This is a genomic window from Butyrivibrio sp. MB2005 (assembly GCF_000424285.1).
GTDB lineage: Bacteria > Bacillota > Clostridia > Lachnospirales > Lachnospiraceae > Butyrivibrio.
The window spans coordinates 57,672-115,342 of sequence record NZ_AUJP01000011.1; the positions used below are offsets into that span (position 1 = coordinate 57,672).

At 37.6% G+C, this 57,671-nt stretch carries 50 protein-coding genes (2 of these 50 cut by a window edge); 47 read left to right on the top strand and 3 right to left on the bottom strand.

Translation table 11 applies throughout. The features are described 5' to 3' along the window. The 25 genes from G610_RS20060 to G610_RS20110 form a co-directional block, all read left to right on the top strand. Window positions 1–1,294: the 3' portion of a carboxypeptidase M32 gene (locus G610_RS20060; RefSeq protein WP_051197785.1), read on the top strand. 221 nt of this gene lie to the left of the window's left edge; the window shows 1,294 of its 1,515 coding nt (coding positions 222–1,515); its start codon lies beyond the left edge, outside the window; the stop codon is at window positions 1,292–1,294. 93 nt (window positions 1,295–1,387) lie between these two features. Continuing rightward, on the top strand, window positions 1,388–2,002 hold the full coding sequence (locus G610_RS0106995) for a hypothetical protein (RefSeq protein ID WP_026524224.1): 615 nt from the start codon (window positions 1,388–1,390) through the stop codon (window positions 2,000–2,002). Between the two features lie 62 nt (window positions 2,003–2,064). Further along, window positions 2,065–3,474, top strand: coding sequence for a glycine--tRNA ligase (locus tag G610_RS0107000; RefSeq protein ID WP_026524225.1), 1,410 nt, complete (start codon window positions 2,065–2,067; stop codon window positions 3,472–3,474). Window positions 3,475–3,501: 27 nt separating this feature from the next. Continuing rightward, complete coding sequence (alaS, locus tag G610_RS0107005) at window positions 3,502–6,156, top strand: alanine--tRNA ligase (protein WP_026524226.1); 2,655 nt, start codon at window positions 3,502–3,504, stop codon at window positions 6,154–6,156. A 258-nt stretch (window positions 6,157–6,414) separates the two neighbouring features. Then, the gene (locus G610_RS0107010; protein ID WP_026524227.1) at window positions 6,415–7,812 is read left to right on the top strand and encodes a sugar transferase; all 1,398 of its coding nucleotides are present in this window, start codon (window positions 6,415–6,417) and stop codon (window positions 7,810–7,812) included. Window positions 7,813–7,833: 21 nt separating this feature from the next. Continuing rightward, window positions 7,834–8,985 carry a glycosyltransferase family 4 protein gene (locus G610_RS20065; RefSeq protein ID WP_035797156.1) on the top strand — a complete coding sequence of 384 codons (1,152 nt, stop codon included), beginning with the start codon at window positions 7,834–7,836 and terminating at the stop codon, window positions 8,983–8,985. A 17-nt stretch (window positions 8,986–9,002) separates the two neighbouring features. Further along, window positions 9,003–9,575, top strand: coding sequence for a VanZ family protein (locus G610_RS22040; protein WP_026524228.1), 573 nt, complete (start codon window positions 9,003–9,005; stop codon window positions 9,573–9,575). Next, window positions 9,572–10,774 carry a glycosyltransferase gene (locus G610_RS0107025; RefSeq protein ID WP_026524229.1) on the top strand — a complete coding sequence of 401 codons (1,203 nt, stop codon included), beginning with the start codon at window positions 9,572–9,574 and terminating at the stop codon, window positions 10,772–10,774. Before G610_RS22040 ends, G610_RS0107025 begins: the two co-directional genes overlap by 4 nt. Beyond that, window positions 10,767–11,795 carry an acyltransferase family protein gene (locus G610_RS22635; RefSeq protein WP_081667294.1) on the top strand — a complete coding sequence of 343 codons (1,029 nt, stop codon included), beginning with the start codon at window positions 10,767–10,769 and terminating at the stop codon, window positions 11,793–11,795. The genes G610_RS0107025 and G610_RS22635 overlap by 8 nt, the downstream gene beginning before the upstream one ends. Window positions 11,796–11,850: 55 nt before the next feature. Then, complete coding sequence (locus G610_RS0107040; protein ID WP_026524230.1) at window positions 11,851–13,023, top strand: radical SAM protein; 1,173 nt, start codon at window positions 11,851–11,853, stop codon at window positions 13,021–13,023. Between the two features lie 35 nt (window positions 13,024–13,058). After that, window positions 13,059–13,742: a Wzz/FepE/Etk N-terminal domain-containing protein gene (locus G610_RS0107045; RefSeq protein ID WP_026524231.1), complete on the top strand. Its 684-nt coding sequence runs from the start codon at window positions 13,059–13,061 to the stop codon at window positions 13,740–13,742. A gap of 12 nt (window positions 13,743–13,754) precedes the next feature. Beyond that, complete coding sequence (locus G610_RS20085; protein WP_051197789.1) at window positions 13,755–14,471, top strand: CpsD/CapB family tyrosine-protein kinase; 717 nt, start codon at window positions 13,755–13,757, stop codon at window positions 14,469–14,471. Between the two features lie 2 nt (window positions 14,472–14,473). Continuing rightward, a complete protein-coding gene (locus tag G610_RS0107055) occupies window positions 14,474–15,475 on the top strand; it encodes a COG1361 S-layer family protein (protein ID WP_026524232.1) in 1,002 nt (333 codons plus the stop codon). A 33-nt stretch (window positions 15,476–15,508) separates the two neighbouring features. Further along, window positions 15,509–16,723 carry a hypothetical protein gene (locus G610_RS0107060; RefSeq protein WP_026524233.1) on the top strand — a complete coding sequence of 405 codons (1,215 nt, stop codon included), beginning with the start codon at window positions 15,509–15,511 and terminating at the stop codon, window positions 16,721–16,723. A 1-nt stretch (window position 16,724) separates the two neighbouring features. Further along, window positions 16,725–18,317, top strand: coding sequence for a glycosyl hydrolase family 28-related protein (locus tag G610_RS0107065; protein ID WP_026524234.1), 1,593 nt, complete (start codon window positions 16,725–16,727; stop codon window positions 18,315–18,317). 46 nt (window positions 18,318–18,363) lie between these two features. Next, a complete protein-coding gene (locus tag G610_RS0107070; protein ID WP_035797158.1) occupies window positions 18,364–19,554 on the top strand; it encodes a CDP-glycerol glycerophosphotransferase family protein in 1,191 nt (396 codons plus the stop codon). A 62-nt stretch (window positions 19,555–19,616) separates the two neighbouring features. Beyond that, on the top strand, window positions 19,617–21,734 hold the full coding sequence (locus tag G610_RS22045) for a glycosyltransferase (protein ID WP_051197791.1): 2,118 nt from the start codon (window positions 19,617–19,619) through the stop codon (window positions 21,732–21,734). A 1-nt stretch (window position 21,735) separates the two neighbouring features. Beyond that, complete coding sequence (locus tag G610_RS0107080) at window positions 21,736–22,785, top strand: glycosyltransferase family 2 protein (RefSeq protein WP_026524236.1); 1,050 nt, start codon at window positions 21,736–21,738, stop codon at window positions 22,783–22,785. A 40-nt stretch (window positions 22,786–22,825) separates the two neighbouring features. After that, window positions 22,826–24,559: an ABC transporter ATP-binding protein gene (locus tag G610_RS20095; RefSeq protein WP_051197792.1), complete on the top strand. Its 1,734-nt coding sequence runs from the start codon at window positions 22,826–22,828 to the stop codon at window positions 24,557–24,559. A 22-nt stretch (window positions 24,560–24,581) separates the two neighbouring features. Next, complete coding sequence (locus G610_RS0107090; RefSeq protein ID WP_026524237.1) at window positions 24,582–25,190, top strand: GNAT family N-acetyltransferase; 609 nt, start codon at window positions 24,582–24,584, stop codon at window positions 25,188–25,190. A gap of 15 nt (window positions 25,191–25,205) precedes the next feature. Further along, window positions 25,206–27,260, top strand: a complete 2,055-nt coding sequence (locus G610_RS0107095) for a CDP-glycerol glycerophosphotransferase family protein (RefSeq protein ID WP_155830982.1) — start codon at window positions 25,206–25,208, stop codon at window positions 27,258–27,260. Next, the gene (locus G610_RS22050) at window positions 27,253–28,356 is read left to right on the top strand and encodes a glycosyltransferase family 2 protein (protein WP_051197794.1); all 1,104 of its coding nucleotides are present in this window, start codon (window positions 27,253–27,255) and stop codon (window positions 28,354–28,356) included. The genes G610_RS0107095 and G610_RS22050 overlap by 8 nt, the downstream gene beginning before the upstream one ends. A gap of 11 nt (window positions 28,357–28,367) precedes the next feature. Further along, entirely contained in the window at window positions 28,368–30,260 is a 1,893-nt protein-coding gene (locus G610_RS22055) for a glycosyltransferase (protein WP_051197796.1), read from the top strand. After that, complete coding sequence (locus G610_RS0107110; protein WP_035797160.1) at window positions 30,250–31,023, top strand: glycosyltransferase family 32 protein; 774 nt, start codon at window positions 30,250–30,252, stop codon at window positions 31,021–31,023. The genes G610_RS22055 and G610_RS0107110 overlap by 11 nt, the downstream gene beginning before the upstream one ends. 44 nt (window positions 31,024–31,067) lie before the next feature. Then, window positions 31,068–31,979 (top strand): glycosyltransferase family 2 protein, encoded by a 912-nt coding sequence (locus G610_RS20110; protein ID WP_051197797.1) that lies wholly within the window; start codon window positions 31,068–31,070, stop codon window positions 31,977–31,979. On the opposite strand, the gene G610_RS20115 is transcribed toward G610_RS20110, so the two are convergent. Continuing rightward, complete coding sequence (locus tag G610_RS20115) at window positions 31,976–32,710, bottom strand: family 16 glycosylhydrolase (RefSeq protein WP_081667300.1); 735 nt, start codon at window positions 32,708–32,710, stop codon at window positions 31,976–31,978. The genes G610_RS20110 and G610_RS20115 overlap by 4 nt on opposite strands. A gap of 32 nt (window positions 32,711–32,742) precedes the next feature. After that, on the bottom strand, window positions 32,743–33,672 hold the full coding sequence (locus G610_RS22060) for a glycosyltransferase family 2 protein (RefSeq protein ID WP_051197799.1): 930 nt from the start codon (window positions 33,670–33,672) through the stop codon (window positions 32,743–32,745). Between the two features lie 218 nt (window positions 33,673–33,890). Between G610_RS22060 and G610_RS20125 the strand changes: the two genes are divergently transcribed. The 18 genes from G610_RS20125 to G610_RS0107220 all read left to right on the top strand — a co-directional run bounded on the left by G610_RS20125 (window position 33,891) and on the right by G610_RS0107220 (window position 51,067). Further along, window positions 33,891–34,835: a glycosyltransferase family 2 protein gene (locus tag G610_RS20125; RefSeq protein ID WP_051197800.1), complete on the top strand. Its 945-nt coding sequence runs from the start codon at window positions 33,891–33,893 to the stop codon at window positions 34,833–34,835. A gap of 77 nt (window positions 34,836–34,912) precedes the next feature. Further along, on the top strand, window positions 34,913–36,193 hold the full coding sequence (locus G610_RS0107135; RefSeq protein WP_026524240.1) for a CDP-glycerol glycerophosphotransferase family protein: 1,281 nt from the start codon (window positions 34,913–34,915) through the stop codon (window positions 36,191–36,193). Between the two features lie 24 nt (window positions 36,194–36,217). After that, window positions 36,218–36,646 carry an adenylyltransferase/cytidyltransferase family protein gene (locus G610_RS0107140; RefSeq protein WP_026524241.1) on the top strand — a complete coding sequence of 143 codons (429 nt, stop codon included), beginning with the start codon at window positions 36,218–36,220 and terminating at the stop codon, window positions 36,644–36,646. Between the two features lie 5 nt (window positions 36,647–36,651). After that, window positions 36,652–37,605 carry a glycosyltransferase family 2 protein gene (locus G610_RS22065; protein WP_196809820.1) on the top strand — a complete coding sequence of 318 codons (954 nt, stop codon included), beginning with the start codon at window positions 36,652–36,654 and terminating at the stop codon, window positions 37,603–37,605. A gap of 74 nt (window positions 37,606–37,679) precedes the next feature. Beyond that, window positions 37,680–38,903, top strand: coding sequence for an ATP-grasp domain-containing protein (locus G610_RS0107150; protein ID WP_026524242.1), 1,224 nt, complete (start codon window positions 37,680–37,682; stop codon window positions 38,901–38,903). Between the two features lie 21 nt (window positions 38,904–38,924). Then, complete coding sequence (locus tag G610_RS0107155) at window positions 38,925–39,677, top strand: WbqC family protein (RefSeq protein WP_026524243.1); 753 nt, start codon at window positions 38,925–38,927, stop codon at window positions 39,675–39,677. Window positions 39,678–39,824: 147 nt separating this feature from the next. Beyond that, the gene (gene rpsU, locus G610_RS0107160; RefSeq protein ID WP_022755619.1) at window positions 39,825–40,001 is read left to right on the top strand and encodes a 30S ribosomal protein S21; all 177 of its coding nucleotides are present in this window, start codon (window positions 39,825–39,827) and stop codon (window positions 39,999–40,001) included. Window positions 40,002–40,057: 56 nt separating this feature from the next. Next, window positions 40,058–40,933, top strand: coding sequence for a metallophosphoesterase (locus G610_RS0107165; RefSeq protein WP_155830983.1), 876 nt, complete (start codon window positions 40,058–40,060; stop codon window positions 40,931–40,933). Between the two features lie 40 nt (window positions 40,934–40,973). After that, window positions 40,974–41,723 (top strand): segregation and condensation protein A, encoded by a 750-nt coding sequence (locus G610_RS0107170; RefSeq protein ID WP_026524245.1) that lies wholly within the window; start codon window positions 40,974–40,976, stop codon window positions 41,721–41,723. A 28-nt stretch (window positions 41,724–41,751) separates the two neighbouring features. Next, window positions 41,752–42,321, top strand: a complete 570-nt coding sequence (scpB, locus tag G610_RS0107175; protein WP_026524246.1) for an SMC-Scp complex subunit ScpB — start codon at window positions 41,752–41,754, stop codon at window positions 42,319–42,321. A 141-nt stretch (window positions 42,322–42,462) separates the two neighbouring features. Next, window positions 42,463–43,893 (top strand): acyl-CoA carboxylase subunit beta, encoded by a 1,431-nt coding sequence (locus tag G610_RS0107185; RefSeq protein ID WP_026524247.1) that lies wholly within the window; start codon window positions 42,463–42,465, stop codon window positions 43,891–43,893. Between the two features lie 14 nt (window positions 43,894–43,907). Beyond that, window positions 43,908–44,750, top strand: a complete 843-nt coding sequence (locus tag G610_RS22070; RefSeq protein ID WP_051197807.1) for an OadG family protein — start codon at window positions 43,908–43,910, stop codon at window positions 44,748–44,750. Window positions 44,751–44,781: 31 nt separating this feature from the next. Further along, window positions 44,782–45,150, top strand: coding sequence for a biotin/lipoyl-containing protein (locus G610_RS0107195; RefSeq protein ID WP_026494419.1), 369 nt, complete (start codon window positions 44,782–44,784; stop codon window positions 45,148–45,150). Window positions 45,151–45,179: 29 nt separating this feature from the next. Continuing rightward, complete coding sequence (locus tag G610_RS0107200; RefSeq protein ID WP_026494420.1) at window positions 45,180–46,331, top strand: sodium ion-translocating decarboxylase subunit beta; 1,152 nt, start codon at window positions 45,180–45,182, stop codon at window positions 46,329–46,331. A 177-nt stretch (window positions 46,332–46,508) separates the two neighbouring features. Continuing rightward, window positions 46,509–47,909, top strand: a complete 1,401-nt coding sequence (locus tag G610_RS0107205) for an oxaloacetate decarboxylase subunit alpha (RefSeq protein ID WP_026524248.1) — start codon at window positions 46,509–46,511, stop codon at window positions 47,907–47,909. 157 nt (window positions 47,910–48,066) lie between these two features. Then, a complete protein-coding gene (locus G610_RS0107210) occupies window positions 48,067–49,680 on the top strand; it encodes a CotH kinase family protein (RefSeq protein ID WP_026524249.1) in 1,614 nt (537 codons plus the stop codon). A 19-nt stretch (window positions 49,681–49,699) separates the two neighbouring features. Further along, on the top strand, window positions 49,700–50,386 hold the full coding sequence (locus G610_RS0107215) for a polyphosphate polymerase domain-containing protein (protein WP_026524250.1): 687 nt from the start codon (window positions 49,700–49,702) through the stop codon (window positions 50,384–50,386). A 12-nt stretch (window positions 50,387–50,398) separates the two neighbouring features. Next, window positions 50,399–51,067: a DUF4956 domain-containing protein gene (locus G610_RS0107220; protein ID WP_026524251.1), complete on the top strand. Its 669-nt coding sequence runs from the start codon at window positions 50,399–50,401 to the stop codon at window positions 51,065–51,067. A gap of 62 nt (window positions 51,068–51,129) precedes the next feature. Here G610_RS0107220 and G610_RS0107225 read toward each other — a convergent pair whose 3' ends face one another. Then, complete coding sequence (locus tag G610_RS0107225) at window positions 51,130–52,335, bottom strand: hypothetical protein (RefSeq protein WP_026524252.1); 1,206 nt, start codon at window positions 52,333–52,335, stop codon at window positions 51,130–51,132. Window positions 52,336–52,658: 323 nt separating this feature from the next. On the opposite strand from G610_RS0107225, the gene glgX reads away from it, so the two are divergent. The 4 genes in view from glgX to G610_RS22075 are tightly spaced (at most 55 nt apart) and all read left to right on the top strand, a layout consistent with a single transcriptional unit that may run on beyond the window. Next, entirely contained in the window at window positions 52,659–54,767 is a 2,109-nt protein-coding gene (gene glgX, locus G610_RS20140) for a glycogen debranching protein GlgX (RefSeq protein WP_035797212.1), read from the top strand. Then, on the top strand, window positions 54,757–55,500 hold the full coding sequence (locus G610_RS0107235; protein WP_026524253.1) for a hypothetical protein: 744 nt from the start codon (window positions 54,757–54,759) through the stop codon (window positions 55,498–55,500). The genes glgX and G610_RS0107235 overlap by 11 nt, the downstream gene beginning before the upstream one ends. Before the next feature lies 1 nt (window position 55,501). Continuing rightward, on the top strand, window positions 55,502–56,179 hold the full coding sequence (locus G610_RS0107240) for a response regulator transcription factor (RefSeq protein WP_026524254.1): 678 nt from the start codon (window positions 55,502–55,504) through the stop codon (window positions 56,177–56,179). 55 nt (window positions 56,180–56,234) lie between these two features. Then, window positions 56,235–57,671: the start of an ATP-binding protein gene (locus G610_RS22075; RefSeq protein ID WP_051197808.1), read on the top strand. 1,638 nt of this gene lie beyond the right edge of the window; 1,437 of the gene's 3,075 nt are visible here — the first part of the coding sequence; it begins with the start codon at window positions 56,235–56,237; its stop codon lies beyond the right edge, outside the window.

Genomic DNA, 57,671 nt, shown 5'->3' on the forward strand with positions numbered 1-57,671 from the left:
GCACAGGGATGAGCTTTCTGAACCTGACAGAGTATGCGTAGAGAGTCAGCACAGATCCTATGCAAAGACCAAGAATATTTCACCTGAAAAGAATATGGAATATTCACTAATTTATAACAAGGCTTTTGTAGACTGGACCGGTGCAAGACAGAATTCTGATTTTTCTATGTTCAGGGATTCTCTTCAGAAGGTTAAGGAAATCAACGTGGAAATGGTGGAGCTTAGAGATGAGAAGCCTGCCAGCGGAATCATCTATGATGCTCTTCTTGATGATTATGAAATAGGCATTACATCAAAGATACTGGACGAGTGCTTTGATGAATGTAAAGAGAGACTTATTCCTCTTCTTAAGAAAATTATGGAGAGTCCCAAGAAGATAAGAACAGACTTTATGCATATCGAGGTTACTGAGGTGCAGCAAAGGCGCATGACAGAAGCTCTGCTGGGAATCCTTAACTTTGACAGGTCAAGAAGTGCTTATAGCACATCAGAACACCCCTTTACCAACTGGATCGGCAAAAATGACACCAGAATTACAACTCATTATTATCCACTTGATTTCTCAGCAAGTATGTACTCTATAATCCATGAGGGAGGTCATGCACTTTTTGAGATGCTTCAGCCAGAGGATGATTATGAGCATTTCATCAACGATAACAAGACTCTTGGAATGCATGAATCAGTTTCCAGATTCTATGAGAACAGACTTGGAAGATCCAGAGCTTTTGTTAAGCTGATATATCCTAAGGTATGTGAGATTTTCCCTAATGTTATGGAGGGAGTTTCAGAGGAAGAGCTTTATGAAGCGCTCAATGTGGTTTGCCCGTCACTTATAAGAACAGAGTCAGATGAGTTCACCTATACCTTCCATATAATAATCAGATATGAGATAGAGAAGGAAATTTTTGAAGGCAAGCTTTCCATTGATGATGTACCAAGGAGATGGAAAGAAAAATACGAGGAGTACCTTGGCATTTCTCCTGAAACAGACAGAGAGGGTGTCCTTCAGGATGTACACTGGACTTTTGGATTTGGATATTTCCCTACATATGCTCTTGGAAATATGTACAATGCAATGTATTACAATCGCATGAAAAATGAGATTGATATAGACGGCTGTGTTGAGAGGGGCGATTTTGCGACGATCAACAATTGGATGAAGGAAAATGTATTTGTGAAGGCTAATCACCTGGCTCCGTCTGAATGGATAAAGGATATTACGGGAAGAGACTTTACCGCCGACGATTTCCTTAATTATATAGAAGAAAAGTTTAAGGGAATCTATGAGATCTGATTTGAAAAACGTAAAAAGGCGGTATATAATCATGTAAGTGTGCGCGTATTTATGCGCAGACCAAATAGTTACTTATATTAAGAGGGTGTTTTAGTGAGTAATAAAGTTTTAAGGAAAGCAGTTGTTACATCTGTTATTATGACTGCAGCTTTTGTTTTTGCAGGTTGCGGGAAAGGGGCGGATGTATCAAAGCTTGATAAGTCATCTATCTTAGTCAATAAAGATGGAACGGTAGAAAGCACGGTTATCGAGGATTTCACCGAGAGCTACTACGATGTGAATGAGCTAAAATCCATGGCTGAGAATGAAGTAAATGCATTTGTAGTTGCGAACGGAGAAGGGACCGCAGAACTCAAGTCTTTGGAGAGTGAAGACGGCAAAGTGAAAATGGTGATTGATTTTGCGGATTCAAGAGATTACGCTGCTTTTAACAGCGAGACCTTTTCATATATGACTGTGTCTGAGGCTATCCTTACAGGGCAGATCAATGTGAATTCACTCATTGACAGTGATGGCAATCCGATTGATTCAGAAAAGGCTGCGGCTCTTTCTGATGAACATGTTGTTATTACAGGCAGTAAGTTTGTTGTGGCAGTTCCATATAAAATTCAGTACATGACAAGCGGAGTAAGCCTTTTGGATAAGCAGATGGCTGATCTTTCCGGAACAGCTGACGGAAGCATTAGCTGTATCGTTCTGAATAAGTAATAAATGAGCATATTGCTCTTAATTAAAATATGTGAGCGTATTGCTCAGAAAGAGGAGTATCTATGAAAGCAAATGAAAAGACAATGGACAAAATCGTTGCCCTTGCCAAGGGCAGAGGCTTCATCTATCCCGGAAGTGAAATCTATGGCGGACTTGCTAACACATGGGATTATGGAAACCTTGGTGTTGAATTCAAGAACAATGTAAAGAAGGCCTGGTGGCAGAAATTTGTACAGGAGAATCCCTACAATGTAGGTGTAGACTGTGCTATTCTTATGAACCCTCAGACATGGGTTGCATCAGGACACCTTGGCGGCTTTTCAGATCCTCTTATGGACTGCAAAGAGTGTCACGAGAGATTCAGAGCAGATAAGATCATCGAGGATTTTGCTTCAGAAAATGGAATTACACTTGAGACATCTGTCGATGGATGGTCTCATGAAGAGATGGAGAACTTCATCAAGGAGCATAACGTTCCTTGTCCTTCATGTGGAAAGCATGATTTCACAAGCATCAGAGAGTTCAACCTTATGTTCAAGACATTCCAGGGTGTAACAGAGGATGCAAAGGACACAGTATATCTTCGTCCCGAGACAGCTCAGGGTATTTTCGTAAACTTTAAGAATGTACAGCGTACATCACGTAAGAAAATTCCTTTCGGTATCTGCCAGATTGGTAAGAGCTTCCGTAATGAGATCACACCCGGAAACTTTACTTTCCGTACAAGAGAGTTTGAGCAGATGGAGCTTGAGTTCTTCTGCAAGCCAGGCACACAGACTGAGTGGTTTGAGTATTGGAGAAAGACCTGTTATGAGTGGCTTCTTTCACTTGGAATCAAGGAAGAGAACCTTCGTCTCCGTGACCATGATCCTGAAGAGCTTTCATTCTACAGCGATCACACAACAGATATTGAGTACGCATTCCCCTTCACAGATTGGGGCGAGCTCTGGGGTATTGCTTCCAGAACTGATTATGACCTTACAAGACACCAGGAGACATCCGGTGAGCCTATGGAATACTTTGATGATGAGAGCAAGGAGAAGTACATTCCTTACGTTGTTGAACCTTCACTTGGTGCAGACCGTGTAACTCTTGCATTCCTTTGCGAGGCTTATGACGAGGAGAACCTTGGAACAGAAGAGGCTCCCGATATGAGAACAGTTCTTCATTTCCATCCTGCTATTGCACCTGTTAAGATTGGTATCCTTCCTCTTTCAAAGAAGCTTAACGAAGGTGCTGAGAAGATTTACGCTATGCTTTCTAAGAAGTATAACTGCGAATTTGATGACAGAGGAAACATCGGTAAGCGTTATCGCAGACAGGATGAGATCGGTACTCCTTTCTGCATTACCTATGACTTTGATTCAGAGACAGATAACAAGGTAACTGTACGTTTCCGTGACAGCATGGAGCAGGAGCGTATCGCTATCGATGAGCTTGAAGCATTCTTCAGTGATAAATTTGACTTCTAAGTAGAAGTAAATATAAGGAGTTTTAAGATGAAACAATTTACAGCTAATGAACTGCGTAAAGCATGGAAGCAGTTCTATATAGATCGTGGACATGTGGATTGCGGCGCTGTTTCACTGGTATCCGACGGATCAACAGGTGTTATGTTCAACGTTGCAGGCATGCAGCCCCTTATGCCTTATCTTCTTGGTAAGAAGCATCCTATGGGAACAAGACTTTGCAATGTTCAGGGATGTGTTCGTACCAATGATATCGATTCAGTAGGTGATAAGAGCCACGGTACTTTCTTTGAAATGATGGGAAGTTGGTCTCTTGGCGACTATTTCAAGAAAGAGCGTTGCCAGTGGAGCTTTGAACTTTTGACTGAGCTTTTCGGATTCGATGCCGATCACCTCGCAGCTACAGTTTTTGCAGGTGATGAGAATGCACCCAGAGATGAAGAGGGCGCTAAATATCGTATTGAGTCAGGTTTTAAGCCTGAGAACATTTTCTATCTTCCTGCCGAGGATAACTGGTGGGGACTTGAATATGGTCCCTGTGGCCCCGACAGTGAGATGTTCTATGTAAAGGATATTCCGGATTGTGGCCCTGATTGCGGTCCCGGATGCCACTGCGGTAAATATACTGAGATTGGTAACGATGTTTTCATGCAGTATGAGAAGCATCATGACGGTCATCTTACACCTCTTTCACAGAAGAACGTGGATACAGGATGGGGACTTGAGCGTATTCTCGCTTTCCTTAACGGCGTTGATGATGTTTATAAGATTGATCTTCACGCTCCTGTAATCGCATATATCGAGAAAGAGAGCGGAATCAAGTACGAGGCTGATGAGAAGACAACCAGATCCATGAGAATTCTCGCTGACCATACCCGTACATCTGTAATGCTCATCGGAGATGAAGCTAAGCTTCTTCCTTCTAATACCGGCGCAGGCTATATTCTTAGAAGGCTTATTCGCCGCGCTGTAAGACATGCAAGAACTCTTGGCCTCAACAAGGATCAGATCCTTGGCGTAGCAAAGATTTATATCGATGAGTATAAAGAAAGCTATGAGCATCTTAACAAGAACCAGAAGTTCGTTCTTACTGAGCTTGAGAGAGAAATCACAAGATTTGAGTCTACTCTTGAGAATGGAATGAAGGAGTTCAAGAAGATTCTTGATAAGACTTCTGCTGAGGGTAAGAAGGAAATCGAAGGAAAGGATGCATTCTTCCTTTATGATACATTTGGATTCCCTGTAGAGCTTACAGTTGAGCTTGCACAGGAGGAAGGCTTTGGTGTTGACGAGGAAGGCTTTAAGGCTTCCATGGAAGAGCAGAAGCAGAAGGCAAGAGAGAACCAGAACTTCTCAGCTAACCTCACTACAGGTGCAGGTGTATTTGATAACCTCGATGAGTCTGTAAATACAGAGTTCCTTGGATATGAAGCTCTTGACTGCGAAGGCACTGTTGTAGCAATGGCAGGTGCTGAGGCTCTTGCAGATGAGCTTACAGAGGGTCAGCAGGGCACAATTATCACAGATAAGACTACATTCTATGGCACAATGGGTGGCCAGGTAGGTGATATCGGTGAGATCCTTGGCGCTGATGGCGCAAAGTTTGTTGTTTCTGAGGCTATAAAGGTGGCCGGCGGCAGAACAGCTCATGTCGGTAAGGTTGTAAGCGGAAGCTTCAAGAATTCCGACAAGGTATCACTTAAGGTTGATACTGAGAACAGAGCTAAAACCTGCAGAAACCATTCTGCGACTCACCTTCTTCAGAAGGCACTTCAGGAGGTTCTTGGTGACGGCGTAGAGCAGGCCGGTTCATATCAGGATCCTGATAAGACAAGATTTGACTTCAGCTATCATCAGGCTATGACTGCTGATGAGATTCAGAAGGTTGAAGAGATAGTTAATGCTAAGATTTTAGAGGCACTTCCTGTTGTTACAAAGGAAATGTCTATTGAAGAGGCCAAGAAGACAGGAGCTATGGCTCTCTTTGGCGAGAAATATGGTGAGACAGTAAGAGTTGTAAACATGGGCGACTTCTCCATCGAGCTTTGTGGTGGTACTCATGTAGCTAACACCAGCCACATTGGTCTGTTCAAGATCCTTTCAGAGAGCGGCGTTGCTGCAGGTGTTCGTCGTATCGAAGCTCTTACAGGCAATAACGCAAGAGCATACTACAAGAACGTAGAGGCTAATCTTGGAGATGCTGCTAAGGCTCTTAAGACAGCTCCTGCTGATATTACAGCTCAGATAAAGAAGCTTCAGGAGGAACTTAAAGCTCTTAGAAGTGAGAATGAGTCTCTTAAGAGTAAGGAAGCTCAGGCAGCTCTTGGTGACGTAATGGATAGTGTCATCGAAGTTAAGGGTGTTAAACTTATTGCTCAGAGCGTAAAGGGCGTTGACATGAATGGCCTCAGAGATCTCGGTGACCAGCTTAAGGGTAAGCTTGGCGAAGGTGTTGTTGTTCTTGTCTCTGAGAACGATGGTAAGGTTAACCTTATGGCCATGGCAACAGATGCAGCTATAGCTGCAGGTGCACATGCCGGAAATCTTGTAAAGGCTATTGCCGGTAAAGTCGGTGGTGGCGGCGGTGGACGTCCCAATATGGCTCAGGCGGGCGGAAAGAATCCTGCCGGAATACCGGATGCTATTGCAGAAGTTTCTGTAGCACTTGAAGGTCAGATAAAATAAGAGAAAATGCAAGAAAAAACAGCTTGTCTTTCTATTCATTTCGAAAGCAAGCTGTTTTTAATAGATAAAAATATTAAATATCGTTATTTTTGAAAAAGTTTCTTAAAATATTATATTTTTTGAAAGTGTCTTGCAAATACTGACTTTTGGTTTTCAAGATTATATAATTATGGTAATATTGGTTTTATTTGCATCATAATCTTTTGTACGCAATTTATGGCGTGACCTTAAGGAAGAGAGTTTGGAGTTGTTGACGAGATGAATAGATCAAATTCGGGGGCATCATTTGATATAATTCATATTATTTTGGATATAATCTCGATACTAATTGCTTTATTTATATCCTGTGAAATATGTAGCAATGTCAGATTCTCTGAAGAGGAATTAAAAGTTCTTATACCGGTCTATGTGATTACAGTATTGATATTCTTGCTGTTTAACAGGGCATTTAATATATATAATACTACGCTTTTCTTTTACTATGACAGAATCCTGAGACGTGAAAGCTTTGCTTATATTTGTGCTCTTTTATGCGCATACAGCTTGCTTTATTTTTCTTTTGATAAATATGCTGAAAATGAACTTATAGTTCTGCTCCCTATAGTTACATATGCATTGATCGTTATTGAGACATGTGTTTTCAGAGGAATAGTTGACCGTTTTATTATGCGTAAGCATATTCCGAGAGCGTTATATGTAGGAAGCAAGGATTCATATAATAAATTCAGATATTTTCTTGAGAAGACCTCAGTTCAGATAAATGAAATAGGATATATCAGTCTTGATGATAATGATAAGTCAATTGAGTATATTGGTAAGCTAAAGGATCTTGAGGCAATTATTAGAAAGTATAATATTGATCAGGTATTCTTTTTGCAAAAGCGAGATATGGATATCATTCTTTTGCAGCAATACGTAGATATATGTATTGAAATGGGTGTCACCTGTCGTATAGTGGTTGATACCTTCAGAAGACGTAAGGCATTTTCTTTTGTAAGCAGTATTGGTACATATCCGATTTTGACTTTCCATACTGTTACTATGAACAGATATGCTGAGTTATTTAAGAGATGGTTTGATATTATTTTTTCTCTGATAATTATAGTTTTAACGTCTCCAATAATGATAATTACTGCTATTGCTATCAAAGTTGATTCGCCTGGTCCGGTTTTCTTCAGACAGGTTCGCGTTGGCAAAAATGGTCGTCATTTCCTTATATGGAAATTCAGAAGCATGAGGGTTGATGCAGAGGAGCTAAAACCGGGACTGGAGAAATTTAATGATGTCAAGGATGGCATGATGTTCAAGATAAAGGATGACCCCAGAGTAACAAGAGTGGGGAAGTTTATCCGTAAGACAAGTATTGATGAATTGCCGCAGTTTTTTAATGTGCTTTTTGGATCTATGAGCGTGGTTGGAACCAGACCTCCGACTATTGAAGAAGTGGAATTATATTCAATGCACGATTGGCGCAGGATCAGTATTAAACCCGGAATCACAGGAATGTGGCAGGTTAGTGGCAGAAGCAGTGTTACAGAATTTAACAAGGTGGTTGAACTTGATACTGAATATATTGATAAATGGAGTATCTGGCTTGATATTAAGATTATAATCAAAACTGTGGGGCAGTTGTTTAAACACGAAAATTCGTACTAGAACATTTGGGAAAACGTCAACATGAAAATTGCAATGATCGGACACAAGAGAATACCGTCCAGAGAAGGTGGCGTGGAGATAGTTGTTGAGGAACTATCCACCCGTCTTGTTCAGATGGGGCACTCGGTTACGGCATACAATAGAAAAGGAAAAAACGTCGCTGATAAAAATGCCGATAAAGAGGTTCACAAGCTCAAAAGATACAAGGGCATACGTATTGTTCAGGTACCAACTCCTGATGTGAAGGCACTAAATGCTGTTGTGTATTCTTTTTTAGCTACCATTATGGCATTGTTTGGAAATTATGATGTTATTCATTATCATGCAGAGGGCCCCTGTGCCATGTTAATAATTCCGCATTTTTTTGGAATCAGAACTATCGCTACGATCCATGGACTCGACTGGCAGCGTTCAAAGTGGGGAGGTTTTGCGACTAAATTCCTCAAATTTGGGGAATATATAGCAGCCAGATATGCGGATGAGGTTATAGTATTGTCTGCAAATGTACAGCAGTATTTTCTGGATACATATCACAGAGAGACCATTTATATTCCTAATGGCGTTAATAAGAATGAGTTTCGAGAACCGGATATTATTACTAAAAAGTTCGGGCTTGAGAAAGAGAAATACATACTGTACCTTGGAAGACTTGTTCCTGAGAAGGGAATATCTTATCTGGTAAAGGCGTTCTCCAAGGTTGATACAGATATGAAGCTTGTTATAGCAGGGGGCGGAAGCCATTCTGATGACTATGTAAAGAAAATAATGGGATATGCTGAAAAAGACAAGCGCATTATAATGACCGGATTTGTTCAGGGGCATGTTCTGGCAGAGCTGTTTAGTAACTGCTATATGTATGTACTTCCAAGTGATGTGGAGGGTATGCCTATAAGCCTTTTGGAGGCCTTAAGCTATGGCAGAAGATGTCTTGCCAGCAATATACCGGAAAATTCCGAGGCAGCCCTTGAATATGCTCAGTATTTTGAAAAATCCAATGTGGATGACCTTGCAAAAAAGCTTAATGAATGCATAAAGAATCCTGAGATATTCCATACTGATGAAGAGATAATGAATTACTGCGATAAACGATTTAACTGGGAGCAGGTCACCGGTGAGAGCGCGAGATTGTATATTGATGCGATTCTTAATGTTGAGAGACTTAATAAGGTTTAACATATAAGGTCCTTAAAATGGGGAATGGAAAAATAGATACGTTAAAAAATGTACTTAAGTTGGAAACAGAGGGTATAAGTCCTATAGGTACAATTGGTCTTATTATTCTGGCTGTCGTCATAGTTTTGATTGTAGGTATTTTCCTGCATAAGATGAAAGGTGTAGCTTATAAAAGAGTTATAAGTGCCATGTTAATAGTGGCTTATCTCGTTATTATGTTATCATTGACCATACTTAGGAGGCCCCCCGGATCAAGATATGGTTTTGATCTTGATATAAATCTTGGGTTTGGGTTAAAGGGGCATGCGCCAACTGTATGGGGGAGCGCATTTAGTATCCTTAATATTTTGTTATTTGTTCCATATGGTATTCTTGTTGGGAATACATTGCGTTTAAAGGAACGCAATCATATGATGGTAAGAACGGCTTTGACTGGTTTTGTAACCAGCGCCCTTATAGAGATAACACAGTTTATTACTTCAACCGGCAATTTTGAACTAACAGATTTATTGACGAACACTTTTGGCGCATTTATAGGATCAGTAATTATAATTATTTTTTTAAAATTAAGACGAGAGAATAGTAAATGAAAGTACTTATGGTTAATAAGTTCCTCTATCCTAATGGAGGATCTGAAACATATATATTTAAGCTGGGTGATGCTCTTATGGAAAAAGGGCATGAAGTTCAGTATTTTGGAATGGAACATGATGGAAGATGTGTCTCTAACAGAGCAGGTGCATATACTTCAGATATGGATTTCCATAATGCTTCGAAACTGGTAAAACTGACGTATCCCTTAAAGACCATTTATTCAAAAGAGGCCAGAGAGAAGATAAGGCTTGTCCTTGATGATTTTAAGCCGAATGTAGTACATCTTAACAACTTCAATTACCAGCTTACGCCATCAATTATTCTGGAAATAGTTAACTGGAGAAAGCAGACAGGATGTAAATGCAGGATTGTTTATACCGCACATGATTATCAACTCGTGTGCCCGAATCATATGTGCAACAATCCAGGTACTCATAAAAACTGTGAAAAATGCCTTACAGGAAGCTTCATGAACTGCACTAAGGGTAAGTGCATACACGGAAGTACTGCAAAGAGTTTAATCGGGACTCTGGAAGCTTCATTTTGGAAGATGAATGGGGCATATAAATATATAGATACATTTATATGCTGCAGCGAGTTTATGAAAGCAAAACTGGATACTAATCCTCTTTTTGCAAAGAAGACAGTAGCCATACACAATTTTATAGATGAGATTCCCTGGGTAGAAGTATCAAAGGAAGATTACGTTCTTTATTTTGGAAGATACTCAGAGGAAAAGGGCGTAAGGACTTTGATAGAAGCAGCTAAGAGACTACCTGAGATAGACTTTGTTTTTGCCGGGAAGGGGCCTTTGGAAAAGCTGCTTGATAGTGTGGATAACATTAAAAATGTTGGATTTAAAACAGGCAGGGAACTTGCTGACCTTATTAGAAAAGCAAAAATGTCTGTATATCCTTCCGAATGGTATGAAAACTGCCCGTTCTCCGTTATGGAGTCACAACTTTTTGGAACTCCGGTAATAGGTGCGGATATTGGTGGCATTCCGGAGCTCATAAGGAAGGGCGAGACAGGAGTGCTGTTTAAAAGCGGAGATGTTGATTCTCTATGTAATACCATACATGGTATGTGGCAGGATAATAGCAAAATGCAGAGAATGCATGAGAATTGTAAAGAACTTAGCTTTGATACAATAGAGGAGTATTTGGAAAAGGTTTTGAAGATATACAATGGATAATTTTTTGATGCTTTTGGTTTCGGCCTTTTTACTATTTGAAATATTATATAAGGCGAAATTAGTGAAAGTAAATGATGGCTTTTTTGATGCAAAGAACTCTCTTGCCATGAGAGGCTTTTGGTGTCTGATAGTTATATTGGTACATGTTCCTGCTGCTTACACCAACAGAATACAGGATATGATAGGTAGTTTTGCTTATATTGGTGTTACTTTTTTCTTCATGACATCTTCTTATGGATTGACATTGTCTCATGACAAGGATCCTGATAAAATAAAAAAATTTTGGAGAAAAAGGTTACCTAAACTGCTGGTTGTTTCATTACTTATCAATTTATCTTTTGCGATTCTGAATATGATTGTATTTGGTGATGCAATTACACTAAAGAATCTATTCACTATTAACGGATGGGTAATATGGCTTATTGCATGCTATTTCGCATTTTGGTTATCTCACTTGATATTTAAGCAGAGCTATTCTGCAAAAATACTAACGGTTTTACTTGTAATAATAGGAAGTATTATAATGTATACCCTGAACAGAAATGGTATTTATAAAAGTACCATTTGGGCAACTGAATGCTTTGGCTTTATATGGGGCATATTACTTGCATCAAAAAGAGATGTATTTACCGTTTTTTTTCTTAAAAAATGGCAGATAAAACTATTGATCAGCTGCTGTATTGCAGGAATACTGGGGGTCAGTTATTTAAGATTTAAGCCGATACCCATAGCCGGCGATTATCTTCTTAAAATAATTTTGGGATTAGCTATAACTTTATTTGTTCTGGTATTTAATACCAGAGTTGCACTTGGTAATAGAATTAATTATTTCCTTGGAAAGATATCCTTTGAAATATACCTTGTTCATTTGGGCGTTTTTCATTTGTTTAGTCGCTTTGATTTTTGGAATAGTTCAAGTGTATTTATTATTTCAGGTATGGTTGCTACAATGATAATCGCATATTTGTTAAACAATGTTTCAGGCATGATTCTTAAACAGGTAAATAAGGTATTGGTCTGAAAATACTTGATTAATCACAAAGATAAAAAATAGATGAGAAATATAAGGAGCGATAATGGCAGAAAAGAAGTTAAATGGAACAGTAATTGTTACTTATAGATGTAATGCACGCTGTTCTATGTGTAATAGATATAAAGCACCCAGTAAGCCGGAGGAAGAGATTTCGATAGAAACGATCAAAAAACTTCCCAAGATGTATTTTACTAACATTACGGGCGGTGAGCCTTTCATCAGAACCGATATCAAGGATATAGTGCGTGAGCTTTATAAGAAATCAGATAGAATAGTTATTTCAACGAATGGTTTCTTTACAGATAGAATAGTTGATCTTTGTAAGGAATTCCCTCAGATCGGAATCCGTATTTCGATTGAAGGATTGGAAGATACTAATAATGAAATCAGGGGATTGGAAAACGGTTATCAGAGGGGATATCAGACGCTCAAGACCCTTCGCGAGATGGGAATGAAAGATGTAGGTTTCGGCATGACTGTTCAGGATAAGAACGCTCCGGATCTGGTACCTCTTTATAAGCTTTCGGATGAGATGGGAATGGAGTTTGCGACAGCATCCCTTCATAATAGTTTCTATTTTGTTGAAGCTAAGAATATCATTAAAGACAGACCAATGGTAGCCCAGAACTTTGAGAACCTTGTAAATGAACTCCTTGCAAGTAAGAGTCCCAAGAAGTGGTTTAGGGCATATTTCAACCATGGACTTATAAACTATATTTATGGTCAAAAGAGACTTTTGCCCTGTGATATGTCCTTTGATACATTTTTCATTGATCCATATGGGGATGTTATGCCATGCAATGGAACAAAAGATAAAGAAGTTATGGGTAATCTGAATGAACAGTCTTGGGATGAGTTGTGGAGTTCTCCTGCAGCAGAGGAAGTCCGTAAGAAGGTAAGATGTTGTGACAGAGACTGCTGGATGATAGGATCTGTTTCACCTGCAATGCATAAATATATTTGGGTACCTGCATGGTGGGTTATTACTCATAAACTTAAATTCTGGACTAAGAAAAAGTACAGTATGTATGAGAATAAGATTGTGCGAGATCTTAGAGATGGTAAAGTTACTAAAGAGGAACTTGATAATTGCAGTACATGTGATTTGTGTGCTACAGTTAATAACGGTTTGTCTGCGGAGTCAATGGAACAATTGAAAGATAAGACCGGTGAAGAAATTGTAGATGCAGATATTGCAGCTCAGTTAAAGCAGTAAGAACATTAAGAAATGTTATATGGAGTGAAGAGTTTATGAATAAAGAGATTAGGATTGACATAGCAAAGATTTTTAATTCTATTTTGCAGAAGTGGTGGATCATTGTATGCTCTATGGCGGCATTTTTGGCAGCTGCCAATGTGTATGCAGAGGCTACTGTTGTTAAGACATATGAAGCTACTACTATAGTGTTTAGTATGGCTTATGAATCGCTTTCTGATTCACTTACAGGAGCGTCGGCACTTAGTGCCTATGCAGATCTTGCAACCAGTAGAAAAGTAGCAGAGATAGCCCTTACATATCTTTCAGGAGAATATGAGTATGATGCCAACGACATTAAGAGCATGATTAGTACGTCTACTACAGCTACTAATTCTTCAAGACTGAGCGAGAAAATATATATTACAGCCAAAGCAGAAAGCCCTGAACATGCTGTTGCAATTGCAAATGCTGTGGCGAACGCATTTGTTATAGAAATGCAGAGTATGACTGGGGGAAATACCGTTCAGGTATTGGATTCTGCTCAGAAGGGATATATTTCAAACGGAAATGAAAAAAATCTTATCAGAGTAATTGGTGCTTTTATTGGAATGATTATTCCGATAATGATCATTTTCTTTAAGGGTATTCTGACTGATGAAGTGTATCGTATAGAGGATGCCGCATGCGACGGCGAACTTGAAATATTAGCCGTCATTCCGGATTTTGATAATAAATGAGAGGTATAAAAGATGATGTATAAGGAATTATATCGACAGAAAAATACGAAGGTGACGGATGCATATGACAGGCTGGCAGTAGCTATTCACTTAAAGAACAGGCAATTTGGCTATAAGACATTTATGATATGCGGAACTGAGCCGGGAACGGGTACGACTACAACTTCGATAGAATTGGCGATATCCATGGCCAACGCTGGTTGGAGAACAGTTCTTGTTGACTGTGATATGCGCAAAGAGGTGTCATTTAAAAGACTTGGTGAAAATGGTGAATCAGGTCTTTATGAATATCTTAAAGGAGACATTTCTGAAAAGGATCTTATTTCTTTAACTAATGTAGAGAATTTGGATTATATTTCAAATGGTAAAGGTGGAGAAGAGCAGGTTAGTTTATTATGTTCTGCAAATTTGCAGGAGCTTTTGGATAATCTGAAAAAGGAATACGACTATGTGATCCTTGATGTCCCTGCATTTACATCATCTGTCGACTGTAGTATTTTGGCGGTTCAGGTAGATGCTGTGGTTTTGGTTGCTGCTCAGCACAATTCATCACGCAGTACAATAGATAAGGCTCGAAAGACATTTGAAAGTGATGGCGCGAATGTTCTTGGTGTTGTTGTAAATAGGCTGGATGAGCGTACATATAAAAAAGTTATTTCCAATTATGATTATTTCTTGAAGAAGAAATATAGAGCCGGCGCTAAGCGTGGTAACGGAGGGAAACGCTGATTATGAATAGATTTATTAGATCATTTAGTATAGCTGCTTTATTATTTACTTTGTTATTTTCTAATAATATTTCTGTTTTCGCAGAAACGGAAGAACCTGTAGATACAGAGGAAACAAGCAAAGAAACAGCGGATACAGAAAAGACAAGTGAAGATACTGCTGCAAATGAAGAAAAAGCCGATGCTGCCAAAGTCTCTGCCAAGGATACATATTGGCTTGCACTTAGCGGATATAGCATAAGTGGAAATAGATTATCTGCGGGTAATAGCGGCGTAATTACTCTTAAAATTGAGAATAAGAATCAGAAGCTTGATGCTACAAATGTAATGATTACAGTTGATGGTGATAGTAGCGTTTTCTTACCAAAATCAGGTTACTCTAATCAGATATTTGTGGATACAGTTGAGGCTGGAAGTGAAAAAGAAATAGAGATACCTATTAGTATTGCAGAAGGAAAAGTTGGTAACTATGTACTTGATGTAAAGATAGACTACGTATATAAGGTAGATACCAGTAATCCCGGGGTGCTTACCAATAGCATGAAGATTTTTCTCCCTATTTATTTGTCTTCTGTAGTAACTGAAGAAATGACACTTTCTTCCGGTGAGGAGACAAGGCTTAACATTAAGTATCTTAATACTGGATCAAGAAATATATATAATGTTACAGCTCATCTTAGCGGTGATATGTCAGGAACTCAGAATTATTTTCTGGGTAATATTGAAGCAGGAAAAGAAGGCGAAGCAAGTATTCCTGTATCATTCCTGAGTAGTGGAAACAAGATAATAAAAATCAGTTATTCTTATACAAACGATAAGGGTAATGCTATTCAGTCAGAAGAAGATGGTTTTCTTATATCTGTATCTAGTGCTGATTTTGAAAAAATAGAAAATTTAACAGAAGAAACGAATATTAGCATAGATTTTATCGTTATTTTGGTAGTGTGTGCTGTGGCTATAATAGTAACACTAATTTATGGTCTTTATGCTAACAGGAAGAAATAATAGCTTATTTAAAAACAAATTTAAGGGATAGTTATGCTTATAAAATTCACCCTAAATAAAATATTGCTTTTTTCTTTGCTGGCATTTCCTATTACCACGCTTTATCAGGGGCTTCCCGGATTAGATCCTCTAAATAGATTGTGGGCATTGGGAATTCTGGCATTGATGTTTTGTGGCTTTCTTTTGGAACCAATACGCTTTATCGATGTATTTTATTTAATTAGCGGAATACTATTGATACTTATTTGCATTATCATTACAGGACATCCGCATAATACTACACCGATTACATCATTTGTATTTTGGTTTGTTTTTATGTGCTATATCGCTAACAATTACCGCGACCTTATGCGTGAGCTAGCTGAGAATTTTGGCATGCTGAAAGGAGTTACACTCTTTTGGGAGATATCAGTATTTGTATCATTCTTTTTTTCAAGAAGTTATATACGTAACTGGGGCGGAGTTTATTTCCTTTCGTTTTCGAATGCGTTACATAGATTCGCCATGACTTGTTTTGCAATTATGGCTTATGTGACTATTTTGTTCATAATGACAAATAAAAAATCATATTTATTATGGTACATCATCCCTATCGTAAGCATGCTTTTAACCGGAACAAGAACGTACCTTGTAATTGGAATGGTTTTTGTAGTGGCGGTTTATTATATATCCTGTAAAGATAAGAGGACCTTTTACATTACAATATTGCCCCTTATGGTTATTGCCGTGGCTCTCGTATTAATTAGTCCATCAGGAGCAAAGATAATCAAATCTTTTCAAGGAGAGGGTTACTTTGGTTATTGGGCTACCCTTTCAAATGGGCGAAGCATATTCTGGCTTGAAGATCTTCGGGGATATTGGAGCCTTCCTATTTGGAAAAAATTTGTTGGAAATGGTGTTAATTTCATCTATTTATTGAACTACTACGGTACAATAGCTGCTATGATTTGGGCTCACAATGATGTGATTAACCTTTTATGCACAAATGGACTTTTGGGTGTGATTTTATACTTCGTGGTATTCTTTAGTTTTGTTCATCGTAATAAGGAAAATAATGCAAAGAATACATTTGTTCCATTGTTTGTGTTTTATTTTACGCTCGGCTTTAATGCAATGTTCAACATGCTTTACACATATACAGCAGCGGTGACAGCAATACCTTTCATGTATTTTGGGTTATACACACTGCCCAATAATATGGAATATTTCAGACGTCATGTTAATCAGCGTTATTTAGGAGAGAATTAATATGAATGATCGAAAACGCCGTAAGAAAAAATGGGAATTCAAATTTAATAAAAAATTGATTCCTTTGCTAATAATTCTTATTGCTGGTGTGGGTTTTGCCGGTATCAGTTCTTTTTCTGCTGAAAAAAATGATACCGTAATTGTGATGAACTTATTACCTGCACCTGAGAGTGAAGGCGTTTCTGAAATTGATACAGATATTGAGATAGATAGTGAAAACAGTTCAGGCGATAACGGTAGTACTGAAACGCATACAGGAACCGGAAATAGCACTGAAACAGGAAATAGTAATGCCGGTACTGAAACAGAATCCGAAAGCACTGGCGGAACGGAGTCAGGAACAGGAAACAGCAATGAACCCATAACTGAAAGTGGCAATGATGAGCCTGATGATAGAGACTTCACTTTCAGAAATGTTGAAGAGATGAAAAGCTCACATCTTAGTGTTGGATCATGTGTTACTACAGCCGGTTATTATACTGCAAGAGATGGTGGCAGCGCTACTTACAATATTGAGAAGACATCTTCATTCGGATCGGTTCAATTGGAATCAGGACTTTATGCCAATCCTGTATTTTCAGGAGGCGTTGTAAATGTCAAGGCTATTGGAGCAGTGGGTGATGGAAGTACTGATGATGCCGGTATTATTAAAAAGGCATTGAATTCAGGATATAGTATTATTGAATTCCCAAAAGCAAGATATGCATGTAATTCTCATATAACCATGACCAAGCCCGGAGTTACTATAAGAGGTAATTATAGTACTTTAGTTACAAATGATAATTTTAATGCGGATTATAAAGAATGGTTTTTTATTGTTAAAGCAGATAATATTTCCATAGACAGATTAAAGCTTGAGTGTGCAGAGACCCATACTCATAAGTTTAAAAGCCAGATGGGAATCATGGATTCAAATGGAGTAGATATCACAAATTGTGAATTCTACATACCATACGATGTAATGGCTTCCAATCCAACCAGAAAAATTGAGTATTCGAATCTGGACATTTATGCAAATTGTAAAAATGTTAGTATTGATAACTGTTTTATGATTGACGAGGCTGATGCTTATGCAGGACTGTGCTGTCAGATAAGAGATCTTTTTGGAAAAGGCAGCTCAAACATAAGTTTTACAAATAATACGTGTTACCATGTAGGTCGAGATGAGGTTTTTGCGGTATTTTCAAACGTTACACATTCTTCATCAAATAATAGTATGTCTAACGTAATAGTTACAGGAAATAAGTTTTATAAGTCATCAAATAATTATATAAATAATGTTGGTATTACCCTGGGCTTTGAAAATAATGGGGGAGTTGATGGCCTGATATTTTCAGGTAATCTTGCGTTATTAACTGCCGATTGCATATTTGCAAAGGTGGGTTCATCTACAAATGTTGAGATTTCGAATAATACAATAGAATGTACTATACTTAGAAGCGATATGAGGGCATATCTTGTTTATGCATATGATGGTGCAAATAATATTGATGTAAAAAACAATAATATTACGGTTATTCCGCAAAGAGCAGATAATTATATTATTAAGAAGGGCAATGTTAACATAGGTCAAAATAGCATTGTTGTAAGATAGATTTTTAATTTGATTTAAATTTTGTAACTGGAAAAATGGGAGCATTATGGAAGTTATAAGACGCCGTTTTTTGAAATCTTTTCTAGCAGTATGGTATCTTTTTGCGTGGCTGCTTGGGACAATAATTGGAAATATCTTAATGCTTTTTTCAGAAGATTATAGAAATGTCTGGTTGTTTTCCGAAAGAGGGATAGATGCAAGGGATAATGGGTATGTTTTTTATAAATATATTAAAGAAAAACATCCTGAGATAAACAGCTACTATATTATCGATAAGAAATCATCTGACTATGAAAAGGTTGCAAGATTAGGTAACGTTGTACAATTTAAAAGTTTAAAACATTATATATTATTAGGTGTTTCCAAATACAACGTGAGTACTCATATTATGGGATTTACTCCTAACGTTGTAATTTTTGTGTGGTTAGACAGATTACACATAATTCGTGGCAAGAAAATTTATTTACAGCATGGTGTTATCAAAGATGATATGTGGATGAATCATTATCCTTATGTGAGTCTGGATATATTTGTAACATCAGCGAAACCGGAATATGAGTTTATTCGTGATACTTATGGTCATCCTGATGGAACAGTAAAACTTCTTGGTTTATGTCGATTTGACAATTTGATCGATTGCGCTGATCGGGTTAAAAAGCAAATTCTGCTTATGCCCACATGGCGTAAAAATATTGCAGATCATTGTCATAATGCAGATGACTTTGTTAAGACATCTTATTATCAATATTATCAAAGCTTGTTGAACAATAGAAAATTGGATGATTTATTGGAAAAATATGGGTATGAATTTGTTTTCTATCCACATTATGAAATGCAACATTTCTTGAGTTCATATAGCACTACCTGTAAGAATATAAAAATCGCTCCAATAGATGAATATGATGTGCAGGAATTATTGATCGAATCAAAATTGTTGATAACTGATTATTCCAGTGTATTTTTTGATTTTGTTTATATGGAGAAGCCTGTTATTTATTACCAATTCGATGAAGCAGATTTTCGAAAGAATCACTATCCGGAAGGATATTTTTCTTATAAACGGGATGGGTTTGGTCCGGTTGTGGAAGACGAGGATCAATTGCTGGAACAGATAGAAAACAGTCTTAAAAATGATTGCACGCTAGGTAGTGAGTATCACGACAGGATTTCTCAGTTCTTTACAAAACGAGATAAGCATAATTGTGACAGAGTATTTCAGGCAATTATGGAGTTATAAAGCAGCTTATTTGCTCAAAAGTATTTTATAACATGTAATGAATAGTAATAGAGTTTAGTACTATGATGAGAATTGCAATTATAGCCCCATGTATACTCCCGGTTCCTGCTACTAAGGGTGGAGCTGTTGAGGAACTTATAACAAGAATAATTGAATACAATGAATTAAACGAAAACTATTTAATTGACCTTTACACAATCAGTGATGAAAAAACTGACGATACGCATTATAAAAATTGCAATATTATGTCAATTAATAATTCAAAAATCATAGGAATTATGGATGATTTACGAGATAAGATGTACAGAAGAATTCCAAATTGCAATTCTCGAAGATGGATGGATAAGTTTATTTGTCGAACATTTGTAAAGAACATAGAGAAATGCGGTATCATTTATGATTGCGTCATAGTTGAGAACATAGCATCTACAGCTCTTAAAATCTTAGATGCATGTTCCGTGGAAAGTGGATGCCCTGTATATTTTCACATCCATAATGATATAGATATCTATCGAAGCCCTGATGATATTAGAAGATTGGTAAAAGCCGGAGTTCAGTTTATATCAGTTAGCAAATACATGATGGATAGTGTTCATAGCTTTGCTAAGGATGCAGTTGTTCATATTCTTAATAATGGGATAGATATGTCCAGGTATGATAGATGTACAAAGGCTCCTTCTGATAATTTTAGATTTCTTTATACCGGAAGAATAATACCTGATAAAGGCGTTAAGGAGCTTGTTCTTGCATTCGAAGAGCTTTTGCATAATCCGGATGTGAAGAATATGAATTACAGCTTGGATATTATAGGCTTTTCTGAACAACAGACTAAATATGAAAAAAGCATATTAAAAATAGCTTCAAAATATCCGGACAAAATAAACTGCGTAAACAGAGTACCCACTTTTGTTATGGCTAAGAAATACAGAGAATATGACGTAGTTGTTATGCCAACAATAAATGAAGAACCTTTTGGGCTTGTGGCACTTGAAACGATTGCAAAAGGAATGGCTCTTATAACAACAGATTCCGGTGCATTGCCTGAAGTAGTTGGTGATGGCGCACTTATAGTTAATAAAGACTATGATTTGAGTAGTAGTCTTGCAGATGCCATGGTTAAGATTTCTGTTGATGAAGGTTTAAGAGAGGAACTGCAGGAGAAAGCTTATAAAAGGGCTCATGACATAAAAGAATACGATATATCAAATTATTATGGAAATCTTATTGAAATAATAGATGGACACTTTGAAGAAGAGGATATTATATCAGTTATTGTGCCGGTTTATAACGTTTCTTCCTGTTTGGAGAGGTGCTTTTATTCAATAACAGACCAGACATATAGTAAATTGGAAATCATTCTGATAGATGACGGTTCAACTGATAATTCAGGAAAGCTATGTGATAAACTTGCAGCTACTGATGAACGCGTAGTCGTGATTCATCAGGAAAATATGGGACTTTCAGGAGCTAGAAATACAGGTATAGATCATTCCTGCGGAAAGTATCTTTTCTTTTGTGATAGTGATGATTTCCTTGAAAAAGATGCTTTGGAAAAACTCCTAAGAAAAATGAAAGCGGATCATGCAGACGTGGTTGCATGCGGATTTGCAAAAGTATTTGATGATTACTTTGGTGGAAATGGTAAGGCTGAAGTTTTCACAGCGGCAAATTTTGGAAGATGGAGTGGCTCTGAGGCTGTAATACAGATGATGCGTGGCGATGATATTTGCACTGTCGCTTGGAATAAACTATATAAGAAGGAACTTTTTGACGGTATTAGATTTCCTGTGGGTGATAAAAATGAAGATGAAGCAACCACCTATAAAGTTTTATACAGAGCAGGAATTGTTTCATATATGCCGGAACCTTTATATAAGTATTATCAAAGAGATGAGAGTATTATGCATGAGGATCTTGAGAAACGATATGCATATTTCCTTAAAGCATCAAAAGACAGAGTCGAATATTTTAGAGGATTGAAAGAAACAGAGTTAGAACAGCATAGTCTTATAACCTTTCTTGAGTGGATTAAGTATTCATATAGAGGAATAGAGAAAAAAGAGATTAGAAATGAATTAGTGAAACTGTACAAGGAAAGCATATCTTTTTCAAACGCTCCTAAAGTAATGGGAAGAAAAAAACAGATAGCTTTGTGGTTGTGGAGATATATAAGATATTAAGATGATGAGTGAGAAGCCTTTGGTGTCGGTTATCATACCGACTTATAATTCTGAAAAGTACATAAGGGAATGTCTTGATGCCACTATATCTCAGACATACGAGAACCTGGAGATAATTATTGTGGATAATCTATCCTCGGATGCCACAATAGATGTGTGCAGTGAATATGCCGGTAGGGATAAACGAATAAGAATTTTTAGTAATCCTGATGTGGGAGTTTCATATTCAAGAAACTATGGCATAGCACATGCAGACGGGGATTTTGTAGTCTTTTTGGATTCAGATGATTATCCTGAAAGAGATATGATTGAGAGTTATATAAATGCTGATAAATCCTGGGAAGAAAGGAAACCGGCGTTTATAATTTGCGGTATGTTTTTTGATAATGAGATAAATAAAAATGTTGACACTACAATATCAATACTAGAGCCCGGATATGGGTATATTGAAGGTGAAAACTATTTATTATCCAGAAATGCAGTATCGGCACTTTCATGGCTTAAACTATTTAATTTTGTGACCAATAAATTCTACGACCTTAAGCTCATTAAGGAGAATGATTTAAGATTTGATGAGCGTATCAACATAGGTGAGGATTTGGAGTTCAATCTTGATTATCTGGATGTATGTGATGGTGATTTAGGAATGATAAACAGACCCTTATACCATTACATAAAGAGGGTAAGCAATAGCCTTTCTCTGACCTATCATGATAGTGATCTTGAGGACACAAAAAAGATTTATGAGCGCCTTATAGCTTGGGAGGAAAAGCAGAAGCATGTTACTGAAGACAATATCCTTGTACTTAAGGCTATGTATATTACAGACTGGATTAGCAGAATTACTACATACTATGAACACTTTAGAGGAACCGACAAGCTACGGAAACATATAATTAGGGCTGAGCTTAGTTCTCCAAAGTTCAAGAAAATGCTAATGGAAGTTTATAAGGCTAAAAAGATAGGCAGAATAAGGTACTTGTGCCTGAGAACCGGAAGGTATGAAGTATTCTATTTTGTAAGAAGTATATATCAGATTATGAAAGGCTGATAGAAGATAAAATATATTTAGGGGTTTGAAGGAGTATAACTTGAAAGAAAAATCATTTAAGGGCGGATTAAAGCAGATATTATGGACATTTAGTCTCTTTAGTGAATACAGATTAAGAATTATAGGCTATGCAATACTTATCATAGTTAAGACATTGATTGATCTGTCGCTGACATATGCCGTAGGTAGCGTAATTGACTATATAGTAAGTGATGATATGACTACCCTTATTAGGTTTGTCGTTATTTTTGTGGCTTGCTTTGTTGTTAAACTTATTGTCACGTATATAACAAACAGACTTAATGTATTTAATTATACAGCTATTCATAAGAATCTGACGTTGGCATTGTATGATAAGACTCTTAATGCTGATTGGGAAAGCCTGGAGAAACATCATTCAGGAGATCTTTTGACAAGGCTAAGCAAGGATGCAACCACTGTTGCAGGTAATATTAACGGCCTTTTACCGACATTTTTAGCAGATGGCTTTAAGATATTCGCTGCTGTAGCGGTTGTTGTATATTTTGACTATTCAATACTTATTGTTATGGTCTTGGCGGTTCCGCTGGTTTATCTTTCAACTAAACTTTTTGCAGGTAAAGTACTTGAGAGTCAGCGAAAAGGAAGAGAAGCTGAGTCAAATATCATGCTTCTTAATAAAGAGACTTTTCATAATATGCAGGCCGTAAAAGCCTTTGGCTTATTTGATGTATTTCACAAGAAGATGGATGAAAGGGCCGAAAATCGTAAAAAATGTGATATCAGGTCTAATTTGATGTACATGATATCCTGGGTTATAACACAGGCTCTGGGACTTATCACAATAGTTATTGCTGGAGCATGGATGATATATCGTGTTCATACTAACTATATTACGGTTGGAAATATTGCCTCTATGGCAGCTTTGGCTGTATCAGCTGCTACCGCACTTTCAAATCTCTTTTCTCTTATGCCTACACTGGTGGAATTTATTACTGCTTCTGAGAGAATAGAAGAGTTACTTGAAATACCGGATGAACCGGATATTGTGATCTCACCCGAGAAAAAGGCTATTATTGATTCACATCAGGGTGAAAAGATGTCCATAAAGCTTAATGGAATATCTTTCCATTATCATACAGGTCCAAATATATTTGAAGATGCAGACCTTGAAGCAAGTTCAGGTGAGATTGTAGCCATGGTAGGACCTTCAGGAGAAGGTAAAACAACTATGCTAAGACTTGTGCTTGGAATAGTCAGGGCACAGTCAGGTGATGCTAATCTTATTTGGGAAGATGGCAAAAAGATTCACATGGGAACTCCTACAAGATCTATGATTGCTTATGTTCCGCAAGGCAATACGATGATGTCCGGAACAATTGCAGATAATATGCGAATCATAAAGCCTGATGCAACAGATGAAGAGATTATCGAAGCACTTAGGATGTCATGTGCATACGATTTTGTTAAAAAGCTTCCTGATGGTATAAACCATATGATCGGTGAAAGTGGTCTTGGTTTTTCTGAAGGTCAGAATCAGAGACTTGCTATAGCAAGAGCTATTCTTAGAAAAACTCCGATACTTCTTCTTGATGAAGCAACATCCGCATTGGATGTTGTTACGGAGAGAGAAGTTCTTAGGAATCTTATGACTGCTGATACTCACAGAATTTGTCTCCTTACTACACATAGACCTAGTGTACTGTCTATGTGTAATAGGGTTTACAGAATATCTGATAAAAAGACCAGAGTTATAAATGATGATGAAGTCCGTGTTCTTATGAATGAATTCTAATATCAGTGTGGAGATGAGATATATGCCCAAAATGAGATATGAAGTAAAAACTGAAGATTTTCCATATGAGGAAATAACAAAATTATTACATGAAAGCTACAAGGAACATTTGGAGGCAGGAAGGAATTATCTTGCGGCGACTCAGACCGTTGAGGACACCAAAAGGAGATTGGATGGCAGGATAGTTGGTCTTTGTTACAATGAAGATAATAAATTGGTTGGTACAATAGCCGGAAAAATAATAAATAAACATGATGGAGAACCAAGAAAATGGTATGAAGATGACCATTACCTTTATGTAGAACAGATGGCGGTACATCCCGACTACAGAAAAACAAATGTCTTGGCAATGATGTCTATTACAGCTATGAAAGATAAAAGTTTACGGGAAGTCGACTCCTGGATGAGTGATACTTCTTCTCTTGCCACAGATTTGGTTGAATCATACGTTAAAATGGGATTTCAGATTGTTGATATGGTGTCATGGGAAACTACAAATTATTATTCCTATGTGTTTAGAAGACCATTAAAGGGACGTAAATTTGATCAAAAATATGTAAATCGTAAATTCTTTTTTAGTAAGCTTATATGTAAGCTTCGATATACGGAGAATGGAAAGAAACGTTTTTAATCTGAGTATATTCTCGTGGGAGTAAGAAGTGTCTTGATGAATTTGCATATTGTTATTCCTGATTTGATTGGTGCCGATGATGAGAACTTAAGTAAGTGTATTAAAGCATCAGAAAATCAATGGACAGATAAATTTAATATTGAGACCATGGTTGAAAGAGGAAACAGTTATCCGGATATTTTCAATAGGGCACTTACAAAAATAAAGAGCGGATATGTGCTCTTTATTTTTCCATGGATAATTTTAAAGGATAAGGCTTTTGATAACATAGATATATCAAAGAGCAATGAGAAAAACTCGGATTTATATGTACTTAGTTATGAAAGTATAGAATGGAATACTACTTCATTACATAAATTTGGTGATAGAGCGGTTAAGTGCGCTGATTATGTATGCGCACTACATGATCACAATGGCGATATTGGTTATATATCAATATGGAACAAGATTTTATCTGTTGATTTGGTTCATCAACAAGATATTCATTTTAATGATAGTTTGAAGGAATTTTGGGAATATGATTTTTTACTGAATTATCTGCGCCTTTGTGAAAATATTAGATTTTCCGACAGCATGATGGCAGCTTTTTACTCACAACCCGCGCCAATTCTTTCGGCATGTGAGCGTATACTGGAAAAAAGGCAGTTGTTTAATATATATGAGATTTTGCTTAGGGAAAAGGTAAATGATAAAAAGGCCAAAGAGATAATTGATATAGAAAAAGAAGAGTATATAGTTTATGAAAAATCAAGACTCTTCATGGAATTAGAGGAGGCTTCCGGGGAAAATAAGCTTCTTAGAGAAATTAAATCTGAAATTAGTGATATCGGTCCCAAAAAGGAAATAAAGATCTTTTATAAAACAGTAAAAGCTGCTCTTGGTTTTAGAAGAAGAAAGTTAATTGCCGGATTTAATACAGATAGACGGATAAGAAAGGCTAAAAAATTAAAAGAAAAAGAGACATATTATAAAAACAATTTTTACAAATTCAGAAGACCTATGCGATTTATCCATGGTCATGTCACAAGAAATAAGTATATTTTATTATACTGCGAAAGTAATACCATGAAGCCACATATTATGGACTATTACAGGTGTGTCAGAGAAATGGATGGTATAAAATTGTTTATTTTCTATCCTGATTTATGGAACTTTGAAGTACCGGATGGGGTTGAACTTATAAAAAGCAGATTTAAGGCGCTTTTTATGCCATGGGATCTTGTTGTATGTGCAGATGCCATTGCTCCTTTGTACTATAACAGAGAGTATGAAAAGCTAATTTACATAAATCATGGCCTTCATATGATTAGCTATGATAAAGGAAAAACCCTTTATGCATATGAAGAGGGGCTTGGACTGTTTAGTGCCATGTTTGAACCTAATAAGCGATATGCGGCTGTAATGACAGTAGAATATCCCAACGAAAATATCTGTCATACAGGATATAAAAATGCCAGAGATATTATTGAACTTGGTAATAAAAAATCCGAATATCGGAAAGAACTTGGTGTTAAGGATGAGGAGAAGCTAATAGCTGTATTTGGAACCTGGGGGATAGACAGTTTGTTTCACCGGGTTGGGGATGCTCTGATAGATCAGGCGAGAGAAATGATGAAAAATGGATATAAATTCATTTTGTCCATTCATCCCAAGGAATATTCTATTTATGATGAGAACATAAAACCACTTGGAGATTATATAGAGTCTCTTGCTGAAGAAGGTTTTATAATCCGAAATCCAAAGGATCCGAGTACTAAGTTTATGGTAGCTGCAGATATGGTTGTTTGCGATTATTCTACCCTTTGTGAGGAGGCTATGTTGGCTGGAAAACCTGTTTTACTCAGCGATTTTCAGACGGATAGGGTTTGGAAAAATTCAACAATTGCAAAATATAAAGAAAGATGTCCATCCTTTACGAGGGATAGTGACCTTCGAATGATGATAGAGAATGTTTTTGCAGACTCGGAACTTAATGAATACGCAAAACAATTGGCTATTGACCTTCTACCACCTAAGGGTGGATATGAGAATGCGGTCAGGGAGATAACCCAAAAGGTTATAAATGGTTAAAATGAGAAGAGACGGTAAACTGGTTTCTGTTATAGTTCCTGCATATAATGCAGAAAAATACATACAAAAGAATTTAAAATCCATACTTGCTCAAAGCTATGGGAATCTTCAGATAATTCTTGTGGATGACGGATCAAAAGATGGAACTCTCGAGTTCGCAAAAGAATGCGCTCAAAATGACAACAGACTTACTGTGATCCATAAAGAAAACGGTGGAGTATCCTCTGCCAGAAATATCGGTCTTGAGCATATTAAAGGGGAGTATGTTTTTTTTGTGGATTCTGATGATACTATCGAAGATAATGCCATAGAAGTATTGGTGAAAGCTATGGAAGACTCCGGCTCAGATTGGGTTAATTGCCAATATTCAAGGTGGGATGATTCAGGAAATAGACTGGATGACTACAACTTTATAAAAGGAATATGGAATTTTTCATCTGATGATGAGAGACTTGATTTCATCACAGAAAATCTTTTGAAATACTATATTGGTTTTGAAGTTTTTGATAAGCTCTTTAGGGCAGACATAATAAAGGATAATAATATCAAATTTTCAGAAAAATGCCGCATCGGGGAAGATCTTGCATTTAATCTTAAATATGCTATGTATGCAAAACAGATAAACTGCATTGATGACAGATGCGTAAGGTATGCTATACATGAAGATTCTGCAATGGGAAGGCATAAGGAGTTATCAAGAATTCTTTCTGAGAATATTCTACTTCTCGAAGATGTTTATGAATATTCCCAAAATGCGAGGAAAGCATTCTATATTGATAAGTTTTTGCTCATCTGTGTAAGAGTTATGGATAATTCATATATAGGACATACTCCTTCTGAGATTATGGAAGTAATGGATAAGGTAACTGATGTGGATTTTCTTGCAAGTATATATCGAAAATTATCTGTAAATAAAAGTGAAATTATTGGTTTATATCCAGTAGAAACTGCAAAGATCAAATACAGATATCATCAATATATACAAAAGGGTATAGAGGGCTTTTCCATATCTGACAGATTGGAAATACTTATATATGATTTATACAGAGGACTTAGACAAAGACCTTTATTGAAGGACTGGAGGATGCCTTATTAGGGAAGAGATTAATGGACAAACACGCATATCTTATAATGGCTCATAACGAATTTCATATGCTAAAAAAACTTCTTACTGAGCTTGACGATGAAAGAAACGATATTTTTCTTCATATAGATAAAAAAACAAAATATGTGGATGAAGCTCAAATCTCCGGTTGGTTAAAACATTCAGGTATTACTTTTGTTCCCAGAAAGAAGATATATTGGGGAACATACAGCATTACCGATTGTGAGATTAAAATGCTAAAGGAAGCTGTAAGAGGGCATTACTCGTATTACCATCTTATATCAGGCGTAGATTTTCCTTTAAAAAGGCAGGAGGCGATTCATGGTTTTTTTGAAAAGGCTGATGGGGAATATGTTGCCGGACATAGAAACGGAACAGATGGTGATGATTTTATATATAAGATAAAATACTATTTTCCGTTTCTTAGGTTTTTAGGTAAAGATACTTTTGAAGGTCCCGGTAAAAAGCTGGAATTTATGCGCAAATTTGTTGGCTTTCAGTATAAATTTATGCTTTATCAGGAAAAGCATGGGATAGATCGCCTAAAAAAACTAGAAGGAATGGAGTTCTATAAGGGGCATCAATGGTTTTCTATCACTCATAATTTGGCTGAGTATATTATTCAGAATGAGAGAAAACTGCAAAAAATCTACCACCTTACAAATGGTTCAGATGAAATCGCAATTCCGACGCTGGCAATGAATTCGGTTTTTCATGACAGGGTTAAGGATTCGGAGCTTCGTGAAATAGACTGGCTAAGGGGAAGTCCTTATGAGTACACTCTCGATGATCTTGAGGAGCTTAAGAATTCAAAAGCTTTTTTTGCAAGGAAAATATCTTATAACAGGGAACCTTTGCTGGTTAATAAAATTATAGAGCATATTCATGATACTAATAATACATCGGAAGAGGATCCGCTTATCAGTGTTATTGTGCCTTGCTATAATGTGGAAGCTTATCTAAAAGAGTGTGTAGACTCTCTTTTAGCACAGACTTACCGGAATATAGAAATTATCCTTGTGGACGATGGAGCTACTGATAATACCGGGGGTATTGCAAGAGATTATGCCGGGCGAAATTCTAATGTCCTTTATATACATAGGGCAAATGGAGGATTGTCAGCAGCAAGAAATACGGGAATAGATAATTCAAAAGGACAGTATCTTGCTTTTGTGGATTCTGATGATTATGTGGAGCCAGATTATATAGAAAAGCTTTATAAGTCAATCAGAGAAAACGGTTCTGACATAGCAGTGTGCGGTTATAAAAAAGAAGAGATGGAGACAGATTCCGTCACTTTTGATGAAAGTAGTGTAATCTCACCATATGCTGCAATGAGAATACTTAGCGATATTTTTCCAAAAGAGAATGTATTACTGGTAATAGCATGGAACAAACTCTATAAAAGGGAATTGTTTGAGAATACCAGGTTCCCGGAGGGGAAAATCCATGAGGATGAGCATACTGCCCATAGAGTTCTTGGACAGGCTGACTCAATCTCTGTAATAACGGATTGCCTTTATCATTACAGAATTCGGGAAGGAAGTATAACTGCTGGTAGAAAAGCGCAGAATCTAAAGCATCTTGATTTACTTGATGCATATAAGGATAGAATTGAGTATTCTGAAAGCATGATGTATGGCGAGCTTATGACATACATGCTTTACTCGTTTTTCGAAAGTATGAAAGAGCTTATGGTACTGTATACAGATGAGACTATCAAAGAAAACAAGCTTTATTCATATTTTCAAAAGCGGGCTAAGGAGATTTATTTCAGGTATTTTACAGAGCTTGATAGTTTCCAGAAAAAAGATTATTTTAAGCTTATTCTATTTCCGAAGAAGTATAGGCTAAGTGTGATCAGATTAAGAGATGAGAAGAATAATGGACAATAAACAATATATTCCTCATACTATTCACTATTTTTGGATGGGAGGAGCGCCAAAACCGGAATCATTTCTAAAGTATTTAGAAGGTTGGCGCAAATTTTGTCCGAATTTTGAGATAAAAGAGTGGAATGAGTCTAACTATGATATCCATAAACATCCTTATATGGAAAAAGCCTATAACGATAAAAAGTGGGCCTTTGTATCTGATTATGCCAGGCTTGATGTTTTATATCAGTATGGAGGAATTTATCTTGATACAGATGTAGAGGTATTAAAAGATCTTTCACCATTGTGCGAATATAAAGCGTTTATAGGGTTTGAGAATAGAGAAATTGTAAATGATGGTCAGGGATTTGGATGTGCTCCCGGTATGCCCATATTTAAAGAGATGTTGGATTGTTATGATGGCGAAGAACCATACGAAATAATTGATGGAATTCAAGAGTATATTGAGAGCCCCAAACAACGTACCAAGGTTCTTTTAAGACATGGCTTAAAGCAGGATGGTTCAAGGCAGACTGTAGATGGTGTTGAGATATTTCCGATAGACTATTTCTGCCCTCTTGATTATGATACCGGGCGTTTAAGAATTTCGCAAAATACATTTAGTATCCACCATTTTGATGAAAGTTGGCACGGGAAGAATACAGAATTTTACGCAAAGATAAGACAGATGTTAAACAGGGTGCTGGGAGTTAAGCTTGGAAGAAGAATATTCAGCAGATTTATGAAGACCAAAGATTCCTTTAAAAAGCTTATTGGCAGATGACTGTTGCAAATTTCTATAAGTAAGGAGTGTTTATATTAACCGTTATGATTTCAATAGTAGTACCGGTATACAACGTAGAAAAATACCTAAGAGAATGTCTTGATTCCATACTTGCTCAGACTTATAGGAAATTTGAACTGATACTTATAGATGATGGTTCAAAAGACAGTAGCGGTCATATCTGTGATGAGTATGCGTGCAGAGATAATAGAATAAAGGTTGTTCATCAGGAAAACAGAGGCCTTTCCGGTGCAAGAAATGCTGGACTAACATGGGCAACCGGGGAATATATTATTTTTATTGATTCCGATGATACGATTAACTCTGATTACCTTGAAAAAAGATATTTGACTATTACTGAAGCTAAGGCGGATTTTGTTTTTTCAGATATGGAATCCACAAAGATGGCGCATTCAGATAATCTTCCTGGCAAAGAACTAATCATGGACAGATGGGAGATGGAAAGATGGCTATCAGACCAGATTTCAAGAGAATATATACTTGCTGTTATTGCCTGTAATAAATTATACAGGGCGTCGCTTTTGCAGGGACTTAATTTCTGCGAAGGAAGGCTCCATGAGGATGAGTTTTTTATTAATAATATTTTGTCAAGAATGACAAAAGCTGTTTATATACCGGATAGAGGATATATTTATAGGGACAATGAGCAGAGTATTACAGGCTCTGAGAATATGACAAATGTAAGACATCTCGATGTGCTTGATGCTTATGCAGAGAGAATTCGTATGGCCACAGCTGATGGGGATTATAAATTTGCAAATAAGACTTTATCAAATGCACTTTATAAAGCTTATTCATATTATAAAACAGGCTCAGAAATATCGGAGCCTGCCTTAAAGAGACTTGTGGAATTATTTGATGAATTCTATCAGGTTCTGACATTTAAGCAAAAAATGAAATATAAATCGCTTATTCTACTTGCTAAGTTACATTAGTCATTTTTTTGAATCGTTTTGTCTGGAGCTGTATAAGATATCCAATCGTAATATGCGTAGAGTGGAGTTGTTCCATCATATTCGCCAGCCCACTCCGCATCATCGGTTGGCCAGGCATCCATGGCAATGGGAGCTTCCAATATCGGAATATTTTTATTTGCTTCATAAACAGGCTCATTATCTACATACCAGACTATTGAATCCTTCATCCAGTTGAAGCCGTAGGTGTGGTAGTCTTCAGATGCATCAAAGCCAAGATCATAAAGGTACCTTTCTCCACTAACTCCGTTTGTATAGTAGTTAAATTGAACTTTGGTCGTATCATATCCCAAAAATTCGATATCTATTTCTGTACCGGTATCATCTTCCTTCACATAGTTAAAAAAGGCTGAAACAACACCTGGATTTTTAATAGGACGCATGTTTACTTCGTACATGCCATAGCCAAAGGATTCCTTGCTGAAAACTTCGCCGCCAGTTCTTATATCGCCGTCGCTGTCTACAGAAAGAACTAGTTTTCCGTTTTTATATTTAACATTTTCTGGCTTCCAGATAAGCTTTTCGGATTGCCCGCTTACCCAGTCGGATTTGCGAAAATTATTAAATGATAATATGCTAAAACCATTATGGTAGCTGGATGAATCTGATAAAAAACCATTACCGATATATATAGCACCAATACCACAAAGCGCTATTAGGGCAGTGGCTGGTTTTAAATAGTTTTTGTTCATTCTTTTACCTTTCGTTTAGAAGCTGAATGCTGCTATTTTATGATTAGGCTCGCTAAAATCGGGCAATATTGATATAGGAGTCTCCTTTGTTTTTTGTTCTGACAAGGTGTTGATCCAAGTTCTTTTTGGAGCATTCGAATCTGTTTTCTAAGATTGGATTTATCAGAACTTCCTTTATAGCTGGTTATTAGCGAGTACATACTAAATTCGAGTATATCATTATAATTCTTATCTACAAAATCTGTATTTATGAGCTTTTTGATTGCATTAAATGCAGGTTTATAGATAAACTGGCCATCCTCGAAAAAGTTCTTTGTGGCAGTAGCCTGTGAGCTGTTTTGAATATAATGATATAGTGGTTTTGAAACATAAGCAAAGTTATAATCTGCATGAGAGAAAATTTCTGACTGAAAAAGCAGATCTTCACACATTTTGATTTTTATATTAAAGGCATGTGTTTTAACTATTTTTGCTCTGAATAGTCTTGTAAAAAGAAAACCACGAATATTATCATCAGTAAACATTCCTTCTATTATTTTTGCAGAAGAAATAGGAGAATCATGATTTTCGGAATAAGGTGTTGTAATATCATCCTTATGGGTGAAATATCCGCAGATACATCCGTCGTAAGAACCGCTTGATATTGCATTCATCATTTCGTAGTACATATCAGGCTCAATATAATCATCTGCATCTAGAAAACTGATAAAGTCTCCGGTTGCTTCTCTTATACCAAGATTACGGGCAGCTGATACTCCACCATGCTCTTTTTTTAAATAACGTATATTTGAATTGTTTTGCGCGTAATCTTGTGCAATAGACACAGAGATATCATCGGAACCATCATCAATAAGGAGAATCTCATCAGGTACTAAAATGCCGGTTAGAATACTGTCCAGCATTATTTTTAATGCAGTATTTGAATTATAAAATGGGATGATTGTTGTAATAGTATTATTCATGATTATTTATCACTTTAATAAATTAGTGAGTGCTGATTTAGTTAGCTGCTTTTTATATGTTATTTCTCATCAAGTCAGATTGTCAAGGATGCGACTATATGGGAGCGCTGGTAGTTATTTATGGATTTTATATTGTTAAAATACATAGCAAAGGGTAAAATAAGACCGATTCTCTGAATTATAGAATAAATTATGAAAAATGAGAACCGGAGGCTTGGATGAGTGAATTAATATCCGTTATTATGCCTGTTTATAACTGTGAAAGCAGACTTGGCAGAACACTTGATTCTGTTGTCGGACAAACATATGAAAATATTGAGATTATTTTAGTAGATGATGGTTCTACAGATAAAACTCCAGACATCTGTGACGAATATAAACAAAAATATATGGATAAGATAGTGGTTAAGCATATTAGTAACTCAGGTGTTTCAGTAGCAAGAAACACAGGACTTGATTTAGCTAATGGGAAATATATCGCATGGTGCGATGGCGATGATTTCATGGATCCTGAAATGGTTACGAGATTATATGGGAAAATAAGGGAGTATGATGCCGATATAGTTTGCGAATACTATGTTCTTCTTAAAGATGGCGTAGAAACTCTTCCTACAGTACCGGATAGGGACATTGTTTATGAAGGAGCATCGCATGTAAGAGTATTCGATAATTTCTTTGACAGCATTCATAGGGGCATGACAACTGTTCTGTGGGATAAGTTATATAAAAGAGAAGTCTTCGATAATATGAGATTTAAGCCGGGTGTGACTTATGAAGATAAGAGGCTGATGCATCACATTCTGGATAATGCGGGTAAAATTGTTTATCTTAATTCTTATGGATATACATATTACATAAGCAATGATGGAATTACAGGCACCCGAAGTTTCAAGACTGCCACAGGAGATTATGAAGCGGCAATTGACAGATATGAGTTTATTATAGGGAAAAATGATACCAAATTAAGTTACCTGGTAACATATGATCTTCTTACCCTTATGGTATTTTATTACAGGGAGTGCATTGCCTGGAATGAGAAAGAAAAGGCTTCTGAGGTAAGGCACAAATTCAGAACAATATTTAAACTAAGCAATAAGAATCTGCGATTTAATAGAATTAAGGATAATATAAAGTTCACTTTGTTTTCACTTAATATAATTTGAAAGCGATGAAGCATCCTTTATTCCTTAATAGAAATCATCGAATATGTTGGATAAATTGATAATTGGAGAAATGCTGTATGCAAAGCATAAAAGAAAAACTTCCGCCTTCAATACGAAATGCAGGTAAGGCTGTGAAGTCATTTGGCAGATACTGTAAACTTACTTCCCGTCATAATGAGGGGGTTAAGGCTGTTAACCGAAAGAAGAAGGACAAGAGGACTATGATCTTTCTTGTAAATTTTCCTCAGGCCTGGAGCTCAGTTAAGAGTGTCTATGATGAAGCAAAAAAACAGGAAGATCTCAATGTAATAGTTTTTGCTGTTCCTCAGTATAAAGCCTTCGAAGATGACAGCATAAACATTGCAACAAAATATAACGATTCATATGAATTCTTAAAGATGGAAGGTATAGATGTAGTCAAAGCCAATACAGAGGATGGACATTGGATTGACCTTAGGAAATATGATCCAGATTACGTAATATATATGAGGTCATACAATCAGTATACGCCTAAAATGTACAAGTCTTATAACGTTTGTAGATATGCTAAATGCTTTTATCTTCCGTATGCATATGGGATGTTGGGAGATAAGATGCTTAATATTGTGCTTCCTGAGAACTTTACATACACAATGCATAGAATCTTTTTTGCAAATGAATCCAGAAAAAATGCGTATGCCAAGGAGCAGCCTTTCTATAGAAGGGAGTTTGTAAATAACAGATTAAAGTTTCTTGGATTTTCAAGATTTGATATGTTTAAGAGCTCTGTTGCCAAACGTAATTATGATGAGAGGGAGTATACAGTTGCATGGATGCCAAGATGGGCTACAGATGATAAGCCTGATCAGAAGCCAAGTCATTTTATGACATTCTATAAGGAATTCCTTAATTACTTTTATGAACATACAGATGTTAAGCTGATAATAAGACCTCATCCCTTAATGTTTTCAAGTTATATTTCAAATGGCATTATGACTGAGGAAGAGGTTAATTCTTTTAAAAAGAAATGCAAAGAAGCATCGAATATTGAGATAGATGAAAGAAAAGATTATTCTGTAACACTTGAAGAAGCAGATCTTTTGATAGCTGATTACACGTCACTTATTGCTGAATTTTATATTATGGGTAAGCCTATTATATATTGTGATACGGCAGATAATCTTAATGAAGAAGGTAATAAGATCTGTGCAACTACATATAATGCGGATGACTTTGGCGAGATTGTTAAGTACATTGAACTTTTGAAATCTGGTCATGATAGTAAGCAGACGATCAGGAATAATGTTATAAAAGAACTTCTTCCCGGAAAAACCGGGGAGATTGGTAAGGCAATTTTTGAGGAAATTATAAATAGCTGATTTAAGAGAGGAAATGGAATAACAATGAAGCAATATAAGATTGGTTATACTCAGGGAGTTTTTGATATGTTCCATATCGGACATCTGAATCTGATAAACCATGCAAAAGAATTCTGTGATTTCCTAATTGTAGGCGTAAACTCTGACAAACTGGTTGAAGAATATAAGAAAAAAAGAACTGTGATCAACCAGGAAGAAAGGGCAATAATAGTTGCTAACCTGAAAGCTGTTGATGAGGTTATTATTGTAAACTCTCTAGATAAAGAAGAGATACTTAAGGGTATTCATTTTGATGCAGTATTTATTGGCGATGACTGGAAAGGAAGCCCTCGATGGAATGCTACAGAAGAAGCCCTAGCAAAACATGGGGTTGATGTTATTTATCTGAAACATACGGATGGAATAAGTAGTACTATACTCAGAGTTCTTGAAGAAAACTCGATAAAGGATTGATGAAAATGAGTATAAAAGTAAGTGTAATTGTAGCAACATACAATCAGGAGAAATATATAAGACATACTCTTGAGAGTATTGTGGCTCAAAAAACGAATTTTGCTTTTGAGGTTTTGGTTGGTGATGACTGTTCAACTGATGGAACAGCAGAGATTGTTAATGAGTTTGCAGAAAAATATCCGGATATCATAATTCCATATTTAAGAGAAAAAAATCTGGGTATATATGGTAATATTCCTGAACTATTGACTCATGCAAAGGGAGAATTTATAGCGATTATAGAAGGCGATGACTATTGGATAGATGATTATAAGCTTCAAAAACAAGCGGACTTTCTTGATAAGAACAAAGATTATAATGCATGTTATGGAAAGTGTATTATCGTAGATGATGATGAAGTTCGCCATCCCGAAATAGAGGCATATAACATATTTAAATCTGATCTCGGAGACTATACAATTGAAGAATTTGAAAAGTATATTCTTCCCGGTCAGACTGCCACATCCATGTTTAGAGTTCTGGATTATACAGAAATAATGAATAAATTTCAGAAAGCAAATGTTGATGTGAGTAGAATGGCAGACATTGATATGGTTCTATGTATGCTGGGTTGCGGGAAAACATATAATTTCGGAGAAGAGTTTGCTGCTTACCGAAGAATGATGAATATTGAGAGTGGATCATGGTCTTCTCAAAATGATTATTATAGTTTGAAAAACTTAATGCAGTATCTTGATGGCTTGAAAAGGATGGAAAAGATGGCTGCAGCTCTGGAACTTAAGCTTAACTTTGATTCCAGAAGAGATTATGAGTTGGATAAGCTATACAAAAACCTGAATTTGTTTTCAAGGGAAGAAATAAAAGCGATTAAAGAAAAACTCAAGGCTGATTACAATGCACCTTCAGGTTTCTATATTAGTAATTTTAAACTATGGATTAAATCAGTGATGATGGATTAAAAGATTCATAGAAGCAAAATAAAATTCTTAAAATAACAAGTTGGAAATGCTTTTTACATGATTAGAGGTATATATTGGATAAGATTTTGTTTTTAGGAGATAACGTACATACTGCACAATTGATATTAGCTGCTAGAAATAAAGGTATATATACCATAATAACTGATAATAGAGCTGCTGAAGAATCAAAATCGAAACAACTGGCTGACGAGTGCTGGGATATAAGCGTTATGGATTTTGATGCATTAGAAAAAAGGTCAAAGGATGTTGGAATAAATGGTATATCATGTGGTGCAAGCGAAGTATGTTCAGGAGCAGTTCGAGAATTATGTAGACGCTTAAATCTTCCATTCTGGGTTGGAGATAAGGCATGGGAATACACCAATGATAAGAGAAAATTTAAAGAGATATGCAAGGAGTGTGGTCTGCCGGTTGCTAAAGACTATAAACTGAATATTGATTTCAATGAAAAAGATTTCTCAGAAATAGAATATCCGGTTGTTGTAAAACCGGTAGATAGTTGTTCCAGTATTGGAATGCATATATGTTCGAACAAAGAAGAATTAGTAGATGGATATAGAGATGCATACTCGAAGTCCATGTCGAAAAAAGTAATTGTTGAGAAATATATTTCAGGATTGCAGGTGAGCTTGATATATCTCTTTTCGAAAGGAAGACCGATTTTCTTTACCGCATTCGATTCATATGGAGATCAACTTGATAGACACCCAATGATCTTTGGGGCTAATCCGACATCATATTCCAGAAAGCTGCAAGATGAATGGGAAATACCTTTGCAAATGCTATTTCAAAAGTTGGAATGTAATAGTGGTATAGGATTTGTACAAATACTTGCTAATGATGATGAAGCTGCAGTTATGGAGATGAATTACAGACTTCCCGGTAGTCATTTTATAAATGAATTAATCTTGCATGAACATATGATTAGAAGCTCATTAAGCAGAGATGTAGAATATGATATTAAGGCTTTAACTAATAATGAAAAGAATAATCAATCGTTTATTTATTTTATATGGTTAAAACCCGGAAAAATAGGCTGTATTGATGGGATAGATATAATTTGTGAGAATATTCCGGTAATTGAAATGAATGACATTAAGAAAGTCGGGGATATAATACAGGATAATAGCGGTATGAGACAGATATTAACCGGAATAGTATTTTCATCAGAAAAGCGTAACGTTGCTGGTAAAATTGATTTTATAAATAAGCACATTAAAGTTGAAGATGAGCTGGGTAATGATATGGTTTATAGATATGAATATAAAGAGTTTTGATTGATCAAGAGGTGTTGCTTTATGAAAGTTGGAGTAATGCAGCCATATTTTTTTCCGTACATTGGATATTGGCAATTGATGAATGTAGTCGATGAATATGTTATTGTAGATGACATAAATTATATTAAAAACGGATATATAAATAGGAATTCCATACTATATGATGGTGAATCGCTAAAATTTGGGATTCCGTTGAGAAAGGCATCTCAAAACAAATATATATGTGACCATGAACATGGGCTTGATAATGATGGTGTTAACAAATTGCTAAAAACATTGAAAACCAGCTATGCGAAGGCTCCATATTTTGAGAATACCTATAATCATGTTGCAAAAATTCTGGAATTTGGGTTGACTGATGATGGACGCAATCTTGCGGATTTTCTTGAGAATTCGATTCGCTGTACAGCTTCTAAACTTGGCATTACAACACCTATATTAAGATCGTCAACACAAGCCAAATTGGATGCAGAATATAAGAGAGAATATAAGGTTGTTGCTTATTGTAAACAGAGAAATGCTGATGAATACTATAATGCCATAGGTGGAACAAAGCTTTATTTCCAGAAATTTTTTGAAGAGAATGGCATTTCGTTGAGCTTTGTTAAGACAAATGAGAACCTATCATATAAGCAGTTTACAGATAATTTTGTGCCAAATTTGTCTATTATAGATGTAATGATGTTCTGTTCGCCGGAGCAGATCAGTGATTTACTGACACAGTTCACTTTGGTAAAGGGGTATTATTCACCTGAAGATATACCGGCCGATTAGAGAATTCAATAAAATGTTAAATTCTTCTTGACGCCACAGAAATATATGATATAATTTGTAATGTTATGTGGGCATTAGCCTAAAACAACATAGCAAATAACCCTGAACCCCGTTAAGGAAGGGTCTGAAGGGAGGGTAAGAGTAGAGATGTCAACAGTAATAGTTAAAGAAAACGAGACTTTAGACAGCGCGCTTCGTCGCTTTAAGAGAAGCTGTGCAAAGGCTGGTATCCAGCAGGAGATTCGTAAAAGAGAACATTACGAGAAGCCAAGCGTAAAGCGTAAGAAGAAGTCTGAAGCAGCAAGAAAACGTAAATATAATTAATCAAAATTGAGAAGTCCTTGGTTATTTTTAATCAAGGACTTTTTTATCGGAATCTTATGACAATAAAAATTATACTTATTGCGCTGCTACTGATAATTGCCGCAGTAATAGCAATCATATACCACGATATGACTCATTTTGTGGTAAGAGAATATGAAATTCATTCGGATAAAATTGAAAAAGATGCTGTTTTCTGTTTGCTTTCCGATCTCCATGAGAAGGATTATGGGGATGGTAACAGAGCATTAATTGAGGCAATAGACTCAGCTCATCCGGATATGGTTCTGATGGCAGGAGATATGATAACCGGTCAGAATTCGCATCATAAACTCAATCCTGAGCCTGTTTTGTCTATTATTCGCAAGATAGTAGATAAATATCCTGTTTATGCGGCTAACGGTAATCATGAGTATAAGACCTGGGCTATAGGAGGCGAGGGAGAAGAAGCTTATCTGAATTATGAAAAGGTGCTGACAGATCTTGGCGTTGTGCTTCTTAGAAATACAGGCACTTATCTTGAAGAATACAATATGGAGATACATGGTCTTGAGACCAGCTATGAGTACTTTAAGAAGTTCTTTAAGGCCCAAATGGATGTTGACTATATTAATGGATTTTTCGGAGTGCCCTGCAGCGAGAGATATCAGCTTTTGATTGCTCATAATCCCATTTATTTTGAAGAATATTGTAAGTGGGGTGCTGATCTTACGGTTTCGGGACATGTTCATGGTGGGATAGCGAGACTTCCGTTTCTTGGCGGAGTGTTATCGCCGGCACTTATGCTTTTTCCTAAGTATGATGGCGGACTTTTTAAGAATGGTGATAAATACATGGTTCTTAGCCGTGGGCTTGGAATGCACACTGTTCCTATAAGATTTAATAATCCGGGTGAATTGTGCGTTATAAGAGTTAAGTCAGATAAGAAAAGCTGATGCGTATTACCTGAAAATATGATTTTTTTGTGAGGAGTATATGGCACTGGAAGTAAAGCTGCAGGCCTTTGAGGGACCACTTGACCTGCTGCTTCATCTAATAGATAAAAACAAAATAGACATCTATGATATACCAATAGCGGTTATTACAGAACAATATATGGAATATATCAGAGCCATGCAAAAGGATGACATGGAAGTTACCAGTGAATTCCTTGTTATGGCTGCCACTCTTGTGGATATTAAATGCAAGATGCTTCTGCCCAAAGAGGTTAACGAAGAGGGCGAAGAAGAGGATCCAAGAGCAGAGCTTGTTGAGAAGCTTCTTGAATACAAGATGTACAAGTTCATGGCGGATGAACTCAGAGAGAGGCAGATGGATGCGGATACTCATCTTTACAGGAAGAAGAATATTCCGGATGAAGTAATGACCTATGAGGAACCACTTGATTATGAGCAGCTCATCGGAGATGCTAATCTTGCCAAACTCAACAGTATTTTCCAGGCTCTACTTAAGAGGCAGGAGGATAAGGTTGACCCTATAAGAAGTAAATTCGGTAAGATTGAGAAGGAAGCTGTTGATATCGACCAGAAGACTGAATATGTAAAGAACTTTATCAGAGAACACAATAGATTCAGCTTCAGAGCGCTTCTTGAGAAGCAGCACAGTAAGGTTGAGATTATCGTTACCTTTATGGTTATTCTTGAAGCCATGAAAACAGGTGAACTGACAATTGAGCAGGAAGAAAACTTTGGTGAGATCATGATATCGTCGAATGTGTACGGCTAACCGCCAAATAAAACTGAGGGAGTAAGTTATGACAAAAGAACAGGGAGCTGCTGCGATTGAGGCAATCCTTTTTGCTATGGGTGATTCTGTCAGTGTTTCTGCATTATGTAATGCAACTGATCAGGATCTTGCTGATGTCAGAGAGCAGATCAAATATCTTAAGGAAAAATATGGCAGGGAAGAGAGCGGAATAGGCCTTATCGAGCTTGAAGATTCTTTCCAACTCTGTACCAAAAGCGAGATGTATGAGTATCTTATAAAGGTGGCAAAGACACCTAAGAAGGTTGTTCTTACAGATGCTCTTATGGAAACACTTTCGATTATTGCTTATAAACAACCAATTACTCGTCTTGATGTGGAGAGAATAAGAGGTGTAAACAGTGATCATGCGGTAAACCGTCTTGTTGAGTTTAATCTCGTGCAGGAGCTTGGACGACTTGATGCTCCGGGAAGACCTCTTCTTTTTGGCACAACGGAGCAATTTCTTCGAAGCTTTGGTGTTAAATCTCTTGATGAACTTCCTACCCTTGATGCAGTTCGTGTAGAGGAGTTTAAACAGGAAGCTGAGCAGGAGATAAGTGTAAAGCTTGATATCTGACAAAAAAGTAACAAAAATCTGTGAAATTAGCATAAAATCGGGATTTGGAGTATTCTCCAAGTCCTTTTTTTATGCTATACTATATTCTGACGTGTTTTTGATTTACGTTAAGTTATTTAAATATATTACGGAGGTGAAGAAATGAGTAGTTCTTCTCAGGCAAGCCAGAGAATAGTTTCTCTGCTTGATGAAAACAGTTTCGTTGAGATTGGTGCTCTTGTAAAAGCAAGAAACACTGATTTCAATCTGAAGCAGTCAGAGACACCCTCAGATGGTGTGGTTACCGGCTATGGTCTTGTAGACGGTAAGCTCGTCTATGTTTATGCACAGGACGCATCAGTTCTCGGTGGATCTGTTGGTGAGATGCATGCAAAGAAAATTGCTGGTCTCTATGATTTAGCTCTTAAGATGGGAGCACCTGTTATCGGTCTTATCGATTCTGCAGGACTTCGTCTTCAGGAGGCAACAGATGCGCTTAATGCATTCGGTGAGATTTATCGTAAACAGATCGATGCATCAGGTGTGGTTCCGCAGATCACAGCCGTTCTTGGCTCATGTGGCGGCGGCCTTGCACTTTTCCCTGAAGTAACAGACTTTACATTCATGGAAGAGAAAAAAGCAAAGCTGTTTGTAAACTCACCTAATAGCATTCCGGGAAACAGCAAGGAAAAATGCGATACTTCTTCTGCTAAGTGGCAGAGTGAAGAGGTTGGCAGTGTTGATGTAACAGGTGATGAGGAGACTATTTTTGCTCAGATCCGCGAGCTCGTTTCACTCCTTCCTTCCAATAATGAAGATAATGATTCAATTGATGAGTGTGCAGATGATCTTAACCGTGCTTGTGAGAATCTCGACGGTTCTGTAGAAGATCCTGCTCTTATCTTTAGCCAGATCGCAGACAATGGCGTTTTCTTTGAGACAAAGAGAGAATATGCCAAGGATATGGTTACAGGATTCATCAAGCTTGGCGGCGCAACTGTAGGTGTATTCGCTAACAGAAGTGTTGTTTATGATGAAAAGGGCGAAGCTGCTCAGAAGTTTGACGGATCACTCACAGCTCATGCTTGTGGCAAGGCTGCAGATCTCGTTAATTTCTGTGATGCTTTTGATATCCCCGTACTTTCATTCACAAATGTAGCAGGTTTTGGCGCTACAAAGTGTGATGAGAGACACGTTGCTAAGAATGCAGGTAAGCTTGTTGCAGCACTTGCAAACGCTACAGTTCCCAAGGTAAATGTAATCACAGGTAAGGCTTTTGGAAGTGCTTATGTGATCATGAACTCCAAGGCTGTTGGTGCTGACATGACTTTCTGCTGGGAAGATGCAGAGATTGGCACAATGGAGGCTTCACTTGCTGCTAAGATCATCGCTGATGGTAAGGATGCAGCTACAGTTGCTGACACAGCAGCTGCTTATGAGAAGCTTCAGAATAATGCTGAGAGTGCAGCGGCAAGAGGATATGTAGATACTATCATTAGTGCAGCTGATACAAGAAAGTATGTTATCGGAGCATTTGACATGCTTTACAGTAAGCGCGATGAGCGTCCTGCTAAGAAGCATACGACAGTATAAGGAGGTAGCGAATCTTGAAGCATAAGATATTTGCTTTAGGTGTAACGCTGATCTGCATACTTGGGCTTACAGCATGTGGCGAGACCGTTCAGAAAAATACGGTGGCCGGCAGTAGATATGACGCAGAGACATTCACTATGGATACTCTCTCAAGTATTGCTGACACCATAGAGGATGGATGGTTTGAGGCATGGTATTTAGACGGTGTAACACCTGATAATTTTGAAGACAGAATGTTTGATGATATAACCAGCATGTTTGATGAAGAGACTTACGACATCATCAAGGCAGGTTATAGAAACTGGTTCGACGCAGTTGATGAACTCGGCTATCACGATATGGGAAGCCTTGCTGATGATATCAGTGTTAAGAGCACAGAGTTCTATGTAAACAAGGAAGGGAAGCTTTTTGTAGACTCTATCATAGAGGGTACAGGTCCTAACGCTCATACAGCGATCCTTGAGTACAGCCTGGACAGGAACCTCAATCCTACACTTATTTCAGTCAATGTAAATCATACACTTGGCGAGAAGCTTAAGAGTGCAGGACTTAATACACTTCTTGGAATGGGAATGGCTTTTACTGTTCTTATAATAATCGCAATAGTTATTTCCTTATTCCCGCTTATCGGTAAGATCGGTGAGAAGAAGCCTGAGACTGACAAAGAGATTACTCAGAAGTCAATGGAAAATGTAACCGCTCAGATCGCTGATAAGGAAGAAGAGCTTTCTGATGATTCAGAACTCGTAGCAGTTATTGCAGCAGCCATTGCTGCTTATGAAGGCAGCGGATCAGCGGATGGATACGTTGTAAGATCTATTCGCAAGAGACCCACTGGGAATTGGAAAAAAGCATAAGGATTTAGCTAATTTTAGGAGGATATAAATAATGAAAAACTATACAATTACCGTTAACGGAAACGTATATGACGTAACAGTAGAAGAGGGTGCAGGCGGAGCAGCTCCTGCAGCAGCACCCAGAGCAGCAGCTCCTGCTCCTAAGGCTCCCGCAGCTCCCGCTAAGAAGGCATCTGCAGGTGCAGGCGGCGTTAAGGTAACAGCCGGTGCAGCAGGTAAGGTTCTTAAGATTGATGCAAGTGTTGGCCAGGCTGTAAAGAAGGGCGACACAGTTATTACTATGGAGTCCATGAAGATGGAGATTCCTATGGTTGCTCCTCAGGATGGAACAATCGCAAGTATCGACGTTGCAGTTGGCGATCAGGTTGAAGCCGGTGGCGTTCTCGCAACAATGAACTAAGAAAAAGGAGACTAAACGGAGGTCGTTAAATGGATTACATTGCTAACACATTATCGAATCTCTGGCAACAGACAGCGTTTACAACTATGACACCCGGCAACTACATAATGGTTGTTGTAGCGCTTATCTTTATGTATCTTGCTATTGCCAAAGGATTCGAGCCGCTTCTTTTGGTGCCTATTTCTTTCGGTATGTTACTTGTTAATATCTATCCTGATATTATGGTTTCAATCGAGAATTCATCAAATGGCGTAGGCGGTCTTTTGTATTATTTCTACTTACTTGATGAGTGGGCTATAATGCCTTCACTTATCTTCATGGGTGTAGGTGCAATGACGGACTTTGGTCCCCTTATTGCGAACCCTAAGAGCTTCCTGATGGGAGCAGCTGCTCAGTTTGGTATCTTTTCAGCTTACTTCATGGCTATTGCCATGGGCTTCAATGATCAGCAGGCTGCAGCTATCTCTATCATCGGTGGAGCAGATGGACCGACATCCATCTTCCTTGCTACAAAGCTTAACCAGACCACAATTCTCGGACCTATCGCGGTTGCTGCATATTCGTACATGTCACTTGTACCGATTATCCAGCCCCCGATCATGAAGCTTCTTACAACGGATAAAGAGAGAAAGATCCGTATGCAGCAGCTTCGTCCGGTATCCAAGCTTGAGAAGATTCTTTTCCCGATAGTTGTTACTATCGTTGTAAGTATGATTCTTCCTACAACAGCTCCTCTTATTGGTATGCTTATGCTTGGTAACCTCTTCAGAGAGAGTGGCGTTGTTCGTCAGCTTCAGGAGACAGCATCTAATGCACTTATGTATATCGTAGTTATCATGCTCGGTACATCTGTAGGTGCAACAACAAGTGCTGAGGCATTCCTTAACATCACAACAATCAAGATCGTTGTTCTCGGTCTTATTGCCTTTGTTATCGGAACTGCGGCAGGATGTCTGTTTGGTAAGCTTATGTGCGTTATCACAGGCGGAAAGGTTAATCCTCTTATCGGATCAGCCGGAGTATCCGCAGTACCTATGGCAGCCAGAGTTTCACAGAAAGTCGGTGCTGAGTACGATCCCAGTAACTTCCTTCTGATGCATGCTATGGGTCCTAACGTTGCAGGTGTAGTTGGTACTGCAGTCGTTGCAGGAACATTTATGGCTGTATTTGGAGTTTTCTGATTGATTATTGTTATCAAGCACATATGAAATGTGCTTGCACAATTTCATATGTATTTGATAACTAAACAAACATGAGCAAGTAATGCGATAGCATGGATTGCGAATGCTTGTAGGATTTCGAGAGTGCGTAGCACGAAGAAATCCGTGAATCAATAATATAATAAAGGAGAAAAAATTATGGCAAAGCCAGTTAAGATTACAGAGACAGTTCTGCGTGATGCACATCAGTCACTTATTGCCACCAGAATGCCTACAGAACAGATGCTTCCCATTATCCCTACAATGGATAAAATTGGCTACAACTCAGTAGAGTGCTGGGGAGGCGCAACATTCGATGCTTCCATGAGATTCCTTAAAGAAGATCCCTGGGAGAGACTTCGTAAACTCAGAGATGGTTTCAAGAATACCAAGCTTCAGATGCTTCTTCGTGGACAGAATATTCTTGGATACAAGCACTATCCTGATGATGTAGTTGAGTATTTTGTTCAGAAGTCAATTGCAAATGGTATTGATATCATTCGTATTTTCGACTGTCTGAATGACCTTAGAAACCTTGAGACATCTGTAAAGGCTACCAAGAAAGAGGGCGGACATGCTCAGATCGCTCTTGCATATACACTTGGTGATGCATATACAGAAGAGTATTGGATGAACATTGCCAAGGATATCGAGTCAATGGGCGCTGATTCAATCTGTATCAAGGATATGGCAGGACTTCTTCTTCCCTATGAGGCAGAGAAGCTTGTTAAAGCTCTTAAGAGCGCTACATCACTTCCTATTGATCTTCATACACACTACACCTCAGGTGTTGCAAGCATGACATACATGAAGGCTGCTGAGGCGGGCGTTGATATTATCGACTGTGCTATTTCACCTTTTGCTCTTGGTACTTCACAGCCTGCTACAGAGGTTATGGTTGAAGCCTTCAAGGGACAGGAATTCGATACAGGTCTTGATCAGAAGCTTCTTGCTGAGATCGCTGATTACTTCAGACCTTACAGAGAAGAGTGCCTTGCCAGCGGACTTATGGATGCTAAGGTTCTTGGTGTTAACATCAAGACTCTTATGTATCAGGTTCCCGGCGGTATGCTTTCCAACATGGTTAGCCAGCTGAAGGAACAGAATGCAAGCGATAAGTACAATACAGTACTTGAGGAGATTCCTCAGGTTCGTAAGGACTTTGGTGAGCCTCCGCTTGTTACACCTTCTTCACAGATCGTTGGTACTCAGGCTGTTATGAACGTACTTATGGGTGAGAGATATAAGGTTGCTACCGACCAGACAAAGGATCTCCTTGCCGGTGAGTATGGTAAGACAATCAAACCCTTCAATCCTGAAGTTCAGAAGAAGATCATCGGCGACAGAGAAGTTATTACCTGCAGACCTGCAGATAAGCTTGCGCCCGGACTTCCTAAGTTTGAGGAAGAGGTTAAGCCTTGGAAGCAGCAGGATGAGGATGTTCTTTCCTATGCATTGTTCCCTCAGGTTGCTACTGATTTCTTCAAATATCGTATGGCACAGCAGGAAAAAGTGGATATGTCAGAAGCTGACACTAAGAACGGGGCATATCCGGCATAAATATTTTTATAATATTGTTAATATATGGGTCTACCGCATAAACTGCGGTAGACCTTTTGCGTTATGACATTTTGATCAGTAATTTTATACTTTCGTTTATAAGACTTTCGTGTTAAAATTCAACACGTTGATGATTGTATAAGAGGGAAGTGCTCAAGTGGAAAGATTCATAAAAAAGTACATCTATTTAATAATTCTTTTTGTTATATCTTTGCCAATTCTATTTTTGATATGGAGATATAGTGATGATTCCCAAATATCATTTTCGGTAACTATGTCATCGGGTAACAAAACTACAATTCAGTCGTTCAAACATAAATGGTCTGTTTATCTTTTTGTTCCTGGTAATGCTGAACTTGAAACGCTGATTTTGGATTCTCCCCAAATACTTATTGATGGAAATGAATATACATCGGGGGATTCATTATCAGAAATTAGCTTAGATGAAAGGCATTCAATTACTTTTAACAGGAAAAAGCTTGATTTTTATATAATGCAGGGCTCTCAGATTCCTTCAATATTTATTACTACTGCCACAGGCAGTATGAACGAAGTGTACAATGATAAAAATCATAAAGAACCTGTTGCTGTTACTATTTTTGATAAAGGTGGCAAAATCGATTATTTTGATAACAAAGCATACATAAAAGGACGCGGTAATACCACATGGGATTGGACATGGACTGATCAAAAGCCGTTTTCACTAATTTTTAACGAAGAGACATCCGTTCTTGGGCTTTCAAAAGCTGATAGAATAGCTCTTATTGCTAATCAGGCAGATGTAACTAATATTAGAAACAAAAGTGTTTTGAATATTGCAAAAAGGCTTGAGCCAAAGTGGTCTCCTTCATCTGAGTTCGCAGAGCTATATGTTGATGGCGAATATTTAGGAATATATCTTGCATGTGATAAAATTGAGAACTCAGATAGTAAGGTGGTTTTAAATACAAATAATGATTATTTGCTTCAAGCGACGGCTAGAGGGGATGAAAAAGAAACATCGGTATTCACTGAGTCCGGACAATGCTTTTTTGTTAAATCCGGTAATATGAGTGATTTGTCATTAGCATCTATAACTGAAACTCTAAATAAAATAGAGGATGGGCTGAACTCTAATATTGTTCCTGATCAGCTTGATATGGAGTCCTTTGCGAGAAAATACTTTATAGAGCAGATTGCATGCAATACAGATATTAACTCATTATATTTTTATTATAAAGATGGGAGATTGTATTCAGGCCCTGTATGGGACTATGATTTGGCTGCAAACAGATCATGTGCTGAGGCCGTATACTCTCTTAGGCGTTTTTCTTGGTATGATGGAGTTTTTGAAAATTCAGCAGTTAGAGATTATCTTATAACAGCATATTCTGATAAATATAAAGATATAGCATATGATTATATAGATGAAGTGATAAAACTGGAGAATGAGATTTATAAATCCAATAGAATGAATGCAATGAGATGGGTAAGTATGTACCATTACACAGATATTGATGCAGAGTATCAGAAATTAAATGATATCTATTTAAGACATGCAGAATATCTGGATAAGGCATTTATTGATAATTCTGGAGGAAATATACTAAGGGTGCTTTTTGAAGGGGAGGATCTTGACTACCTGTATTTTGCAGATGAAAAAGGTAATATAGATTTTCCTGAGGATAGTGTTATTTTTGATTTTGATACATGGATAAATGCATCAGATGGAAGCAACTTTAATCCAGATTCAAGATTAACTCAAAATGTTTCAATCTATAAAGGCAATTGAACTATAGGAGAGCCAAAGAATGTCAGATAAATTCAGACATGAATATAAATACCTGGTATCTGATCAGCAAATAGTTCTTTTACAACAGCGGTTAAAATTTTTGATTCCTTTCGATTCACATGCATCGGAGGATGGAATATATAGTATTCGTTCGTTGTATTTTGATGACTATAATGATCGATGTTTAAAAGAAAATATTGCCGGTGTTGCTCCGCGAGAGAAATTCAGAATACGCATATATAATTGTGATTCAACTCGAATAACTCTTGAGTGCAAAAGGAAAGAGCATGATAAAGTTCAGAAAAAATCATGTCCACTTACAATTGAACAATGTGTAAAACTCATGAACGGAGAAGTATTAACGGATTTAGGAAGTCAGCCTACTGTTCTAAAGAAATTGACACTTGAGATGATGACTCATATGATGCAGCCTAAGATAATAGTGGGATACGACAGAATGCCTTATGTCAACAGGCTTGGGAATGTCAGAGTTACTCTTGATATGAATCTATATTCATCAAAAGATATTAGAAGATTCCTTGAAGAAGATATATCCAAGCGCCCGGTTATGCCTAAAGGTCAGCATCTGATGGAAGTAAAGTGGGATGAATTCATACCGGATACTATATTTCGGGCGTGTCAGCTTGAAAATCTTCGGCAGACTGCTTATAGCAAATATTCGTTATGTAGAAAATATAAATTGTAGGAGGATTGTTTCATGGAAAATATTTTTAAGAGATCGTTTTTGGAAGGGTATGCAAGTGCTAATATTTCAATAAAGACAGTACTGGTAGCATTGGCGGTGACGCTTCTTATCAGTTTATATATCTTTTTGGTATACAGACTTGTTACCAGAAAGACTTTTTATTCAAAGAGTTTTAATTTGTCACTTGTGTGCACGGCGCTTATTACGGCAGCAATTATAGTTACCATTCAGTCTTCGATAGTTGTATCTCTTGGTATGGTCGGTGCTCTTTCTATCGTAAGATTCAGGACGGCTATCAAGGATCCAATGGATTTGGCTTTCCTTTTCTGGTCCATATCGGTGGGTATAATCTGTGGTGCCGGTTATGCAGCATTTGCAATCATTCTTTCTATTACAATTACTGTAGCAATAGTTGTGCTTGATAATATTCCGGTGGCAAAAGCCTCTATGATATTGGTGGTAAATTGCAATGATATTGATTCAGAAGATAAGATTCTTGAATGTGTTAGGGAAACTGTTAAACACTTCTCTGTAAAATCTAGAAACATGACATCATCTACATTGGATATTACATTGGAACTTAGAACAAGTGAAGGTGGCAAGCTGGTAAGAAATCTTATGGATATCGAAGGTGTACAATCAGCTAATCTGCTTCAGCATGATGGCGAGGTTACATACTAAATAGATATAGATAAAAATTGGGCTATATTCACAATGGACATAGCCCTGAATTTTGTATGCGATTATTTAATGATTGCATCCTTGTTTGACTGGCGGCGAATCTTGTTGATAACCTTTGTCTTATTCTTTCCTTTAACGCCCTGTAACTTGATGGTTACTTTCTTTGTCTTTACTTTGAACGCGTTCTTTCCAACTGAGAGAGAACCATTGCTGGATGTTTTGATTGTGATTTTCTTATACTTGGCACCCTTTAATGCGCGCTTTCCGATGTTCTTGATGCTCTTTCCGATGATGAGCTCTTTTCCACTTGCATTCTTAAGTGCATCGTCTGTGATAGCTGTAACTGTGTAAGTTTTTCCGCTCTGGCTTACAATCTTGTCGAGGATCTTAACGCATCTTGCGTGCTTGTCAGCTGTTGTACCTGTATAAGTTGCTTCGTCATTGCTGCTTACTACATATCCTGTAGGAGCGCCACTAAGGTCGATTATTACTGATCCGATTTCCTCTGCCTTAGGTGCCTGATCTTCTTCTGCGGAAGTGTCGGAACCATTAGATGTTTCGTCGTTAGTTACTTCATCATCCTTTGCTGAATTCTTTGTGATTGCATTAGCATCATTTGAGTTATCATCTGCTGCTTCGTTATTTGTTTCCTGCTCGTCGTTATCGTCTGAGTTAATATCATTTGAGATATTGTTGTCTGTGTTATCATCGTTGTTTACAACTTCGTCGTTATTAGTTGCGTTATCGTTGTTACTTACTGTATCATCATTATTTGTGATGTCTTCGTCGTCAGATGTTTCGTTTGTATTTGAATCGTTGTTATCGTTTGTGTTTGAATCGTTGTTTTCTTCGTTGTTTGAATTGGAAGTTTCTTCAGAATTTGAATCGGAAGGTTCTTCAGTATCATTAGAATTTGTATCTGTTATTTCATCGTCCTGGCTATCAGAGTATAAATCTCTTGTTTCGATGCTTTCCATAACCCAGTCGCCATCTAAAACAAGTTCTTCACCAACTCTTATTGTGACTTCTTCATCACCAAGGACTACAATAAGATCTGTGTTCCAGGAGCTGTTTTTGATTGTGACACCATTTTTTAATGTATCACCTGAAAGGAGGGAAGTATCAAAAACGGGATTTTCTTTACCGACAAGTTCTATGCATCCATCAGAGATTGTAGCTGCTTTTGCTGCGAAAGCATTACCACTCATAAGAAGTGCGGAAATTGTAAATGATATTGCTGTATATAATAAACTTTTTCTTGAAATCATATTTCAGTACCTCTATATCAATTATGTAATTAAATATTATCATCAAAACTTTGGAGATTCCATATTAATAAAATAAAAAATCATAAATTAAATATAAAATGCCATTTTTATTTCAAAATATTATTACAATGTGGAAAATTTGTTTATCGCAATAAAATAACCATTTTTACGTTCACTGTAGTATAATGACTATATATGTTTTGTACTGGGTAGGAGTAACTGACTTAAAGCATAAGAAAACGCTATTATAATACGGAGCACTTATGGCTGAGTTTAATAAGAAAACAAAAATAAATGCAGTACCGGGATTATGGCATGCTGACATGCGAAGATCTGAAGAGAACAGACAGCTCCTTGCTGTTGATATTATAAATGGTTTTCGTGTGCGCCCCGGTTTATATGGTATGAATGGCGCTACAGTTCTTCCTGATGGCGTCAATTTCACTGTTTATTCTAATGGAGCTACTAAGGTTACTTTGCTTTTATTTCACAGGGGTGAAGACAGACCTTATGCTTCTATAACTTTCCCTGAGGAATACAGAATAGGAAAAGTTAGATCAATGATCGTATTCGGTCTTGAGATTGAGAATCTTGAGTATGGATATCGTGTTGATGGTCCCTGGGATGAGAGAAAGGGCCTCCTTTTTGACTACAACCATGTCCTTTTGGATCCATATGCCAAAGCGGTTGTCGGTCAAAGAATCTGGGGGCAGGCTACCAAATTCGAAGGGGCATATCATGCCCGTGTTGTAAAAAATGATTTTGATTGGGGAGAGGCGTCCTGGCTTAAGACACCCATGAGCGATTCCATAATATATGAGATGCATGTTCGAGGCTTTACCAAGGATGAATCTTCAGGGGTAAAGTGCCGCGGAACCTTTGCAGGCGTAATGGAGAAGGTTGATTATCTCAAGAGGCTAGGGGTAACAGCCGTTGAGCTTATGCCTATCTTTGAATTTGATGAGACCAGGGATATGAGAACTGTAAATGGCAGAACAGTCCTCGATTACTGGGGATACAATACCGTTAGCTTCTTTGCGCCAAACACCAGCTATGCCTATAACACAGAATATAATAAAGAGGGATTCGAGCTTAAGGAGATGATAAAGCTCCTTAAGGAGAACGGAATAGAAGTTATTCTGGACGTTGTATTTAACCATACTGCTGAAGGTAATGAGAATGGTCCTTTCATTTCCTTTAAGGGCTTTGATAATAATATTTATTATATGCTGACTCCCGACGGGGATTACTATAACTTCAGCGGATGCGGCAATACTCTTAATTGTAATCATCCCATCGTTCAGCAGATGATAGTAGATTGTCTTCACTACTGGGTAGAGGAATATAAAATTGATGGTTTCAGATTCGATCTTGCGAGTATTCTTGGAAGAGATATTAACGGTGCACCTATGGAGCAGCCACCGCTTCTTCACAGGCTTGCTTTTGACCCGCTCCTTGGCGATGTAAAGCTTATTGCGGAAGCCTGGGATGCTGGCGGAATGTATCAGGTAGGCTCATTCCCTTCCTGGGGCAGATGGGCAGAATGGAACGGCAAATACAGAGACAGTATTAGATCCTTCCTTAAGGGTGATTACTGGGCAGCTCCTGATGCGGTAAGACGTATTACAGGTTCCATGGATATGTATGGCAATAACTATGCCGGCTATGATTCATCAATCAACTTCATTACCTGTCACGACGGCTTTAGCCTCTATGATATGTTTGCATACAATGAAAAACACAATGAAGCCAATGGATGGAACAACACAGACGGTGCCAATGATAACAGAAGCTGGAACTGCGGAGCAGAGGGTGAGACTGATAATGTGGAAGTTAATAACCTCAGATTTAAGATGATGAGAAATGCCATTTCTGTTCTTATGTGCAGCCGCGGTACGCCCATGATCCTTCAGGGCGATGAGTTTGCCAATACTCAGTACGGAAATAACAATGCCTATTGTCAGGATAATGAGATATCCTGGCTTAATTGGGAACTTCATACCAAGAACAAGGCGTTCTTTGATTTTTACAGAGATATGATACAGTTCAGGAGAAAACATCCTGCGATCAGAAAAGATCTCAAGCCGGCTGTCAGCGGACTTCCGCATATCTCTGTTTTTACAGACAATCCTTTTAATACAGATATAAATGACAATACAAAGATTATCACAGTCATGTATGCGGGATTTGTAAGGAAAAAGGGACATGACGATATCGTGATCATGTCAGTGAATTCCTTCTGGGAGGATATACAGATCACACTTCCCACACCGCCCGATGGTGCATATTGGACACTTGTAGTTGATACAGCAGCAGAGGACGGACATTATTTCTATAACAGGCCTAAGCCCTTATCGGTTCCTAACTGGAGAATGAAGGCCAGAAGCGTCAGCGTATTTATCGCGGCTTATGGAGTAGAGTATGGCAGATGATGCTTTAGTAAAACTGGAAAATATAGAAAATCAGGGTGAACCTGTGGCGGATAACGCTGAGAGTCCTTCTGAGGCAACGAACGGTTCTGCAGAAACTGCGAAGGAATCAGAAGAGAATAAGCCTGCTAACAACAGACCAACCGACGAAGAACTGACCGTGGAGGGCTATATCTTTTTATCAGTCCAGGACGCTGAAAAGGCAAAGCTGGATAAAAAGAAGATAGGCATACTTAAACAGAAGGTGACCTCTGCAAAGGTTTCTGATATGGAGGCTGTCTATGAGAAGGCTATTTCCAACAAGATTTTCGCAACGCCCGTTGGCTGGGAGTACCTTGCAAAGCTTCGTGAAAAGTTAATTGCGGCAGGAGTTTCAGATGATGATCTTACGCCTATTCCCATAGAAGTTAAGATTACCAATGTGCAGCTTCCTGATGAATATCATCCGGAGCGATATTTTACTCCGCCCAAAAAGAAGCCACCAATGGACAAAAAGTTTGCCATGGCTCTTTTGATTGCTATGAATATAGTTCTTGTGGCGCTGGTTGTGACCATGTTTGTGATTGCAGCCATGTCAGAGACTGATAATATCATCAATTATAAGCAGAATGTTACCAACAGATTTGCTGAATGGGAGGAGTCTTTAAAGGAAAGAGAGAAGGCAGTCAGAATTAAAGAGAGGGATCTGAATATACAGGACGATACAGAATATGGATCCGAAATAGATGGAGAATAAAATGGATAAATTAAAGATATTGGTTGTAGATGATGAAGCCAGAATGAGAAAGCTTGTTAAGGACTTTCTTGTTAAAAGCAATTTCGATGTAATTGAGGCAGAGGATGGCCAGAGGGCTCTTGATATATTTTTTGAGGATCAGAATGGCATAGCTCTTATTATCCTTGATGTAATGATGCCTAAAATGGATGGATGGCAGGTTTGCCGCGAGGTAAGGGCATATTCCAAGGTGCCGATCATCATGCTTACCGCCAGAACTGAAGAGAGGGATGAGCTTCAGGGATTTGAGCTTGGTGTAGATGAGTATATCGCTAAGCCCTTCAGTCCCAAGATCCTTGTTGCCAGAGTTGATGCGATTCTTAGAAGAACCACGCAGGTTACCAGTGAGGACATCATTGAGGCAGGCGGAATTGTTATAAATAAGGCAGCACACAGCGTTCAGATCGATGGAAAAGAGATAGAGCTCAGCTTCAAGGAATTTGAGCTTCTCACATATTTTATCGAGAACAAAGGTATCGCATTATCAAGAGAAAAAATACTTAATAACGTATGGAATTATGATTACTTTGGGGATGCAAGAACTATTGATACCCATGTGAAAAAGCTTCGCGGAAAAATGGGAGAAAAGGGCGATCTCATAAAGACTATCTGGGGTATGGGGTATAAATTCGAAGTGTGATAGAAGTAAATAACTATGTTTTATTATTGAAGGTACTGCTTCCCGGTGAGGTATTATGGAGAAAAATACGAAGAAACTGCGAGTTATTTGCAATGTCTTATCAGTTTTAGTATGGGCAGGACTGACAACTCTGTGTGTTCAGGCCTCTGTTAATTCTGAATCCTTCATGTTTTCAAGGGACGGGAATATTTATCTGACATTTTCTCTTTTTCCGTACGTTATGGTAGGGGCATTGTACGGATATTTTATTGGTATGATTTCCTTTGTCATGTCATTTGTCACGACTCTTGTGTTGTCACCAACCGGAGCCTACAATATGGCAATTTATCTGGTGGCGACCTTATGCTTTGCGCTTTTTGCCCAGTACGGTTTCTTTGCTAAAGTAAAAAAGACCATTGTGGCGGCATTATGCACTTTGTGCGCCACTTCACTTGCTGAGTTTGCGTGTCTTTCTGTAATAAAGACTAACGAGTATAATTTTGAAAACATCGGTAATATAATTGATTATTTCACACGAGATATGGTGACAATTCTGTTTGTCGCTGTCTTTTGTTATTTTCTTTTTGGAAAACTCCCTGATATATTTAAGATCATATTTCCTATAGGCGTTTCTTATACCACGGCCTTTAAGGAAAATAAGGAACTTCAGAAAAATCTTAGGAAAACCAGACTGAGTGTAAAGATATCCACTATTGTGATAGCGGTAGAGCTTGTTCTTGGTCTGGCGGTTGCTGTTTATATGATGGTTTTGTTCCCGGATCTTAAAGATATGTTCGTTGGAGGAATGAAGAGGAATGAAGCAATTGAGCAGTCACTTCTGGACGATGAAGCTTCAGAAGAAACCGGTACCGGCACAGATATAAATGATGTCGAAACAGGTGATGATGCTGAATCAAATGATAATGAAGGAAAAGGCACATTAGTCTATCAGAGAGAAAAGCTCCTGTCTGAAATTCAGGATATGGACTATACCTTTGATTATGTGGCTCTTGGTTTTGATATAAAGATGATTCTTCTTATGCTCTGCGTCGGGGTACCTATGGCGGCCTTTGCCAATTTTTTCACTAAGGTAACTATTGGTGGACCTATTGGAAACATGTCGGATTTTTTGCTTGAATATGCCAATGCAGATGATGACATGAAGCTGGAAGTTGGACATAAGGTTGACAAGATAATCGTAGGTTCAAGGGATGAGATAAAGATTCTGCATGAATCCATGAAGACTACCGTGCACTCTGTTGAAGATTATATCGGCAGAATCAAGGAGGAGCAGGAGCTTGAGAAGGAACTTGAAGTTGCTCAAAAGGCCAGTGAAGCAAAATCTTCTTTCCTATCAAACATGTCACATGAGATAAGAACTCCTATAAATGCAGTTCTTGGAATGAATGAGATGATTCTTAGAGAAGCCTCGGATGATCAGATCTTAGAATATGCAAGCAATGTGAAAAGTGCAGGCAATTCGCTTCTGGGTATAGTCAATGACATCCTTGAT

Excerpts from the sequence above, each read along its gene's own strand:
- G610_RS0107000 (WP_026524225.1), top strand. The coding sequence starts at position 2,065 with ATGAAAGCAAATGAAAAGACAATGGACAAAATCGTTGCCCTTGCCAAG.
- alaS (WP_026524226.1), top strand. The coding sequence starts at position 3,502 with ATGAAACAATTTACAGCTAATGAACTGCGTAAAGCATGGAAGCAGTTC.
- G610_RS0107010 (WP_026524227.1), top strand. The coding sequence starts at position 6,415 with ATGAATAGATCAAATTCGGGGGCATCATTTGATATAATTCATATTATT.
- G610_RS20065 (WP_035797156.1), top strand. The coding sequence starts at position 7,834 with ATGAAAATTGCAATGATCGGACACAAGAGAATACCGTCCAGAGAAGGT.
- G610_RS22040 (WP_026524228.1), top strand. The coding sequence starts at position 9,003 with ATGGGGAATGGAAAAATAGATACGTTAAAAAATGTACTTAAGTTGGAA.
- G610_RS0107025 (WP_026524229.1), top strand. The coding sequence starts at position 9,572 with ATGAAAGTACTTATGGTTAATAAGTTCCTCTATCCTAATGGAGGATCT.
- G610_RS22635 (WP_081667294.1), top strand. The coding sequence starts at position 10,767 with ATGGATAATTTTTTGATGCTTTTGGTTTCGGCCTTTTTACTATTTGAA.
- G610_RS0107040 (WP_026524230.1), top strand. The coding sequence starts at position 11,851 with ATGGCAGAAAAGAAGTTAAATGGAACAGTAATTGTTACTTATAGATGT.
- G610_RS0107045 (WP_026524231.1), top strand. The coding sequence starts at position 13,059 with ATGAATAAAGAGATTAGGATTGACATAGCAAAGATTTTTAATTCTATT.
- G610_RS20085 (WP_051197789.1), top strand. The coding sequence starts at position 13,755 with ATGATGTATAAGGAATTATATCGACAGAAAAATACGAAGGTGACGGAT.
- G610_RS0107055 (WP_026524232.1), top strand. The coding sequence starts at position 14,474 with ATGAATAGATTTATTAGATCATTTAGTATAGCTGCTTTATTATTTACT.
- G610_RS0107060 (WP_026524233.1), top strand. The coding sequence starts at position 15,509 with ATGCTTATAAAATTCACCCTAAATAAAATATTGCTTTTTTCTTTGCTG.
- G610_RS0107065 (WP_026524234.1), top strand. The coding sequence starts at position 16,725 with ATGAATGATCGAAAACGCCGTAAGAAAAAATGGGAATTCAAATTTAAT.
- G610_RS0107070 (WP_035797158.1), top strand. The coding sequence starts at position 18,364 with ATGGAAGTTATAAGACGCCGTTTTTTGAAATCTTTTCTAGCAGTATGG.
- G610_RS22045 (WP_051197791.1), top strand. The coding sequence starts at position 19,617 with ATGATGAGAATTGCAATTATAGCCCCATGTATACTCCCGGTTCCTGCT.
- G610_RS0107080 (WP_026524236.1), top strand. The coding sequence starts at position 21,736 with ATGATGAGTGAGAAGCCTTTGGTGTCGGTTATCATACCGACTTATAAT.
- G610_RS0107090 (WP_026524237.1), top strand. The coding sequence starts at position 24,582 with ATGCCCAAAATGAGATATGAAGTAAAAACTGAAGATTTTCCATATGAG.
- G610_RS22050 (WP_051197794.1), top strand. The coding sequence starts at position 27,253 with ATGGTTAAAATGAGAAGAGACGGTAAACTGGTTTCTGTTATAGTTCCT.
- G610_RS22055 (WP_051197796.1), top strand. The coding sequence starts at position 28,368 with ATGGACAAACACGCATATCTTATAATGGCTCATAACGAATTTCATATG.
- G610_RS0107110 (WP_035797160.1), top strand. The coding sequence starts at position 30,250 with ATGGACAATAAACAATATATTCCTCATACTATTCACTATTTTTGGATG.
- G610_RS20110 (WP_051197797.1), top strand. The coding sequence starts at position 31,068 with ATGATTTCAATAGTAGTACCGGTATACAACGTAGAAAAATACCTAAGA.
- G610_RS20115 (WP_081667300.1), bottom strand. The coding sequence starts at position 32,710 with ATGAACAAAAACTATTTAAAACCAGCCACTGCCCTAATAGCGCTTTGT.
- G610_RS22060 (WP_051197799.1), bottom strand. The coding sequence starts at position 33,672 with ATGAATAATACTATTACAACAATCATCCCATTTTATAATTCAAATACT.
- G610_RS20125 (WP_051197800.1), top strand. The coding sequence starts at position 33,891 with ATGAGTGAATTAATATCCGTTATTATGCCTGTTTATAACTGTGAAAGC.
- G610_RS0107135 (WP_026524240.1), top strand. The coding sequence starts at position 34,913 with ATGCAAAGCATAAAAGAAAAACTTCCGCCTTCAATACGAAATGCAGGT.
- G610_RS0107140 (WP_026524241.1), top strand. The coding sequence starts at position 36,218 with ATGAAGCAATATAAGATTGGTTATACTCAGGGAGTTTTTGATATGTTC.
- G610_RS22065 (WP_196809820.1), top strand. The coding sequence starts at position 36,652 with ATGAGTATAAAAGTAAGTGTAATTGTAGCAACATACAATCAGGAGAAA.
- G610_RS0107155 (WP_026524243.1), top strand. The coding sequence starts at position 38,925 with ATGAAAGTTGGAGTAATGCAGCCATATTTTTTTCCGTACATTGGATAT.
- rpsU (WP_022755619.1), top strand. The coding sequence starts at position 39,825 with ATGTCAACAGTAATAGTTAAAGAAAACGAGACTTTAGACAGCGCGCTT.
- G610_RS0107165 (WP_155830983.1), top strand. The coding sequence starts at position 40,058 with ATGACAATAAAAATTATACTTATTGCGCTGCTACTGATAATTGCCGCA.
- G610_RS0107170 (WP_026524245.1), top strand. The coding sequence starts at position 40,974 with ATGGCACTGGAAGTAAAGCTGCAGGCCTTTGAGGGACCACTTGACCTG.
- scpB (WP_026524246.1), top strand. The coding sequence starts at position 41,752 with ATGACAAAAGAACAGGGAGCTGCTGCGATTGAGGCAATCCTTTTTGCT.
- G610_RS0107185 (WP_026524247.1), top strand. The coding sequence starts at position 42,463 with ATGAGTAGTTCTTCTCAGGCAAGCCAGAGAATAGTTTCTCTGCTTGAT.
- G610_RS0107195 (WP_026494419.1), top strand. The coding sequence starts at position 44,782 with ATGAAAAACTATACAATTACCGTTAACGGAAACGTATATGACGTAACA.
- G610_RS0107200 (WP_026494420.1), top strand. The coding sequence starts at position 45,180 with ATGGATTACATTGCTAACACATTATCGAATCTCTGGCAACAGACAGCG.
- G610_RS0107205 (WP_026524248.1), top strand. The coding sequence starts at position 46,509 with ATGGCAAAGCCAGTTAAGATTACAGAGACAGTTCTGCGTGATGCACAT.
- G610_RS0107215 (WP_026524250.1), top strand. The coding sequence starts at position 49,700 with ATGTCAGATAAATTCAGACATGAATATAAATACCTGGTATCTGATCAG.
- G610_RS0107220 (WP_026524251.1), top strand. The coding sequence starts at position 50,399 with ATGGAAAATATTTTTAAGAGATCGTTTTTGGAAGGGTATGCAAGTGCT.
- G610_RS0107225 (WP_026524252.1), bottom strand. The coding sequence starts at position 52,335 with ATGATTTCAAGAAAAAGTTTATTATATACAGCAATATCATTTACAATT.
- glgX (WP_035797212.1), top strand. The coding sequence starts at position 52,659 with ATGCGAAGATCTGAAGAGAACAGACAGCTCCTTGCTGTTGATATTATA.
- G610_RS0107235 (WP_026524253.1), top strand. The coding sequence starts at position 54,757 with ATGGCAGATGATGCTTTAGTAAAACTGGAAAATATAGAAAATCAGGGT.
- G610_RS0107240 (WP_026524254.1), top strand. The coding sequence starts at position 55,502 with ATGGATAAATTAAAGATATTGGTTGTAGATGATGAAGCCAGAATGAGA.